This window comes from Bartonella sp. MR110HLJHH, from assembly GCF_042194225.1.
Classification (GTDB): domain Bacteria; phylum Pseudomonadota; class Alphaproteobacteria; order Rhizobiales; family Rhizobiaceae; genus Bartonella; species Bartonella grahamii.
The window spans coordinates 57,672-104,162 of record NZ_JBHIMQ010000007.1 but is presented as its reverse complement, the minus strand read 5'-3'; the positions used below and the strand labels follow the sequence as shown (position 1 = coordinate 104,162).

At 36.1% G+C, this 46,491-nt stretch carries 40 protein-coding genes, 3 tRNA genes and 6 pseudogenes (1 of these 49 cut by a window edge); 30 read left to right on the top strand and 19 right to left on the bottom strand.

What is annotated here, in order from left to right:
• On the bottom strand, positions 1-622 hold a 622-nt coding region (locus tag ACFIKB_RS05750; protein WP_375636338.1), incomplete at its 3' end, for an ABC transporter substrate-binding protein.
• 1,090 nt (positions 623-1,712) lie between these two features.
• Between ACFIKB_RS05750 and ACFIKB_RS05745 the strand changes: the two genes are divergently transcribed.
• Positions 1,713-1,994, top strand: a complete 282-nt coding sequence (locus ACFIKB_RS05745; protein ID WP_375653011.1) for a DUF6460 domain-containing protein — start codon at positions 1,713-1,715, stop codon at positions 1,992-1,994.
• A 22-nt stretch (positions 1,995-2,016) separates the two neighbouring features.
• Here ACFIKB_RS05745 and ACFIKB_RS05740 read toward each other — a convergent pair whose 3' ends face one another.
• From ACFIKB_RS05740 to ACFIKB_RS05730, 3 genes are all read right to left on the bottom strand, one after another.
• A complete protein-coding gene (locus tag ACFIKB_RS05740; protein WP_375653010.1) occupies positions 2,017-2,826 on the bottom strand; it encodes a TIGR02186 family protein in 810 nt (269 codons plus the stop codon).
• A gap of 2 nt (positions 2,827-2,828) precedes the next feature.
• A complete protein-coding gene (locus ACFIKB_RS05735) occupies positions 2,829-3,749 on the bottom strand; it encodes a sulfite exporter TauE/SafE family protein (protein WP_015856288.1) in 921 nt (306 codons plus the stop codon).
• 179 nt (positions 3,750-3,928) lie between these two features.
• Entirely contained in the window at positions 3,929-4,747 is an 819-nt protein-coding gene (locus tag ACFIKB_RS05730; protein ID WP_375653009.1) for a hypothetical protein, read from the bottom strand.
• A gap of 512 nt (positions 4,748-5,259) precedes the next feature.
• On the opposite strand from ACFIKB_RS05730, the gene ACFIKB_RS05725 reads away from it, so the two are divergent.
• The 7 genes from ACFIKB_RS05725 to ACFIKB_RS05695 all read left to right on the top strand — a co-directional run bounded on the left by ACFIKB_RS05725 (position 5,260) and on the right by ACFIKB_RS05695 (position 11,708).
• Positions 5,260-6,006 (top strand): electron transfer flavoprotein subunit beta/FixA family protein, encoded by a 747-nt coding sequence (locus ACFIKB_RS05725; protein ID WP_375653007.1) that lies wholly within the window; start codon positions 5,260-5,262, stop codon positions 6,004-6,006.
• A gap of 51 nt (positions 6,007-6,057) precedes the next feature.
• Positions 6,058-6,978 (top strand): electron transfer flavoprotein subunit alpha/FixB family protein, encoded by a 921-nt coding sequence (locus ACFIKB_RS05720; RefSeq protein ID WP_375636330.1) that lies wholly within the window; start codon positions 6,058-6,060, stop codon positions 6,976-6,978.
• Positions 6,979-6,981: 3 nt separating this feature from the next.
• Entirely contained in the window at positions 6,982-8,646 is a 1,665-nt protein-coding gene (locus ACFIKB_RS05715; protein ID WP_375653006.1) for a 4Fe-4S dicluster domain-containing protein, read from the top strand.
• A gap of 605 nt (positions 8,647-9,251) precedes the next feature.
• On the top strand, positions 9,252-10,139 hold the full coding sequence (rsmI, locus tag ACFIKB_RS05710; RefSeq protein WP_375636326.1) for a 16S rRNA (cytidine(1402)-2'-O)-methyltransferase: 888 nt from the start codon (positions 9,252-9,254) through the stop codon (positions 10,137-10,139).
• A gap of 4 nt (positions 10,140-10,143) precedes the next feature.
• Positions 10,144-10,512 carry a YraN family protein gene (locus ACFIKB_RS05705; RefSeq protein WP_375636343.1) on the top strand — a complete coding sequence of 123 codons (369 nt, stop codon included), beginning with the start codon at positions 10,144-10,146 and terminating at the stop codon, positions 10,510-10,512.
• Positions 10,513-10,615: 103 nt separating this feature from the next.
• Entirely contained in the window at positions 10,616-10,861 is a 246-nt protein-coding gene (locus ACFIKB_RS05700; RefSeq protein WP_015856281.1) for a hypothetical protein, read from the top strand.
• A 55-nt stretch (positions 10,862-10,916) separates the two neighbouring features.
• Positions 10,917-11,708 (top strand): pyrroline-5-carboxylate reductase, encoded by a 792-nt coding sequence (locus ACFIKB_RS05695; protein WP_375653005.1) that lies wholly within the window; start codon positions 10,917-10,919, stop codon positions 11,706-11,708.
• Between the two features lie 397 nt (positions 11,709-12,105).
• Here the strand turns inward: ACFIKB_RS05695 and ACFIKB_RS05690 are convergent, their stop codons facing one another.
• Positions 12,106-13,167, bottom strand: a complete 1,062-nt coding sequence (locus ACFIKB_RS05690) for an Mrp/NBP35 family ATP-binding protein (protein WP_375653004.1) — start codon at positions 13,165-13,167, stop codon at positions 12,106-12,108.
• 560 nt (positions 13,168-13,727) lie between these two features.
• Here ACFIKB_RS05690 and rpmH point away from each other — a divergent pair.
• The 8 genes from rpmH to ACFIKB_RS05650 all read left to right on the top strand — a co-directional run bounded on the left by rpmH (position 13,728) and on the right by ACFIKB_RS05650 (position 20,574).
• The gene (gene rpmH / locus ACFIKB_RS05685; RefSeq protein WP_005864709.1) at positions 13,728-13,862 is read left to right on the top strand and encodes a 50S ribosomal protein L34; all 135 of its coding nucleotides are present in this window, start codon (positions 13,728-13,730) and stop codon (positions 13,860-13,862) included.
• A 117-nt stretch (positions 13,863-13,979) separates the two neighbouring features.
• Positions 13,980-14,372: a ribonuclease P protein component gene (rnpA, locus tag ACFIKB_RS05680; RefSeq protein ID WP_015856278.1), complete on the top strand. Its 393-nt coding sequence runs from the start codon at positions 13,980-13,982 to the stop codon at positions 14,370-14,372.
• Positions 14,362-16,200, top strand: a complete 1,839-nt coding sequence (yidC, locus tag ACFIKB_RS05675) for a membrane protein insertase YidC (protein WP_375636320.1) — start codon at positions 14,362-14,364, stop codon at positions 16,198-16,200. The genes rnpA and yidC overlap by 11 nt, the downstream gene beginning before the upstream one ends.
• Positions 16,197-16,841 carry a ribosome biogenesis GTP-binding protein YihA/YsxC gene (yihA, locus tag ACFIKB_RS05670; RefSeq protein WP_375636319.1) on the top strand — a complete coding sequence of 215 codons (645 nt, stop codon included), beginning with the start codon at positions 16,197-16,199 and terminating at the stop codon, positions 16,839-16,841. Before yidC ends, yihA begins: the two co-directional genes overlap by 4 nt.
• A gap of 138 nt (positions 16,842-16,979) precedes the next feature.
• A complete protein-coding gene (locus ACFIKB_RS05665) occupies positions 16,980-17,672 on the top strand; it encodes a glutathione S-transferase family protein (protein WP_208439566.1) in 693 nt (230 codons plus the stop codon).
• A gap of 1,243 nt (positions 17,673-18,915) precedes the next feature.
• Positions 18,916-19,728, top strand: a complete 813-nt coding sequence (gene dapB / locus ACFIKB_RS05660; protein WP_375636318.1) for a 4-hydroxy-tetrahydrodipicolinate reductase — start codon at positions 18,916-18,918, stop codon at positions 19,726-19,728.
• Positions 19,729-19,756: 28 nt separating this feature from the next.
• Positions 19,757-20,377 (top strand): 2,3-bisphosphoglycerate-dependent phosphoglycerate mutase, encoded by a 621-nt coding sequence (locus ACFIKB_RS05655; RefSeq protein ID WP_375636317.1) that lies wholly within the window; start codon positions 19,757-19,759, stop codon positions 20,375-20,377.
• Between the two features lie 112 nt (positions 20,378-20,489).
• A tRNA-Leu gene (locus tag ACFIKB_RS05650) sits at positions 20,490-20,574 on the top strand.
• A 94-nt stretch (positions 20,575-20,668) separates the two neighbouring features.
• Here ACFIKB_RS05650 and ACFIKB_RS05645 read toward each other — a convergent pair.
• Positions 20,669-20,875, bottom strand: a pseudogene (locus ACFIKB_RS05645) (helix-turn-helix transcriptional regulator).
• Positions 20,876-20,943: 68 nt separating this feature from the next.
• Positions 20,944-21,254 (bottom strand): annotated as a pseudogene (locus ACFIKB_RS05640) (YqaJ viral recombinase family protein); the annotation flags it as partial.
• 56 nt (positions 21,255-21,310) lie between these two features.
• Between ACFIKB_RS05640 and ACFIKB_RS05635 the strand changes: the two are divergent.
• Positions 21,311-21,457 (top strand): annotated as a pseudogene (locus tag ACFIKB_RS05635) (phage tail protein); the annotation flags it as partial.
• A gap of 168 nt (positions 21,458-21,625) precedes the next feature.
• Here ACFIKB_RS05635 and ACFIKB_RS05630 read toward each other — a convergent pair.
• Positions 21,626-21,946 carry an addiction module antidote protein gene (locus tag ACFIKB_RS05630; protein WP_012755081.1) on the bottom strand — a complete coding sequence of 107 codons (321 nt, stop codon included), beginning with the start codon at positions 21,944-21,946 and terminating at the stop codon, positions 21,626-21,628.
• Positions 21,927-22,262 carry a type II toxin-antitoxin system RelE/ParE family toxin gene (locus tag ACFIKB_RS05625; RefSeq protein ID WP_372440016.1) on the bottom strand — a complete coding sequence of 112 codons (336 nt, stop codon included), beginning with the start codon at positions 22,260-22,262 and terminating at the stop codon, positions 21,927-21,929. The genes ACFIKB_RS05630 and ACFIKB_RS05625 overlap by 20 nt, the downstream gene beginning before the upstream one ends.
• A 104-nt stretch (positions 22,263-22,366) precedes the next feature.
• On the opposite strand from ACFIKB_RS05625, the gene ACFIKB_RS05620 reads away from it, so the two are divergent.
• The 6 genes and pseudogenes from ACFIKB_RS05620 to ACFIKB_RS05595 all read left to right on the top strand — a co-directional run bounded on the left by ACFIKB_RS05620 (position 22,367) and on the right by ACFIKB_RS05595 (position 25,853).
• Entirely contained in the window at positions 22,367-23,056 is a 690-nt protein-coding gene (locus ACFIKB_RS05620) for a lysozyme (protein WP_375653002.1), read from the top strand.
• A pseudogene (locus ACFIKB_RS05615) lies at positions 23,053-23,279 on the top strand (hypothetical protein). The gene ACFIKB_RS05620 and the pseudogene ACFIKB_RS05615 overlap by 4 nt, the downstream one beginning before the upstream one ends.
• A 131-nt stretch (positions 23,280-23,410) precedes the next feature.
• Complete coding sequence (locus ACFIKB_RS05610) at positions 23,411-23,629, top strand: hypothetical protein (protein WP_375644687.1); 219 nt, start codon at positions 23,411-23,413, stop codon at positions 23,627-23,629.
• A 375-nt stretch (positions 23,630-24,004) separates the two neighbouring features.
• Complete coding sequence (locus ACFIKB_RS05605; protein WP_375644686.1) at positions 24,005-24,772, top strand: hypothetical protein; 768 nt, start codon at positions 24,005-24,007, stop codon at positions 24,770-24,772.
• On the top strand, positions 24,772-25,233 hold the full coding sequence (locus ACFIKB_RS05600) for a hypothetical protein (protein WP_375644685.1): 462 nt from the start codon (positions 24,772-24,774) through the stop codon (positions 25,231-25,233). The genes ACFIKB_RS05605 and ACFIKB_RS05600 overlap by 1 nt, the downstream gene beginning before the upstream one ends.
• Before the next feature lie 5 nt (positions 25,234-25,238).
• A complete protein-coding gene (locus tag ACFIKB_RS05595; protein WP_375644684.1) occupies positions 25,239-25,853 on the top strand; it encodes a hypothetical protein in 615 nt (204 codons plus the stop codon).
• 72 nt (positions 25,854-25,925) lie between these two features.
• On the opposite strand, the pseudogene ACFIKB_RS05590 reads toward ACFIKB_RS05595, so the two are convergent.
• From ACFIKB_RS05590 to ACFIKB_RS05575, 4 genes and pseudogenes are all read right to left on the bottom strand, one after another.
• A pseudogene (locus ACFIKB_RS05590) lies at positions 25,926-26,945 on the bottom strand (tyrosine-type recombinase/integrase).
• 670 nt (positions 26,946-27,615) lie between these two features.
• The gene (locus ACFIKB_RS05585; protein ID WP_375653001.1) at positions 27,616-28,623 is read right to left on the bottom strand and encodes an outer membrane protein; all 1,008 of its coding nucleotides are present in this window, start codon (positions 28,621-28,623) and stop codon (positions 27,616-27,618) included.
• A 564-nt stretch (positions 28,624-29,187) separates the two neighbouring features.
• Complete coding sequence (locus ACFIKB_RS05580) at positions 29,188-29,460, bottom strand: hypothetical protein (RefSeq protein ID WP_375647414.1); 273 nt, start codon at positions 29,458-29,460, stop codon at positions 29,188-29,190.
• Positions 29,454-31,829, bottom strand: a complete 2,376-nt coding sequence (locus tag ACFIKB_RS05575) for a mechanosensitive ion channel domain-containing protein (protein ID WP_375652999.1) — start codon at positions 31,827-31,829, stop codon at positions 29,454-29,456. Before ACFIKB_RS05575 ends, ACFIKB_RS05580 begins: the two co-directional genes overlap by 7 nt.
• A 180-nt stretch (positions 31,830-32,009) precedes the next feature.
• On the opposite strand from ACFIKB_RS05575, the gene ACFIKB_RS05570 reads away from it, so the two are divergent.
• The 4 genes from ACFIKB_RS05570 to ACFIKB_RS05555 all read left to right on the top strand — a co-directional run bounded on the left by ACFIKB_RS05570 (position 32,010) and on the right by ACFIKB_RS05555 (position 37,813).
• Positions 32,010-32,387 (top strand): hypothetical protein, encoded by a 378-nt coding sequence (locus ACFIKB_RS05570; RefSeq protein ID WP_375647411.1) that lies wholly within the window; start codon positions 32,010-32,012, stop codon positions 32,385-32,387.
• A 92-nt stretch (positions 32,388-32,479) separates the two neighbouring features.
• Complete coding sequence (gene secD, locus ACFIKB_RS05565; protein WP_375652998.1) at positions 32,480-34,993, top strand: protein translocase subunit SecD; 2,514 nt, start codon at positions 32,480-32,482, stop codon at positions 34,991-34,993.
• Positions 34,994-35,092: 99 nt separating this feature from the next.
• Positions 35,093-36,844, top strand: coding sequence for a YbaL family putative K(+) efflux transporter (gene ybaL, locus ACFIKB_RS05560; protein ID WP_375636306.1), 1,752 nt, complete (start codon positions 35,093-35,095; stop codon positions 36,842-36,844).
• Positions 36,845-36,859: 15 nt separating this feature from the next.
• Positions 36,860-37,813 carry a YbhN family protein gene (locus ACFIKB_RS05555; protein WP_375636305.1) on the top strand — a complete coding sequence of 318 codons (954 nt, stop codon included), beginning with the start codon at positions 36,860-36,862 and terminating at the stop codon, positions 37,811-37,813.
• Between the two features lie 1,570 nt (positions 37,814-39,383).
• Here the strand turns inward: ACFIKB_RS05555 and ACFIKB_RS05550 are convergent.
• Positions 39,384-39,459 (bottom strand) — tRNA-Lys (locus tag ACFIKB_RS05550).
• Between the two features lie 437 nt (positions 39,460-39,896).
• Here ACFIKB_RS05550 and ACFIKB_RS05545 point away from each other — a divergent pair.
• Complete coding sequence (locus tag ACFIKB_RS05545; protein WP_375652997.1) at positions 39,897-41,465, top strand: TerC family protein; 1,569 nt, start codon at positions 39,897-39,899, stop codon at positions 41,463-41,465.
• A 513-nt stretch (positions 41,466-41,978) separates the two neighbouring features.
• Here the strand turns inward: ACFIKB_RS05545 and ACFIKB_RS05540 are convergent.
• The 5 genes and pseudogenes from ACFIKB_RS05540 to ACFIKB_RS05520 all read right to left on the bottom strand — a co-directional run bounded on the left by ACFIKB_RS05540 (position 41,979) and on the right by ACFIKB_RS05520 (position 45,289).
• Positions 41,979-42,458 carry a DUF6990 domain-containing protein gene (locus ACFIKB_RS05540; protein WP_375636303.1) on the bottom strand — a complete coding sequence of 160 codons (480 nt, stop codon included), beginning with the start codon at positions 42,456-42,458 and terminating at the stop codon, positions 41,979-41,981.
• Between the two features lie 1,113 nt (positions 42,459-43,571).
• Positions 43,572-44,136 (bottom strand): annotated as a pseudogene (locus ACFIKB_RS05535) (hypothetical protein).
• A gap of 122 nt (positions 44,137-44,258) precedes the next feature.
• Positions 44,259-44,483 carry a YbfB/YjiJ family MFS transporter gene (locus tag ACFIKB_RS05530; RefSeq protein WP_375652995.1) on the bottom strand — a complete coding sequence of 75 codons (225 nt, stop codon included), beginning with the start codon at positions 44,481-44,483 and terminating at the stop codon, positions 44,259-44,261.
• A 41-nt stretch (positions 44,484-44,524) separates the two neighbouring features.
• Positions 44,525-44,707, bottom strand: a complete 183-nt coding sequence (locus tag ACFIKB_RS05525; RefSeq protein WP_375636341.1) for a YbfB/YjiJ family MFS transporter — start codon at positions 44,705-44,707, stop codon at positions 44,525-44,527.
• A gap of 505 nt (positions 44,708-45,212) precedes the next feature.
• Positions 45,213-45,289 (bottom strand) — tRNA-Arg (locus tag ACFIKB_RS05520).
• Between the two features lie 263 nt (positions 45,290-45,552).
• Between ACFIKB_RS05520 and ACFIKB_RS05515 the strand changes: the two genes are divergently transcribed.
• Together ACFIKB_RS05515 and ACFIKB_RS05510 are read left to right on the top strand one after the other, a co-directional pair.
• A complete protein-coding gene (locus ACFIKB_RS05515) occupies positions 45,553-46,326 on the top strand; it encodes an NAD kinase (protein WP_375652994.1) in 774 nt (257 codons plus the stop codon).
• Between the two features lie 146 nt (positions 46,327-46,472).
• Positions 46,473-46,491, top strand: partial view of a DEAD/DEAH box helicase gene (locus ACFIKB_RS05510; protein ID WP_375636301.1) — the 5' portion only. The gene runs 1,385 nt beyond the window's last position; only the first 19 of its 1,404 coding nucleotides appear in the window; it begins with the start codon at positions 46,473-46,475; its stop codon lies off the right edge, out of view.

Genomic DNA, 46,491 nt, shown 5'->3' with positions numbered 1-46,491 from the left:
TTTTCAAATACTGATTTCCCAAATCACCATTTTTTTCGTGTTTCATGATCGTCTTACGATCAAGCAAAGCTGTTGCAGGACTTGCAACAATATTATTAAGAATGAGCTCTGCTGGATAAGGCTTATCAAATTTCATCACCACTGTTTTCTCATCAACAGCTTGCAACGCATCATCAACATTTTGTTCTGTAATTCCATATTCATTAAAAATTGCCGCATTACCCATCTTCAATTTGACAACCCGCCTCATACCCCAAACAAGATCATTGGCATTGGCTGGCTTGCCATTATTAAACTTCAAACCATCACGCAAATGAAAGGTAATCACCGTACTGTGATCATCACCTGAAACATCCCAATGAGTTGCTAAAGCGGGAACCATTTTAGCAGGATCATCTGTCGCAGTACTGACTAAGTTATCACAAACATTGCGAACAATTTCACTTCCATAAACATCCGTGAGCTGCGCAGGATCAAACGTACTGATTGCATCAAGATTCCAAGCCATCACAAGGGTATCAGCCGGTGTTTTTGCTGAAACCTGTTGTACAACTACTCCCAGTGCAATAAGAGCAGCAACAAGAGATCCGCTACTTTTCAATATTTTTCTTTTTAAGTTCATAGACTTTTCCTTTTAAAGTTTATTGTATAAATTCCCCACGCAACAAGAATGTGCAAAATAATAAAATTAGACAAACCATAGGCTCTGAGAGATAACGTTTTAGAACTTTCAAATAACATCACTTATCAACCACTCCTCCTGCCCATAGTCCCCCCCCAATATGCACCGAAAAACAATCTAATATATGATGAATGACATAACCCATCACCAATTATTGATGATATTACAACGTCTACCATTGAAGGCTATAAGACAAAGATTTCTTCTCTCTTGTCGGACAAGTTCAGCTCTTCTTCACTCTAGCGTTTTTATGCCATCAAAGGACAATCCCCTGTTAGCTCAAAAACCTTAATAACAAAGAGCCTTCATAATAATTTGATATTTCAACAAAACAGAAAAATTTGCCCATCGCCCAACATCAACCACCTCTACCCCTTCTGCAAAAGGAATTTTGGATTTTTCCATAATTCCCCACTAAATAACAGCTTCTCATTATATCTTATTTCCAAATAAAAGGAGCACGGGCACCACAAACCTCTAACATTCCCTCACGCGTCCGTACATAACAAAACTTTTTTCAATACTGTATTTTAAATACCTTTGCTCCTTTAACAACACTCAATTCATTGCTTGATTTTTTTCAGAAAAAAATCTTTTCAATGACTAAGGTTGAAATACCTAAATATAATACCTATATAAGCACACCCTTATCAGAATAGATAGTCTTTTTTTAAGTAAACTGTCTTGAAATATTATTTCTATACACAACAATAATAAGTCGGTTACAAAATCTTCAACGAACAAAAACTCTCACCCTGACGCGGAATATCGAAACGTTATAAAATTTCTCTACAAATTCTCAGAAACAAAAGGATATCCCTTCATTTAATTAAATGAAGCGCTCTGAAAATATCGCGAAAATGCAATAAAATACGCGTATATTTCAAAAAACAGCACTGTTATTACACCAGTACTAAGGTAGTGAACTTAAAAAAGTAAGAAAAAATAAAAAATGTTTTTCTTTTATGCTAGTAACATCGCTGTACTATGATAATATTATAAAAAACACGATCTTCGAAAGTATATTAAAATGAACCGAAAGAAAAAGTTGTTAAATTCTTCTCATGCGTTTCTTGGAGGAACATTAAACCGTGTTAGTCTAAAGTTGCTTATCCTTTCATTCTTCATTGGCATTGTAATGAATTTTTTGGGATGGACACCTCGAAACCTCATACAAAGAATAGTAGATTTTTTTCAATCACTATGGGAAGCAGGATTTATAACGCTTACAAATTTCTTTCATATAACTATGACGGGAGCTATTGTTGTTGTACCTATTTTTCTTATCTCACGAATTTTTCATAAAAAATAAAAGCCTTAACATTTTCCTTGCGCTAATCTTTTCGGAAAATCAAACGACATAAAAATCCTGTAGTAATAGCAATAATCACTGCAACAATACCATATAAAAAACGATACTTGTGCGCTGCATAAAAAATTGTATAAGCGATATGTGCTTTAACAATTTCAAGAGTCGTTGTTGCACTATCAATAAACTGTCCATCACGAAAAAGATAAGCACGAACTTTATAATGTCCAACAGGAATATTTGCTGGCAAACGAAAATGTGCTGTGAAAAGTGTGTCAGAACCAAAACGAACACCACCTACTTCCTCGTAATAAAGGCTTTTAGCTTTTTGCAATTTTATAAGTTCATCGCGAAAGCTTTGTATTTTTTTCTGGTCTTGTTCATCCGTCTGTAATGGCAAATAGAGTAATCCTAACCCCAAGCGTTTATAATCTTCAATGCTCGTAATATCGTCAATTTCACGTGTTGTGACCATAGAGTAAAAAAGAGGAACCTTTTTAAAAATAAGAGAATCTGTATTAACCCATACACCGGCATTGCGTTTTTTTTCTCGCATCACCATTGTCCGATCTTGTCCCTCCAAGCTTACAACAATATCATAACGGTTTTGTCGAGAATATAACGGATCAATATTTTCCAAAACACCAGCAATATAAAGATCACGACCAGCAAAATTTGCATCCACAGTAATCGTATTCGTTGTTACGATAATTTGGACAGTTTCGTGGTCAAGTTGATCAATGGATGTAGCTGGCGTCCCAACATGTGACCATGTAGAAAAAGAAATAAAACAAAAAAAACCTGCAATGATGTATAAAGAAAATAATCTACCCATTTTTATCTCATAAGAATATCCAGAGAGAAAAGATTATCAGGGCGTATAAATAATTGAAAAGCAAGACGCATACACACAATCAACACTAAACATGCAAGCGCCATACGCAGTTGTTCAGCCTTTAACTTCCTTCCAGCCCTTGTTCCATATTGCGCACCAATACTTCCTCCAAGCATTAACAAAAAAGCCAAGACAATATCAACGGACTGATTAGTCATACTTTGCAAAACTGTCGTGAAAGAAGACACAAATGTAATCTGAAAAAGTGAAGTCCCAATCACCACACTGGTTGGAACACGCAGAAGGTAAATCAATGCTGGTATCATAAAGAACCCCCCACCAATTCCCATAATAGAAGACAACAACCCCACAATGAGACCAATCCCTAAAACTGGAATAATGCTAACATATATCATAGATGTCCGAAAACGCATTTTTAAGGGTAAGCGATGAATCCAGTTATGTCGACCAGCAAGACGAATATTGGCTTTTCCTGCCTTACGCTTGCGCATCATATCATACCAACTTTCAACGATCATTAAGCTTCCTACACTTCCAAGAAGAATCACATAAAGAAGCGAAATCATTAAGTCTAATTGACCTAACTTTTTCAAAACAGAGAAAACCTGAATCCCGATTAAAGAACCACCCCCTCCTCCAATCGCCAAAAGAATACCAAGTTTAATATCGAGCGTACGTCTTCTAAAATGTGTAATTGCTCCTGTTACAGATGACGCAATCATCTGGTTAGCACCTGTTCCAACAGCAATAGCAGGAGGAATATTATAAAAAATCAATAACGGTGTGATGAGAAACCCACCACCGATTCCAAAAAGGCCTGAAAAAAAACCAGCAACGACTCCCATACCAATCAAGATCAGCATATTGAGTGACATTTCAGCAATTGGTAAATAAATACTCACTTACAGAACCTTCAAGATAATTTGAGTTTTTTTTAACAATTAGAGAATCCTTCTCCAATTATCCTCTTTTCCCATAATCTTTGTTGCGTGTTTAAAAGAATAATTCTAGTTGCTATAGCTTTCGTACAAACACGAATGCGCAGTACATTTCACATCTATTAACATCAACATCATACAAATTAAAAAAAACGAGCTCCTTTTAAAAAGCTATAAAGACATAACGTTATCGCTAACACAAATACAACGGTTAAAAAACAAAGAACACTTTTTTTTACCAAATAAGATAAAAACGAGACATGTTCCCGAGACTGCACCTTTAAAGAAAAAAAACCATTCTCACTGCAATGATTAGATACCTGAACACCCATCATACCCTTTTCTTCTATCACAGCACGCTTCACTACTCCCTCATCCTTTTTAAAAGAAGGTTTCAGAGCATCACTGGGCAAAGAACTTCTATTTTCTTGCTGCAACGTATTTTCAACATTTGTTTGGAGTGGAATTATACCGTTTTGTTTCGAAAAATTTTGCATCTTTTGAAGGAATAAACGTTCTTGATTTTCCTGACATTCCATATGAGCAAGTTTTTGTACAACAGAATCAGGTGATTTTGAACGAGATACCCGTCGTGTTACCGCTTCTTCTTCTAAGCTTTTTTTTTCACTCTGCAAACTTTTGACAATTGTTTTAATCTGCTCTAAAGACTCAAAAAGCTTTTTTTCTCTTTGACGACGTATATAATGTTCAGCCAAAATGGCTCGGCTAATATCATCTAAATAAGATTTAAAATGCTCTTCTACAGAACTCTGCTGCATCAAAGAACGGGGCGGATGCTTCATTTGCATTTGCGTATAAACGGTGCGTAATTTTTGAGCAATATCCGACATCGTTACTTCTACAGAAGTATCCATTCTTTCTTTCTGTTCAACAAAAGAAAAGAATTTACCATTCCTAACCTGATTGGTCGCCTGATCGATCGTATGACCCTTCGTATTCACAAACGCCTACCCCTCATTAACCTTTTTGAAAAGAATCGCAACAAATGATAAGAAAGTGTGCTCTATTTTAGTAAATAGAGCTTTAAGAACTCCTAAAAACTTTTTTGTTAGAAATATTTTCCCCAATCTTTATCAAAATATTTGAAAGACAGATCTTTAATTTTTCTGTCTTCACAATTTGAAGAGCAAAATCATTCCCCCATTTTTATCTTTTTCACTTAATTTTTCATTGTATAAAGGACCTATTGCACCATCATAAACAAAGCATAAGAAACTAAAAAAGAATATTCTCACAAGACAGATTGATTTTTTTACTTTTTATTCAAGCAAATAAGGCAATTATAGCAATGCAAAAATATGAAGATTGAAAATAACGACGAGAAAGTACAAGTAAACGTAAAAAAGCTTATATGAAAGATAACACAGGTTATAAATGAGACTTCATTCTAAACAATTTGGTTTCTTATGAGTATTGCTATAAACTTGTGGTCATACAAACAAAGAGGATCATTATGAAGATAATTGTCGCTGTCAAACGTGTTGTTGATTATAACATCAAGATACGCGTCAAACCCGATAGTACAGGTGTTGATCTGTCTCACGTAAAAATGTCTATGAATCCTTTTGATGAGATAGCCGTGGAGGAGGCTATTCGCCAGAAAGAATCCGGTAAAATTTCAGAAGTTCTTCTTGTTTCAATTGGCCCAGAAGCAGCCCAAGAAACTCTACGAACAGGACTTGCAATGGGCGCTGATCGCGCACTTCTTGTCACAACGGATAAAACACTTGAACCCTTAGCAATTGCTAAGGTTCTCAAAGCTATTGTTGATGAAGAAAAACCCGATATGGTCTTTTTAGGAAAACAAGCAATTGATGATGATAGCAACCAAACAGGACAAATGCTCGCAGCTCTTCTTGGTTGGGGACAGGCAACTTTCGCTTCACATCTTAACATAGAAAATGGGCATGCTACAGTTACTCGTGAAGTTGATAATGGAACACAAACTCTTTGTCTTCCCCTTCCCATGGTTATGACTGCCGATCTACGGCTCAATGAACCGCGTTACACCTCTCTCCCCAATATCATGAAAGCAAAAAAGAAAAACATTGAACAAAAATCTCTTGCTGATCTTGGCATCGATACGGAAGCACGCTTAACAATTTTAAGCGTTGAAGAGCCAAAACCCCGTCAATCCGGTATTAAAGTGGCGAATGTAGTAGAGCTTGTCAGTGCGCTAAAACAAAAGAACTGCATTTAATATTCTCACTACTAGAGTAAAAGCAACACTCACATAAAAGGGCAAAAACTTATGGCAATTCTTTTATTGGCTGATCATAATACAGAAGAAACAGCAAAAGCGCTCACCGCTGCACGCGCACTCAGTAATGATATCGATATTCTGGTTTGCGGAGAAAAAATTCAAACGATAGCGGAAAATAGTGCTAAACTTAATAGTGTGCGGCAGGTTCTTATTGCAAAAGCAGACTATTTAGCCCATCAACTTGCCGAGCCTATGGCAGATACAATTCTCACGTTAGCAAATGATTATGATGTGATCATGGCTGCATCCAGCAGCACTGGAAAAAATGTGATGCCACGCGTAGCAGCCCTTCTTGATCTTATGCAAATTTCAGATATTACCGCCATTCTTTCACCCGATACCTTCAAACGACCCATTTATGCAGGCAATGTACTTGAAACTGTCCGTACCAATGATCATAAAAAAATTATAACAGTTCGCACAGCTTCTTTCACACCAACGCCTTCCCAAAATAATTCTGCTCCCATTAAAATAATAACACCAGCTCCCAATCCAAATCTTTCTTCTTTCGTAAAAGAAGAAACCAACAAAATTGATCGTCCTGATCTTACCTCTGCACGTGTTATTATATCAGGCGGGCGTGGTCTTGGTTCTCAAGAACAATTTATGGCACTTCTTCTTCCCCTTGCAAACAAATTAGATGCCGCTTTAGGTGCCAGCCGCGCAGCAGTTGATGCAGGCTACGCTCCCAATGACTGGCAAATTGGACAAACAGGAAAAGTCGTTGCCCCTGAACTCTATATCGCCGTTGGCATTTCCGGTGCAATCCAGCATTTAGCCGGTATAATGGATGCACAAATTATTGTTGCCATTAATAAAGATGAAGAAGCTCCCATCATGCAAATTGCCGATTACACCCTTGTAGGTGATCTCCACCAAATTATTCCAGAATTAGAGAAAGCTTTATAAGTTATGAATGCATTTCCGCATGACCAACGTGAAAGTATGGAGTTTGACATAGTCATTGTCGGAGCAGGACCTGCAGGGCTTTCTGCCGCAATTCGCTTTAAACAAATTAATCCTGAGCTTTCTGTTACAATTGTTGAAAAAGGGACCGAAGTTGGTGCACATATTCTCTCGGGCGCAGTTGTTGACCCCATTGGTATCGATACACTCTTACCAGAATGGAGAAATGACAACGACCATCCCTTCACAACCCCTGTCACCCAGGACCATTTTTTTTTTCTAAAGCCTCAAAAAGCGACACTATTGCCCAATATTTTGCATCCCAGAATCTTATCAAATAACGGATGTTATATCGTTTCGCTTGGGAGCGTCTGCCGCTGGCTAAGCAAAAAAGCTGAAGCGTTGGGTGTTGAAATCTATCCTGGTTTTGCAGCAACAGAGCCCATTATCCAAAAAGATAACGGAGCTATCATTGGTGTTCTCACCGGTGATATGGGGCTTAACAAAGATGGAACCCCTGGAAAAAATTATATGCCTGGTATGGCATTATTGGCAAAATATACTCTGATTGCGGAAGGAGCACGCGGCTCAATTGCAAAACAACTGATAAAACATTTCAACCTTAGCAAAAATCGTGAACCACAAAAATTTGGTCTTGGACTCAAAGAGCTCTGGGAAATTGATCCCCATAAACACCAACGCGGTTTAGTGCAACATTTCACTGGTTGGCCCTTAGACAATAATACCGGTGGTGGTGGCTTTCTTTATCACCAAGAAAACAATGTCATTTCTGTCGGTTTTGTTGTGCACTTAGATTACAAAAATCCTTATCTTTCTCCTTTTGAAGAATTTCAACGTTTTAAAACACATCCAAAACTCTATGAAATCTTCAAAGGTGCAAAACGTCTTTCCTATGGTGCACGTGTTATCAGCGAAGGAGGTTGGCAATCTGTACCAAAACTCACCTTTCCTGGTGGAGCACTTATTGGCTGCTCTGCTGGCTTTGTCAATGTTCCTCGTATCAAAGGCTCACACAATGCCATCTTATCTGGCATATTAGCTGCCGATAAAATCGCTACCGCTCTCGCGCAAGGACGTGCCCATGATGAGGTCAAAGAAATCGAAGAACAGTGGCGAAAAGGTCCCATTGGCAAAGATCTTTATAAAGTGCGAAATGCCAAACCGCTCTGGGCACAATATGGGACAAAATATGGAATTAAACTTGCCGGTTTTGATATGTGGTGGCAACAGCTGTTCGGATTTTCCTTATTTAAAACACTCCCCCACAAAAAGGAAGATTATGAATATCTTGAACCAGCAAAAAAATTTCAACCTATTGCTTACCCAAAACCAGATGGTGTTGTAACCTTTGATCGCCTTTCAAGTGTTGCCCTTTCCAATACGCACCATGAAGAAAATCAACCTTGCCATTTAAAAATAGCCTCATTAAGAAAACAAAAAGACTCCGAATATGCAATCTATGGGGCACCTTCCACACACTATTGCCCCGCCGCTGTCTACGAGTGGCTAGAGTATAATGATCATCTGACTTATATTATCAACGCTTCAAATTGCATACATTGTAAAACATGCGATATCAAAGATCCGAACCAAAATATCACTTGGACCTGTCCGCAAGGCAATGAGGGCCCCTTCTATCCCAATATGTAATGCCCCAATGTATAATCATTGTTCATTCTCCTAAAATTGAAATATACAATTAGCCTTAAACGTTTCTAAGGTACTTATTATACTGTTAAAGCTGTAGAGAATATGAAAAAATGAAATATTTTTCTGATAAGGGCTTATATTTGATCAATAACAATACAATTAGCTGTTTATGTTTCAAAACAGGCTGTTTACATTTGCTCAGAAAAACAGTTTGGATATCAATAGAATATTTGAAAGATAGGCGTTATGGAAATAGTCTAAAAAGCTTAGCTTTTAAAAGAGCACAGCCAAGCGTGAGATGGTGGCATAGGTAAAATTGTTTTTTGGTTCTCGAAGGAAAAACTTTATAGAAAATCGTGGAGCTGATAGAATATTGGTTACATCTGGAATTTGTTTTACTAAAAAAGATAACGCGGATCAAAATAGATAATAATGTTAGATTAAGACGTTAAATATGAGATTATCTTATTGTAGTGTAATCGATTATTCGAGTAAGGTAAGCCTTTATAATGATAAAAAAATGCGCTGATAAAAATGAGCCCAAATGGCTTATGGGTATGGATAAAACTCTTGTGGTGAGGGAAATTTGATGAAAAGAAAAGAGCATGTGTGAAAAAGCATATTTTATAGGTGCGCATGCTTATTCTGCACCCGTTATAGAATCAGGGCTTTATCTTGTGGCAACGCCTATCGGAAATCTTGCAGATATTACGCTTCGTGCTTTGCAAGTGCTTGCAAGAATTGATATTTTAGCGTGTGAGGATACACGGGTAACACGTATTTTGTTGGAACGTTACGGTATTCAAAAAAAAACTTTTCTCTATCATGAATATAATGCGCAAAAAGCGGGTCCGAAGCTCTTAGCGGCTTTAGCAGAAAACAAAACAGTAGCGCTTGTTTCAGATGCGGGAACACCACTTATTTCTGATCCCGGATTTCGATTGGTGGAAGAAGCCCGTAAAGCTGGTCATAAAATTATTCCTATTCCTGGAGCATCCGCTCTTTTAGCCGCTCTTATACCGACAGGGCTTCCTACTGATAGCTTTTTTTTTGCAGGTTTTTTGAGTGCACGCAAGCTACAGCGCAGAAAACGGTTGGAACAATTAAAAGAGATTCCAGCAACTTTAATTTTTTATGAATCACCGCATCGTCTTGTTGAAACTTTACAGGATATGGTCACTCTTTTTTCGGCTGATCGACCTGCTGCCATTTGTCGTGAATTAACAAAGAAGTTTGAAACAGTAGATGTTTCCAATTTAGGGAATTTGTTGGAAAATTACAGAAAACAAGCACATATTCGTGGGGAAATTGTTGTGCTTGTTGGAGAATCATCCTCTTCTTTAAATGTGATAAGTGATCAAGAAATTGATGAAATGCTATTAGAACGCGCGCAGACACATTCTGCTGCTCAAGCAGCAGCTTTGGTTGCAAAAGAGACCGGTTTTAAAAAGCAGGAACTTTTTCAGCGGTTAGTTTTTTTAAAAAATGCGTAAGATGATACAAAAAAAACGCAGACAAAAGTCTTTTTATCGAGGGATCCGTGCAGAAAAATTGGCAGCTTGGTGGCTACGTTGTAAAGGGTTTCACATTGCCGAAATGCGTTTTAAAACAAAATGTGGGGAAATTGATTTAATTGCACGACGTGGAAATCTTGTGTTAATTGTTGAAGTTAAAGCACGTTCAACGTTGGCTGAAGCAATGGAAGCGGTTTCCCGAATGAATGAAAAGCGAATTGAGGCAGCAGCCGATATTTGGCTCGCACGGCAAAAAGATTATGCCCTTTTATCTGTACGCTTTGATTTGATTGCAATTTTACCTTGGCGTTGGCCACAGCATATCCCTGCATTTTTTACATCTAATCAATAAGAGGCAGCCCCCATTTTAACCATACTCAATAAAAAACATTTCGTTTTTATGTGCATATGCGTTAAAAAGTGTGTAACCGTTTGAGCGCTATAAGGAGTGAAATATGGATGATTATGAAAAGTTTGCAACAGGTTTACTCATTGTTTTTGGAGCGCTGATTATTGGTGGTTTAATGGCAATGCATATTGTACTTATGAATAAACCAGGTTTTTTATTTGCATTAGCCGCAGCTGTTGTTGGTTGGTTTTCTGCTTTTGCCGTTCTCTTTGACAAACCAAAAATCTATTTGGGCTTGATTATTCTTGCTATGATATGTGTTGCCTCTTCAATTAGCGCTTATGTTAGTTAAAACACCTGAAATGTTGATTGAGATTCCTTTTAAAATATAAAACTGAGAAATAGAAATGAAACTTGGCTTTTTGGGAACGGGTACAATCAGTGCTTCAATGGTGAATGGACTCATGACAAGCACCTTTGATGTTTCTTCCATTATTGTTTCACCTCGCAATGCACAAACAGCAGAGCGCCTTTCAAACACTTATGATAAAGTTATAATTGCTGAAAATAACCAAGCGTTGCTCGATATTAGTGATTGTGTTTTTCTTTGCTTGCCCAACCAAATTGCAGAAGGCGTTTTGCGCTCTCTTCATTTTCGTCCAGAACAGCTGGTTATTTCCGTACTTGCTATGGCAAAAGCAGCAGAAATAGAAGAGTGGATTAATCATAAAGTTTATCGTGCTGTTCCATTACCTTTTGTTGCAGAATGCAAAAATTTGACACCAGTCTATCCCGATCATCCCTTTTTACGCACTTTATTTGATGCATTGGGGGGCACATTGGTGCTGGATAAGGAAGAGCAATTTAATCTTTTTATGACAGCTGGTTCTCTGATGGGAGTATATTTTAATTTTATAGAAACAGCCCATCAGTGGTTTATAACACAGGGGTTAAAAAAACAGCAATCAGCAGAATTCCTTACCATGATGTTTGGAAATCTTACGGATGAAATGCGTAAAATTATAGCAACGAATCGTTCTGCATTTCTCGATTTTGCAATGCTTGAAAAAGAGTTTTCAACAAAGGGTGGAACAAATGAATTTTTGTCAAATTACTTTTCTCATCAAGGGGGAAGGAATGCTTTAACAACGGCTCTTGAGGCTACTTTGCAAAAAATGAATGCTTCTAAAAAGACTTGACCAACATTTTTTTATCATCTCAATAAGAAAGAGCTAAATGTTGAAGATTTATATCAAGAAAACTCATATCGAAAAATGCTTTTTACACCTGAAAAAGATACCATCTTATGAAAAGAATTGATTTTTAAAATATTTTTTACAACCTTTTACAATTTTTCTAAATTATTTTTATTTTCTGTCTTCTTCTTTTATCCTCAATACCAATATTTTTTTCTACCTCATGGCTCTATCTCTTCTAATTTGGGTCCCCTTCAGGTTATCCAAACGCATGAATAATTTTTTGTTTATTTAACCTATATACTCCACTCACACATTAAAACCTCCCCTTACAAAGAAGCAACTATTTTTACGTCTTCCATGATTGTGTTTTAATAAACTTTCTCAAACAAATATCCATTTAAAAGAGTTGATTTTTTATTTGATCAACAATTTTACGATACAGTTTAGTATGCTCTTTACTAGGCTTAGCAACAAAAATAGGGATCCCCTCATCTGAAGAAAATCGTAAAGCTGCATCAAGCGGTATTTCCGCTAAGAAAGGGACTTCTCGACGTTCCGCTTCTGCCCGTGCACCACCATAGCCAAAAATATCATAGCGTTTTCCCGTATCAGGAGCGATAAAATAACTCATATTCTCAATAATTCCTAAAATAGGAACATTGACTTTCATGAACATTTCTATTGCTTTACGCGCATCCACTAAAGCAAGATCTTGGGGCGTAGAGACAACTAACGCACCTGTTAATTGTACCTGTTGTGCAAGCGTTAGTTGTGCATCCCCTGTACCGGGCGGCATATCAACGACTAAAACGTCCAGAGGTCCCCATAAAACGTCTCGTAACAATTGCGTTACCGCTGCCATAACCATAGGACCACGCCATACTACCGGCTTTTCTTCCTCAACCAAAAATCCCATCGACATCAATTTAAGTCCGAATTTTTCAAGAGGTTGAATCTTTTTTTCTCCAATGAGCTGTGGTTTTTGATTAACAAGTCCTGTCAAACGCGGCAAAGATGGACCATAAATATCAGCATCCATCACCCCCGTCTTGAAACCAGAATCTTGTAAAGCTAAGGCGATATTTATTGCCATCGTAGATTTTCCGACCCCTCCTTTTCCAGAAGCAACAGCAATCACATGCCGCACACCTTCTATGGGCATTTTGATAGGTAAGAGATTTGCTCTCCGTCTAGGTGCTGCCTTTGTTGTTTTTTCTGCTGTAAGTGTGATAACAACAGATTCCACTCCCTCCAAAGCACATACCATCTTTTCAGCAGAACGACGCAATGATTCCCATTCTTGCACACCTCCATCAGGAACTGTAATGGAAAAAAAAACCTTACCATTAGCAATCAATATTTCTGAAAGAAGCCCCAACGACACAATATCACTTTCAAGATCTGGTCCTTTAATTTTACGTAATACGTTGCGGACAGCCTCACTTGTAATAGAATCCACGTTCTTTCCTCTCTATAAAAATACCAGCAAATATAAGCATAAGAACGAAAAATACTTACAGGTTCATCACCTGATAATTTTCTACTTTACTCAAAATTATAAAGTATAAATTACTTATATCTTTTCTCTTTAAAAATATGAAACCATCCTTAAATAAAGAATCTCAAACATAAAATCTGCTATAAAATCCTATCAATCGTGTTTGTCTACAACCACTTTAATGAATGTTCTGATAAAAATTTTAATATTAAAGGATACTTTAAATTGAGTATACAATAATCAGTCACACTTTCTTTAATTCTTTAACGCCCTAGTCATTTATTTTCTATAGACTCAATCGTTATTTCTGACACTCTTACAGTATCGTAAAAAAAGTATCACAGACAATTATAAGGTGTTTTGTATTCTTTCAAGAGCGAGAAAAACAATCTAAGATTGACTTTTTTTATATTTTTCCTTATGGGTTAACAGCCGTATGATAGGATAAAATCGTTCATCTCGCGCATAACTGCTCATAAAACGAAGATTAAGAAGGGCCGCACTCCGCGGTATTTAAATAAATGAAACGTACTTACCAACCCTCTAAACTTGTCCGTAAACGCCGCCATGGGTTTCGTGCACGCATGGCTACAGCTGGAGGACGTAAAGTTATTGCTGCAAGACGTGCTCGTGGACGTAAGCGGCTCTCTGCTTAACCATTTAAATTTTCACAACCGTTGAGGATTGCTCACCGTTTCTTCGTTGTGAAACTTTTGTTATGAACCTCTAATGCCTGCTTGCAGGCATTTAGTGAAATTGCGAAATGTTCTTTTATGAAGAAAAAACATCCCTGCCGTATTCGCAAAAGAGCAGACTTTTTGGCTGTCCGTACAGGAGAAAAGCGGCGTGGTCCTTTATTTTTGCTCGAAGTTAAATCTCGTGAACAAACAACAGAAAGAAAAGATTCTCTTGTTGCACGTGTAGGCTTCACTGTTACTCGTAAAAACGGTAATGCTGTGAAGCGTAATCGTATCAAAAGGCGCTTGCGTGAAGCCGTAAGAGTTGGTGTAACAAACCACATGGAAGCAGGAACAGACTATGTCATTGTAGCATATCGTGATGCGTTACATGCGCCTTTTACATCCTTAATTAGTGAATTAAATCGGCGAATAAAACCAAAAATAAAACATCAGCAACAACAACAAGGGTGTACGGATGGAATATAACCGCAATTTCTTTATCGCTATTGGCTTATCTTTCGTAGTGCTCATCGCATGGCAATTTCTTCATGTTGCTCCCAAACAAGCAAAGTTACAAAAACAACAAGTCATCACACAGCAATTGTCAAAACAACAATCAACCCTTTCTACTACCACGACGAATTTTTCTGACGATACCTCAACGCATCAAGCAACATCTATCATCGAACAGCCAATGACACCTGAAATCCGGAAAGCTGTATTGGCCAAAACAAAGCGTATTGCGATCAAAACCAATGAACTGGAAGGCTCTATTAATCTTGTTGGTGCACAATTTGATGATCTTCACCTCAAAAAATATCGTTTAACAGTCGATAAAAAATCACCGGAAATCGATTTGCTGAATCCTAAGGGTTTCAAAACGACCTACCTTGCTGAATTTGGTTTTGCAAGTGCATCTTTACCAGCAAAAGCTTTGCCACAATCGGATACACAATGGCAAATAGAGGGAAACAATACAATCCTGACTCCTTCAACACCCATCACTTTAATTTATAATAATGGACAAGGACAGATCTTCCGGCGTATTCTTTCTGTTGATGATCATTTCATGTTTACCATTGAAGATTCTATCAGCAATGAAAGTGATCAACCAATATATCTCTCGTCCTATGCCCGCGTTGCACGTGCAGCACCACCAGAACATACAAATGCAACCTATTTACTTCATGAAGGTATGATAGGTATTGCAGGAGATTCGCTCAAAACTGAAAAATATAAAACCTTAGCAGAGCTTGACCCGAATCCTGATAATGGGCAAAAGAGCATGACTTTCTCAAAAGTAACAGGAGGTTGGATTGGTATTACCGATAAATATTGGGCTGTAGCAGTTATTCCCCCGCAAAATAAAGAATATACAAGCCGTTTTATTTATTTTGATCGTTTGCAAACGCATTATCAGTCTGACTTGCTAGGATCGCTTTTAACGATTGCCCCAAACGAAACAAAAACTATTACAAATCGTCTTTTTGCTGGTGCAAAACAAGTTGAAATTATTAATAACTATCAAAATGACCTAAAAATCAAAAAATTTGCTCTTTTAATTGATTGGGGCTGGTTTGATTTCATTACCAAACCAATGTTTTCTCTCATTGATATTCTTTATAAACAAACAGGAAATTTTGGTATAGCCATCCTTCTTGTCACAGTGCTCTTAAAAACTCTTCTTTTTCCTCTAGCCAATAAATCTTACAAATCTATGGCACGCATGAAGCTTCTACAACCGCGGTTGCTAGAAATAAAAGAAAAATATCCCGATGATCGAACCAAGCAACAACAAGCAATAATAGAACTATATAAAACCGAAAAAATTAATCCCCTTGCAGGTTGTTGGCCAATGTTGGTTCAATTCCCAATATTCTTTGCTCTTTATAAAGTTCTCTATATAACCATTGAAATGCGCCATGCCCCTTTCTTTGGCTGGATTAAAGATTTAGCGGCACCTGATCCAACTTCTCTTTTTAACTTGTTTGGTCTCTTACCGTATACAACGCCAACATTTCTTATGATTGGTGCATGGCCTTTGATTATGGGAATAACGATGTTTTTACAAATGCGTATGAATCCCGCTCCTCAAGACCAAACCCAAGCGATGATATTCACATGGATGCCTGTTGTCTTTACTTTTATGCTTGCCTCTTTCCCTGTTGGTCTCGTCATCTATTGGGCATGGAACAATATATTATCAATCATTCAGCAAGGTATCATGATGAAGCGCCAAGGAGTGAAAATTGAGCTTTTTGATAATCTGAAAGCCATGTGGAGAAGATCACCCAAAAAAGAAGTGCATGAATGACAAGAAATTCTTCCCTTTCTGGAATTTTTTCTCGCAATTGGATTTTTATTCGTGGTGTACCAGCGATACGCTTTCTCCCCCCTGAAGGACCACCAGAAATTGCATTTGCAGGACGTTCCAATGTTGGAAAATCATCTTTAATAAACGCACTCGTCCAACAAAAAAGCTTAGCACGCACCTCAAATACACCAGGACGGACTCAAGAGCTTAATTATTTTGTTCCCGATGGCTTCAGTGGGCAGCTAGGAGATCTTCCCCCTCTAGCATTAGTAGATATGCCTGGTTATGGTTTCGCTGCTGCTCCTAAAAATCTGGTTGATGCGTGGACAAATTTGATTTTTAGCTATTTACGGGGGCGCACAACATTAAAACGTGTATATATTTTAATTGATTCACGGCACGGAATCAAAAATAATGATGAAGATGTTCTTGCTCTCCTTGATAAAGCAGCCGTTTCTTATCAAATTATTTTGACAAAAAGCGATAAAATCAAATCAAATGCCTTGGAAAAATTAATTATGAGCACACAAACAAAGCTTCTCAAACGTCCGGCAGCTTATCCTGAGCTTCTTGTAACCTCTTCAGAAAAAGCTCTCGGTTTAGAAGAATTACGTGCTGCCATTTTGCAAACCATCGCATAAAAGAACAATTGCTATTATTAACAATTTATTAATTATAATTACTAGCAGCTGCTAATGATCTTGTACTTCTAGTCAAGCATCTTTATAAAAATGATTACTTGAAAGAATTCTCATCAACTCTATTTGATAGTGTAAATTATGCTGACACTTTTTCACTCTCCCCTATCCGCTGCCTCGCGCTTCATACGCCTCATTCTTGGGGAATATGGTGTAACCACTCAACTGATTGAAGAATATGAATGGGCAAGAAGACACGAATTTCTAGCCCTCAATCCCGCTGGTCATGTTCCTGTTTTTCTCGATGAACACGAGGTTCCATTATCAGGTCCTCTTGTTATCTGCGAATATTTAGACGAAACACATGGAAGTTTACGACAAGACAATAAGCTCTTTCCGGAAAATCCTTTAGATCGTGCGGAAGTACGCCGTCTCAATGACTGGTTCTTAAATAAATTCGAAAATGAAGCAACGCGCCATATCGTACGAGAACGAATCCATAAACGTGAAATGCCACTTGCCATTGGTGGTGGTGCTCCTAATTCACAAATTTTACGCAATGCACGTGCCAATATTTTACCACATATGAACTATCTCAACTGGCTCTGTGCCTCTCGCGATAGCTTAGTCGGTTCTGCCTTGTCCTATGCAGACCTAGCAGCAGCAGCCTCTATTTCTGTACTTGACTTTCTAGGGGAAATTGACTGGGAACAATCTCCTGCTGCCAAAGACTGGTATATGAGAATTAAATCACGCCCTTCTTTTCGTTCTCTTTTAACAGATCGCGTCCGCGGAATTGTTGCAAGTGCTCACTATGCAGATCTTGATTTCTAGCCTTCTCCCACAAACAAAAGTAAAAACGATATTTTATCTAAAGGATATTTATAGGCTTATGAATTTTTATGCATGCGTATAAACAATACGATAATACATTGATTTAGAATCATATTAAACAGAGAATAAGCCCCCCATAATATTTTCTTATTTTATCCCCCCTTATAATGCATGAAAAAATCACTTTCTTGACGTGTCACAAAAAAGATTAGCATAGGAATAATAAGAAAGGATTTTAAAGACTCTCTTTAAATATAAGAGCTGTAGCATCACTGGAAGCTAGGAAAATGAAATAACAATACTTAACGCATGTTATCCTCCATTCTCCCCAATATATGAAAAAACGCATTGCATAACATATATACTCTTTGCTCTATAATAAACAAAGCCTCATCATGCGTTTTTACAACACAACAATTTTTTCAACTGACTTTCCTAAAAGATAAAGAATCCGACAAACTCTCGTGTGTAAACAATCCAACTTCTTGTTGTCCCCTTATTTCTACACCTCTTTTACGTGATTTTATTTATGTGTAACCTATTGATGTACAACGATAAATAATCGTTTTTTTTAACTTGAATCATCAATTCCAAATACCTTTTTCTCATTACCTTCATCAAATTTGAAACAATCAAAATCGCTTGCTTATGCGTCACACATGGAATTGGTTCGTGAAAAAATATTAAAGAAAAGAATGGAAATGCCTAAGTGCCAAGGATTGTTAAAACATTAAAGGCTAACAAAACGTACGGTAGTGCTAATTTTCTCTTTTATGAAGCATAAAGATAGTGGCGCAGAATAGATTTTATATTATTCATGGATACTCTCTCGTGATACCACTCACGAGCACTATCATAAAATAAGTTTAGAAGTATTGAGAAATATTTTTTAAGACAAGCGCATGAATTGACAACATAAGTGTATTTGTTTGGGAGATCTTGTTTTGCATGAAGAACGCCCCTCCCCTTAAAGAACGAAAGAAACAAAAACGTGAAATAATACACAATCTTCATTAGGTTTCATAAGCAAACCTTATTTAGGAATATTCATCACACACTCTAACGAAAAACATCTCTATTTAAATTTGTAGATCTTATATTACTTTCTCTAAACAACAGTGTTTTACAGCACAAGAAGATAAATTAAAGCAGGAAAAATTTTTTCCTATAAAGAAAAAGAACTATTGGAAAGAAGGCAAGAATTTGCCTATACTGCACAGTGAAATGTCATAAGGAGATAAGAATGCGCCTTACAGTTGTTGGTGCAAATGGAAGAATGGGACGTGAACTCATTACAGCAATCCAACAAAGGAGAGATGTAGAGCTTTGTGCTGTCCTTGTACGCAAAGGCTCACCGTTTGTAGGAAAAGATGCCAGTGCCTTAATTGGTTCAGATTTTCTTGGAATTGGCATTACTGACGATCCTGAAAATGCCTTTTCTAACACAGAAGGTATTTTAGATTTTTCTCAACCAGAAGCCAGTATTCTTTATGCTAACTACGCTGCTCAAAAAAGTCTTGTCCATATTATTGGCACCACAGGATTTAGCAAAACAGAAGAAGAAAAAATTGCAGATTTTGCGAAATATACAACAATTGTCAAATCCGGAAATATGAGCCTTGGAATAAATCTTTTGGCCAACCTTGTAAAGAAAGCCGCTAAAGCATTAGGCGCCGATGATTTTGATATCGAAGTTTATGAAATGCATCACGCGAACAAAGTTGACGCCCCTTCTGGAACAGCCCTTCTTCTTGGCCAAGCAGCAGCTGAAGGGCGCAATGTTATGCTTAAAAATGTGCGTGTCAACGAACGCAATGGTCATATAGGTAAACGCGAAAAAGGCTCCATTGGCTTTTCTTGTTCACGTGGTGGAACAGTTGTTGGAGAACACAGTGTCATTTTTGCCGGTTCCCATGAGCGCATTATTCTTTCACATACAGCGCAAGAACGCTCTATCTTTGCCAATGGCGCATTAAAAGCAGCTTTGTGGGCAAAAAATCATGAAAACGGTCTTTATTCCATGCTCGATGTTTTGGGATTGAACGATGAATTTTAAACAATCAATAGAATAGAGGCAATTCATAATGGAACGCATACTTGTACTAATTCGTCATGGACAAAGTGAATGGAATCTCAAAAACCTTTTTACCGGTTGGAAAGATCCCGATTTAACAGAAAAAGGTCATGCAGAAGCGATAGCAGCAGGAAAAAAACTGAAAGAATATGGTTTGAAGTTTGATATCGCTTATACATCTGCCTTACAGCGTGCTCAAAAAACGGCTCAGTACATTTTAGAGCAAATGGGACAATCAGATTTAGAAGTGATAAAAAATCCCGCATTAAATGAACGTAATTATGGTGATCTTTCTGGTTTAAATAAAGATGAAGTACGCCAACAATGGGGGCAAGAGCAAGTGCAAATGTGGCGCCGCTCTTATACGATTGCGCCTCCGAATGGAGAAAGCCTACGCGACACCGGTGCGCGCATCTGGCCTTATTATCTTTACCATATCCAGCCTCATATTTTGCGCTCCCAAACTGTTTTGATCGCAGCGCATGGAAACTCTCTTCGTGCTCTTATTATGGCGCTTGAAGGTCTCTCCGGTGAGGAAATTATATCTCAAGAATTAGCGACCGGCATTCCTATTATTTATACATTTAATCCGGATTCAACAATTTTATCAAAGACAGTTCTCACACCTTAAACTTCTAAAATCATGATCTCCCAAAAAATTTAATTCAATCGTTTTAAGCAAAAAAATAAATTCTATAATTTCATTGACAGAATTGCTTCATACGCTTAGATCAATTTTATGAGCCCAGATGGCGGAATTGGTAGACGCGCAGGTTTCAGGTACCTGTGCCGCAAGGCGTGGAGGTTCGAGTCCTCTTTTGGGCACCATTTTCATATTTAATGTATTGAAATACATAGATTTTTTAAATAACCATTTTAAGACCACCTTTTGAACCGCCTTCTACGGTTTATACAACTTTACCTAATTTACTCCTATTTGCTCCTTATTTTTCTTTGGAGTGACGGTTAAGATCTTCTTTCTTTCGTCCACCTCACTGCTCTACCTAGCTTATATAGTTCTGGAAATACCCCTTTGAAGTACCCAATTACAAATCGTGGTTGTGGATACACTAAAAAGCTTTGCACATTCACGGGTTGTTACATATCTATCTCCATCATCAAATATCATCTCATTACCTTTCTCTTTTTTATGTTATACAAATGGGCGGGGGTGTTGGGGGAAGAACCCCCATAGGTTTAAGCAGCTTTTGTTAAAATCTTTTGCATCTCTTGTTCTATTTCCGCTAAGAAGGTTTCAACAGTTTTATTGATCTCTTCAATGTGTTTCTCATCACGGAGGATGCGTTTGATTTTCATTCTCAAACCAGTAGATTTACCTACAAAGTTTGGATTATAGCTAATGAAATCACACCATTTGCGTCCTGTGCATACCATTTGGAATTGCATCTGCGCGTGATATTCAGGCTTGATTTCGTCATACACAAAAAACGAAGATGGGTCGTTGATTGTGGACATTTGACTTCAATTAAACCGTCTTCTCCAATAAGCTCCTTTTGTAAAGGTGAATCGTGATGGAAAAATCAATTGGACGCGCAGTTCCAACAATGAACAAACCATCACAACAATTATCCGCGAAAACGGTTATCGTCTTTGGGGCAATCGCACTCTTTCAGGCGATATAAAATTTGCTTTCTTATCGGTGGTGAGAACCGAGGATATGATCAATGACGCCATTTTGCGCGGGCATCTATAGGCTGTCGACCGCAATATCAAAAAAACTACATGAGTGACGTGAGTGAAAACGTCATCCATATGGATAAAGAGGATACATGATAGGTTATAAACCAGATGTAGAGCCCCTCATTAAAAAGGTTGCTTAAGTACCTTCCTTCCCCCATCTTTAAAAGTGGGAAGCAGATCAAGCTGCTTCTTCTAAAGCCGCTTGTTCCTTACAATTATTTTGGATAGACGTTAAGCTAATCTGCAAATTTAAAGCACTCAAAACACTGAGAAAAGTAGAAAGTCGTGGGTCACCCTTGTCGCTTAAAGAACGATAAAGAGACTCTCTTGATAACCCTGTATTTTGAGCGATTTTACTCATTCCTTGATTTTTCACTATTATGCCAAGAGCATGCGCAAGATACTTGCTATCCTTGCTTTCAAGAGCATCTTGTAAAAGAATTTTCTGAGTCTCAGGCGTTTTGAAATATTCCCTTGTATCAAACTTGGTGATTTCCATTTTTTATTTCCTTTACTAATTGAAGAGCTTTTTCAATATCTTTTTGCTGAGTAGATTTATCGCCGCCATTAAGTAACAAAATAATCTCTTTTCCTTGTTTGAAAAAATAAACACGATAGCCTAGTCCGCGATTTATTTTTAATTCTCCAATTCCACGAAAGAATTTTGCGTTACCAAGAAATCCTGTTTCTATTCTTGCAATCCATGTAACAACATGTGCTTGCGCAATCTCATCTTTTAAATAATCTAGCAATTTCATAAAGTATTTTGTTTTGTACACTGTAAATAGTTGTGTCTTATCAGATACAGAATAAATACTGTCAAATACATTATTTTGTTCCAGTGAAAAAGCTACATAGGTTTTAACAAGCCATCCTTTCGAATGAGAAAGATGTCAATTTTTTAATCCAGCTCTGCTTTTTGCGAAGCTTTTTTTATGAAGAAGCATATGCGAAAATATCATCAGAAGGACTAGCACTTATCAAACAATGGGAAGGTTTGCGTTTGAACGCCTATAAAGATGCCATTGGGGTGTGGACAATCGGTTATGGACATACAAACAGTGCTGGAAAACCTTTTATTTACGAAGGCATGACAATCACTGAAAAGCAAGCAGAAGAACTTCTTTGCCAAGACTTAAGACAATTTGAAAATGTCGTTGAACGCGCTGTTACAGTTTCATTAACAGATGAACAATTCGCGGCGTTAGTGTCATTTTGCTATAATGTAGGAACAACAGCCTTTTGTAACTCGACACTGTTAAAAAAGCTCAATCAAGGTGAATATGAAGCTGTCCCTGCAGAACTACAGAAATGGACCAAAGCAGGCGGAAAGCGTCTTGAAGATCTAGCACACCGGCGTGCGGCAGAAACAGGCTTATGGGCTAAAGGGGCTTATGTTTCCTCCAATCATCAAACAGTAGAAACGCAAGCACCAACGGGGGTTTTCAAAGCAGAAGCTCTTGCACCGATTATTGGCTCTTTTTCAGGTCTTGGCGGCTTGTTAGCAGGCAATGGACCAATCCAATGGGCTTTGGCAACCATCATGGTTTTAGCCGCATGTGCTGGTATTTTCTTTGTTGCTAAACGCTTTCAGGAGCACCGTCTATGATCTTATGGATAAAAGAAATCTGATGCTAACAGGCGCGGCTTTAGCCGCTTTTTTTATGATTTTAGCAAGAGCTTTTACCCTTGGTAAAAAGAGTGAACAGCAAAAGCAAACGGAAAAAGCTTTAAAAGCAGCCACAACACGTCTGGAGGTGGAAAGTGAAGTTAATCAAAAAAGTGATGCTGATGTGCGTGCTGCTCTCTCTGACTGGTTGCGCGACAAATAAATATGTTTCTTCTTATGTTGGCTGGTTGCCAATTTATTTAAGCCGGCAAGATCTGAACGCCATCAGTTCAAACTTAGCAAGAGAAATCTTAAAGCACAATAATCTAGGTGAACGCGTGTGTGGGTGGAAACATGGCTAGAAAAAAAACACAAGACGATATAGAGCTTACAGAAGCAGAAAAAGAAATACTTCAAGAAATCATCATGACCTACAAAAGTGTGAAAATGATGTCTCGCTTGATGAAATGGATAGCGTTTTTTATCTTTTTGTTGGTCCTTGATTTTGCACGCCTTATGGATGCGATAGACAATATCTTCGCACATTTAAAACAGTGGATTTCAAATAATTAATCTTTGAATTAATTATTTCATGAATTTAAAGCTTCTAATAAACTATATTTGATATGAACAGTTTCGAAATTTTAATCCTTTAAGAATGAAGAGGAAGTCAAATCTCCGTAAAACAACACAATTTCTTGTCTTTTATAGATCAGGATGGATAATGAAAACAAATTTAAGTGGCCGCGTAAGAAATACATCTTTACCAGAAAATCATGCTCTACTGCCTCTTTTTGAAGCAGTTGTAAATTCTATTCATTCCATTGAAGAAATAGGAAATGATTTTTCCTCAAGTCACATTATAATTTCAATCATACGATCTGACCTTTACTACCACTTGACAAAGATACAGAAAAACTAAATGAGACAGAAATTGTAGGTTTTAAAGTGATCGACAATGGTACAGGCTTTAATGATCATAATTTTCAATCATTTGAAACTTTAGACTCAGATCATAAAAGAGATAAAGGTTGCCATGGTATAGGACGACTTTTATGGCTTAAAGCTTTTGATAATATAAAAATCAGGAGTATTTATGAAACAGATAGAGGATTAAAAGGGCGCACATTTTTATTTGATGCTGTTGCAGGTATAAAAGAATTAGACGAATTTCAAGATAATTGTACGAAGAGAGAAACTATTGTTGAGTTAACAGGTCTAAACCAAAAATATAAAAATCGTATTCCTAAAAAACTACAATCTATCGCAAAAGCACTCTTAGAACATTGTCTCTGGTATTTTGCAAGGATTGGTGGTTTCCCTTTCATAACTATTGAAGATGACACAGAAAAGATATTATTGAATGATCTATATGAACAATGCATGCATGGAGCCGTTTTAAATGAAAAAATAAAAATAGAAAATTATAATTTTTCTATTATGCATATTAAATTTAGATCCTTACCTTTAGAAAATCAGGCTTTATGTTTTTGTGCAGGCAATAGAGCTATTACAAAAGAAAAGTTATCTGAGAAAATTCCGGGTATGCAATCAAAACTGCAAGATGATATAGGTGAATTTATCTACTCTTGTTATGTAAGCTCTCTTTTTTTAGATGAAAGAGTACGTTCTGAAAGAATAGGCTTTGATATTGAAGAAAATGTTGAAGATAAACAAGAAGATTTATTTGAAGGAAAAAAATATCATTTCCGATAATGCGACAAGCCATTTATGAAAGAATTCAAAAATATTTAGCTGTAGAATTAAAGCAAAACATTCAAAACAGTAAGGAGATAGTTGAAAAGTTCACACATAAAGTACCACGCTATCGTCCACTCCTAAACTATTTGACTGACAATGACTATATGATTTCACCTAAAATAAATGATAAAAAATTGGAACTACATTTGCATGAATGTCTTGCTAGAGTAGAAAATGAAATTTTAGAAGAAGGTCATAATGTTTTAGCAGTTCAACAAGAAGAAAATCCAGAGCGGTACGCTGCAAGAATTAATAAATATGTAAACGCTGTCGGTGATCTTAAAAAGTCCGATTTGGCTAATTACTTATGCCATAGAAAGACTATTATAGAGCTTTTGAAAGAATCTTTAAATTCTCTTTCTACAGATGATGGCAAAGAAAGATATGTTAAAGAAATGTTATTCATCAACTCATAGTGCCCATGAAGTGCGATTCTGACTCTGTTGCTATGAATAATTGTAATTTATGGTTGATTGATGAAAAATTAGCATTTCATGATTATTTAGCTTCTGATCTTCCATTAAATAGAGTCCCTTTTACAGGGTCTACGGATAAGGAAAGACCTGATATATGTAGTTTAGAAGTATATGACAATTCTACCTATTGTACTCCTCTATTAGTATCAGACAATAAAGAGAATTCAACATCTCCTACTTTGGCGTCTCTTACTATAGTGGAAATAAAGCGTCCAATGAGAAATGATGCAGAATCTGGTACCGACAAAGATCCTATTGAGCAGGTCTTTACTTATTTAGAAAAAATTCGTGAAGGTGAAGTACGTACCCCAAAGGGGCGTCCAATAAATTTGAACGGAAAAGTTCCTGGTTACTGTTATGTCATCTGTGATCTAACTGAAAAAATACAAGAGTGTTGCAAACGTTGGGATTTAACAGAAGCGGGTGATCATATGGGATATTTTGGTTATCACAAAAGATACGAGTCCTATATAGAAGTGATTTCATTTGATAAACTCATAGCTGATACTGAAAAAAGATATCAACGACTCTTTGAAGCTTTAGGATTGCCATTACGATAAAGCAATAGCGATTATATTTCTGATTTAATGATTTTGAATATTTTGTCAAACCACTCCCGATATAAAGCTAGCCTACTGCTCTAAAAGAACACGCCGTTGCGCTAAAAAGTCTGTTCGCATATAGGCTTTCGTCACTGAATTCCCAACTGAATGCGCAAGAACAGATTCTGCAATCTCAAACGGTGTTGACGTTGTTTCTGCTATCCAGCCCCGTAAGCTTGAACAAACACCATGAGGTCTATAATCAAAACCTTTGTCTTTCATAAATTTAGAAAGTGTTATATCAGATATAGGCTTTCCAGAACTCCCAGCAAATAAAAAACCATTTTTTCTATTTTTTTTTGCTGTTTCAATAACAGCAAGCGCTTCAGTTGTAAGCAGCACACGAAAATCAGAAACCTTTCCAACAATCCCCTTCATATTTTCTTTTGGAATAATTCATATTGATCCATAAATTTCTTCTGACCGAATATGCCTGATTGGCATAGAACGAACACCCGTCAAAATAAGAAGTTTTAAGGCTAGATTTGATACAAGCTCATCATTTAAAGATTGAAAAAACTTAGGTACTTCTTTCCATGGCATTGCTGGAATATTTTGGGTATTTTGAATAAACTTTCCTAATAAAGCTTTTGCTTTTGGTATCAATTGCATATCCACATCTATACTAAGTGCCACCGCATGTTTTATAGCTATATTCACGCGGGATAGAGCTTTACTTTCTATTTCATTTTTTGTCTTCCAAATAGGAGAAATGCATCCTTTTATATCGACTTGCGTCAGTTCAGTGATTGGCATATCACCAAATTTAGGAAAAACATATAACTCAAGAGATGTTAACTACCTTGCTGCTTTTTCTTCATTTTTCAATTCGTTTTTTTTCGCTTCAAAAGCACTGGAGGCAATTTCTCGTAAAGAAACACCCCCTTGCCCGACGCAAATTTTCTTTTGTTTTTGGTGAATTGGGTCAATTCCTTGATCCCAAAAGTCATAACAAGCTGAAGCCTTGAACCGTGCTTCTTTTAAAGATACATTGCTACAAAAGCCTAATCCCGTTTCTCGTCGTCTTTTATTGAGGTCAAACCTAAAAATCCATCATCCTTGATCTGATGCAATTTTTATAAGCCATAAACCAGCTCTGTCAGCATATTTGCCTTTAGATAGATTTTTTACAGATAAGACTAATAGTCTATCACATGTTCTTATTTTTCGAACCACCTTTTAAAAGCCACCTTTTGAATCGCGCTTGGAGCACTTTCATCTGATACCAAGATTATATAAAAAGAAAATTTAATAAATAAAATAAAAACAATTAGTTATTAAATAGAAAAAAGATAAACCGCGCTATCAGGTGATATTGTAGAGAATTCTAAGGGAAAAAATTGGTGCATAAACGTGCACACCATCCGCATCACTCTATGTGAATTTTCTTTATCTTCTAATTGTTTAGATAGAAAAATAATCTTTAAGTTTACTTTTTTAACGCTATAACGATATTATCATGTGATAATCGTAATAATACAAAAAACGAATCATTCCTTCTTTGCAAATAAATATTTTAACTATACCTTGTGAACCAAAGAATTTTCATTTTTAACAATTAAGAATTTTAATAATTCTTTCGTATCTCCTCATCATCACTCAAAATCAAAGACCCTTTCTTCACCATAAAATAGCATTTACAATGCATAACATAAAAAAAAATAAAGGCCCTATCAAAGAGATAGGACCTCTTAAATTTAAGCTCCTTTATCCTACACAACTAGAATTTGTAAGCTATTCCTGCGCGAAAATCATTCGTCTTATACTTAACTTCAATCTCGTCTTTAAATTTCTTTTTACCAAAATCTGAGTAACGATATTCCGCACGCACAACAAGATGATCTGTCATTGCAAAATCAACACCACCGCCGAGAGTATAACCAATCATCGTTTTTGTTGCATCCGATGTCCTATTAAAGGGCTCACCTCCCGTAATTACTGTCGACAAAATATCTTGAAACTGTCCATAAGCAATACCACCAGCAATATAAGGCATCACACGCCCCGCAGAAAACCCAACACGCACCCGTGTAGCACCTGTCCATTTTTGTTTTAACGTATGATTAAAAGTTAAACTGTCTTTATCCTCTGCAACAGAGCGAGACAATCCTCTACCCTGTCTACTGACAAGTTTTGCCCTTTTTCGACTTTTTCCTTCAGTACCCGCTCCTTCAGTACCCGCTCCTTCAGTACCCGCTCCTTCAGTACCCGCTCCTTCAGTACCCGATCCCTCAGTACCCGATCCCTCAGTACCCGATCCTTCAGTACCCGATCCTTCAGTACCCGATCCACCAGTGCCAGGGCCACCAACACTCGATTCATCAGCCTGAAATCTTGTTTTTGTATCCTTTTTTTCCGTTAAAAGAATATCCGTATCAATCCCCACAATAAAATTATTACCGAGATCAAAATTAACACCCGCATAAAAACCACCTATAAATCCAGAAAGCTCAGGCATATACTGTTTCTCGACGGGTATCCATGGTTTACTTTTACTCTCTTCATCAGGATAGAGAGGAATATCAACATCACGCGTTATCGCAGAAGTCTTACTTGAAAAGCCACCCACTTGCCCCCCGAAATAAATACCTGCCCAAGAAAAAGGTGAAGAAGCAACAACTTCTGAGGCAACATGTACTGGCTCTTCATGAGCCACCACATCTGCAGCCTGTACTATAGAAGGTGAAATTAAAGAAAAAACAGATGCTGTTATAAATTTTGTATTCATAAAATTATACCCCATTGCTAAATTTAAATATAATCAAAAATCACATTTAGAAAAACAAAGTTTTATAAATTCTTATGCTGAAAAATCACATGTACTCCTTTATAGTTACATTTAAATCTATCACTAGATTAATATATCTTTACATCAAAATTTAATATTATCAAATAAATTTTAAAATATTAGAATAATGAATACTCCAAATAATAAATATTTAATAAAAATACTTATTATATTTTTTAAATGATGAAATATAAAACATTGTGTATCAAAACAAACGCAAAAAAAATCACAAAATAGTATATTTTACACCTTTTTTCGTGAGAAAAATTCTAAAAGTGATGTAACTATTTTTTAAAAAATCGATATTCATTAAAAATATTATAAATACCTCAATATTCTTATATCCAAAATGCATACTGTAGATTCTACATAGTATTAAAAAATACACCCATTTTATACTAAAATCATACCTTTTTTCTACCATTTTCTAAAGGATGAGATTATTAATACGACAATATCATTATCCTTCTAAATCTTGTCTCCAAATAAAAATTCTCAATCATTTTATTTAAAAACTGCTCTTCCCCGACTGATTTCTATATTATCATCTGCCTTTATTGCAAAACGGTCTTTATTAGGAAAAGTTATAAAACATCCCTTCATACAAATTGTAATTGTTTGATGAGTATTTAAAGAAACTTTTGAAGGTATACTTCCCTCGATAACAACGAGAGATTGTACCTTTAAATCTGTATTCTTCACTGTTGCGGCAAAAGCTGTTATGGTAAAAATATTCAACAGAATAACTGTAATCAAAGCATAAATATATTTCAGCATTCTAAGATTCCTTCCTCAGCAAAACGCTTATATAAGACAAATCGAAGAGCATTGGTTACATGAGAAGGTGAGGTAATATTAGGCACATAAATAGCTAAATTAAAGGAAAAACTCTTATGATCAAATGCTGTAAAACTCACCTGCGGGGTAGGATTTTTTAAAACGCCTTCTGTCGCAAAAGCAATCTCCAACAAAATTTCAGCAACATGCTCTGGAGCAACCTTAGATGATACAGTAACTGGTATATCAATTCGTCCTACTTTATTACGTCTAGTCCAATTACTAACGTTGTTATTAATAAGGCTTGAATTGGGAATGATAATCGTCTTACGCTGAATGGTCTCAAGTTCCGTCGCACGCACACTAATACGCTTAACAACACCACCTACTGATCCAGATTCTATATAGTCTCCTATTTTAAATGGTCTTCCAACTAAAATAATAAGTCCAGAGACAAAGTTTTGGACAATATTCTGTAAACCAAAACCTATACCAAGTGAAAGCCCTCCAGCAATAAGAGCGAAATTTCTAAGATCCAAACCTGCCATTGACAATCCCGTCAAAGCAGACACAACAACGCCTCCATAACTTATCACTGTTTTGATAGAATTACGTATACCAGAATCGAACTCTCCATGAACCAACACCACACTATCTAACCAACCAATAAATCGGCGAATAAGAAACCAGCAAACACAAAAAGAAATAATTCCTGTTACAATAGAAATCAAAGAAAGAGTAATATTTCCAATCTGAAAACCAGTAACCAATTGCCACAATACTGCTTTCAAATCAGAATAGGAAAATCCAAACTGTACAGCAATTGGCATTGCACAAAATACAACAACAAATAAATTGAGAAAAACGCTCACAAAAACTCCCAATTGATTCATCGTTTTTTCTTCTAAATGAAACCTCTGCATCAAAAGATGACCAACCGTTGTTTTCATAAATTGGCCTTTAGTTCCAAGTTCTTGAGCGCTTTGTATTCCTAAATACATGAGAACTAAAAATGCTCCACCAATCATAATTTGCTGCATAATAAAACGTGCAAGACCAACATAACCTAAAAGATTCAACACAAAGAGCAGTAACCCCAAGCCAATAAGAGGAATGCGTATATAAAATGGCCAAAAGTATGGTTCTTTTTTTTCTCCTTGAAAACGCTTACGTCTAAATCGCAAAGGTACAAATGATATTATAAACAGCAATATCGCTACAAGAAAAACAGCAATAAAACTTTTAGCAATTGTCAAAGATAGAGGCGCTGAAATAATTTGATAAATACTATTAAGAACAGCATCAAATGCCAACACACCCGCTAAAGAAGTGAGTAAAATCACTAATTGATAAGCAGACGATGGTGCAATACTGAGAAGACGCGCATGGAGCATATTCGAAGATAAAAGAACAATTGCTAAGCGATTGATTAAAAATACTAAAATAATCTGACAACCTATCATATCAAAAACTGTTGTAAGCTTACCTAGATCTAAGTTAAAACTACGAAACAAAAACAACACAAGATAAACGCAAAAAGTACATATAAGCGAAGGTAAGAAAACTGAAATAAAGGCGATCAATAAGCGTTGTAAATAAGATATTTCCTCATTAGACTTCCTAAAGTGGCAATACACATGAACAAGAACTTTTCGAGAAAAATACGAAAGACCCAAAGTGATAAAAAGTGGAATTAAAAAGGAAAGAAATAGTTGTAACAACTTGAAATAAAATATAAAATTCCACCAAGAATTTAACAACAAAAGAAAATCTGATGAAGCCTCTTTTGTTTTTTGGGCGAGCTGTTTAACCATCGGAATCGAAAACTCAAGCCTATACGTAAGCGTGCGTTTAAAAAGCTCCCGAGATTGAGAAATAGAAAGTTCAGCTATTCTATTTGCCGCTAAGAAAATTTCTTCAAAACGAAGCATGATACTGTTAATTTTAGCTTTTTGCTCTATCAAGTAAGAATACTCTTTCACTGAGCTTTTCAGTTTTTTTACGTCACGATGGATCTCCGTTAATTGATCAAGAAGTGTATTAATCTCATTAAGAGGAAGACGCAAAACAAATGCTGCCTCAATAGCACGTTCACTGATATCTTGTGCACGTAACCGCAATTCTTCTAAAGAACGCTCATCTTCTGACTTTCTGTCAAAATCTCTTTTTAAAGTTTCACTATTTTCTTCAAGAGTCTCAATAATCAACTGTTGTTGTTGAATAATTTCATCAACTGAATAAGAATCTATTGTTTGTTCGACAATTGTATTTTGTGCCCCCCTATTCCCCCATGCACCAGAATTAAATACAAAGGTAATCCCCAAAAGAAGGAAAAGTATGTGGATGTTTTCTCTACAAAATGAATACATATCTACCTTATGCGCACAAAAAGGATTCTATCCCCCCCTCTTTAATATGGTATAAAGCAGATATTTTCAACTTTTGTAGAATAATCTTATAAAAGCTTTCCCTTATCCTATAATACTGATAATAAGAGAAAAGGATAATAAATAAGCTGAACTCAATAAGATTAAAGAAGGCACTCTAGTATGTGTTTTTTGCACCTCTATTGCAAAAAAGAAAATTTTCTTCCTTTGACAACTTGGATTTTTCTATCCAGTTTAGGTGTATTCTTGACGAGCAACCTAGGAACGCGTGCTTATTTAATCAAACAATCACACACCAATAATATCATTAAAACGAATAGATTTAATTTACACAATAAGTGTGATCAGTTGAATGTTACCACAACTGAAAACAAAAAACTTGTAATACTCCATACAGAATCTATTTTTACGAAAACCTTTCAAAAAATCCTAACATTGGATTTCTTTTTAATAAAGATTCCAGCTATTGATACACAATTTCTTAGCGTTAAAACGCAATATTTCTCAAATAAACGCGCTCCTCCTAATGAACACACTTAAATTCTCTTCCTTGAATTATAAAACGATCATCTTATTTTACTTGTGCTTTTAACTTTGAATAACTGTTAGATTGCCTATTAGCGGAATATATCATGCGTACACCTGGTTGGTTAACTACCCTTTATTGTTTTATTCTTTTAAGCAGCATTTATGTTGCCTTGCCCAATTTATTTTCATATGAACAAGTTAAAAACTCGAAATTCTTACCCGACACCCGTGTAGCACTTGGTCTTGACCTTCAAGGAGGCTCTTCTCTCCTGCTCGAGGTTGATAGCAAAACGTTAAAACGCGATCAGCTACACATAGTTTTAGGCAGTGTACGCAATGTATTGCGTGAAAAACAAATCCACACCTCAAGTGTGCGTATCGTTGAAGATAGCATTATTGCCCTTATTTCTGATCCATCGCAAACTGAAAAAGCACTCTCTGCTTTGAAAACATTAATAACCCCCATACACAGTAGCTTTGGTACAACAGAACATAACATCACGATCAGTGCTCAAAATGAAACTCTCCGCGTCACATTAACGGAAGCTGGTATAAAAGACCGTGTAAGCAATGCTATTGAACAAAGCTTAGAAATCATCCGTCGCCGTATAGATCAAGTTGGTGTTTCAGAACCAGCCATCCAAAAGGTCGGAAATGATCGTATTATGGTCCAATTGCCCGGACTACAAGATCCAAAACAACTACGTGATCTTTTAGGAACAACCGCTAAGATGAGTTTTCATCTTGTTCCTTCTAATGTGGACCCCAATAATCCCCCTATAGGTGTTTCTATTCTTCCTGGATATACTGATGCAACACAGCATTATGCAATTTATGATCAAATCGCTTTAGATGGAAATGTCCTGAAAGATGCCCGTGCAGGTTTTGACCCCCAAATACCAGGGCGTTCCATTATTTCATTTACTCTAGATTCCGCTGGTGCAAAAATATTTGCCGATATAACACGACAAAATATTAACCGTCCTTTTGCCATTGTTCTGGATAATAAGGTTTTAACCGCTCCTACCATCAATAGTGTCATTCCCAATGGACAAGGTCAAATTACAGGAAACTTTGACCCCAAAGAAGCCTCAACTCTGGCTGCTCTGCTTCGTGCCGGCTCCCTCCCCGCACCACTCACGGTCATTGAAGAGAGAACCGTAGGTCCAAATCTTGGTGCTGATGCCATCCAAATGGGACTTTACACCGGCATAATTGGCTTTATTCTTGTTGCAATTTTTATTTTTCTTCTCTACCGCATTTGGGGATTAATTGCCAATATAGCACTAGCTCTGCACACGATTTTAACATTTGCTGCACTGAGTCTTTTGGGAGCTACGCTTACGCTACCTGGTATTGCTGGTATTATTTTAGGCATCGGTATTGCCGTTGATGCTAATATTCTCATCAATGAACGTATCCGTGAAGAAAGTCGAAAAGGTGTGAGTGCTTTTGCAGCCCTAGACCGTGGATTTAAACACGCTTTTGCAACCATTGTTGATGCCAATGTTACAGCAATTATAGCGACTGTCTTACTATTTTGGTTTGGCACCGGTCCCGTTCGTGGTTTTGCCGTAACAATGTTGCTTGGTATTATCATCTCCATGTTTACAAATATCACCATTGTACGCATCATCATGATTTGGATCGTTCGTAAATGGAAAATTAAAAAATTGCATATTCACTCTGCTTTCAACATCATGCCAGAAAACACAACTTTCCACTTTATGAAAGCACGTTTCATTGGTATTGGCGTCTCAATTGTTTTATCAATGGCTTCAGTCTTTCTCTTTTTTAAGCCTGGATTGAACTTCGGAATTGATTTCATTGGCGGAAGCCAAATGAGTATTACCACGAAAGCACCAGCAGATCTAGCAACTCTGCGTTCCAAGCTTTCTACTCTTAATATTGGTGAAGTTACCTTGCAAAATATTGATAACGAAAACACCGTATTAATTCGCATGCAGAAACAAAGCGGTAGCGAAGCACAACAAACCATCGCCATTGATAAGGTCAAAACAGCTGTACAAAATATCTATCCCGATACCACATTCGATCAAATAGAAGTTGTTGGTCCCAAAATTTCAGGCGAGCTCGCCACAGCTGCTTTTACTGCTGTTATCCTTGCGGCTATTGCCATGTCTCTCTATATATGGTTACGCTTCGAATGGTTCTTTGCTATTGGAGCAATTATCACTCTCATTCTAGACACCACAAAAATGATTGGCTTTTTTGCTTTATTTCAATTTGATTTTAATTTAACGGCTATCGCTGCACTCTTAACAATTGTTGGATATTCTATAAATGATAAAGTTGTCGTCTATGATAGGATGCGCGAAAATATGCGTCTTTATAAAAAAATGCCGTTGCGCGAGCTGATTGATCTGTCAATTAATCAGGTTCTTGTACGTTGTTTTTTTACATCAGCCACAACAATTCTTGCTATGCTCCCCATGGCGATATGGGGTGGAAGTGCTGTTCATAATTTTGCATTGCCCATGGTCTTTGGGATTATTATTGCAACATCATCCTCTATCTTTATTGCTGCTCCTATTTTACTCCTGCTAGGAAATTGGTGGCGTGAGCGAAATAATCGTGCAAATACCAAAGTGAAATAAAAATGCCCTTTAATACGTATGATACATTTCGCTTCTCTTCTCATAGAAATATAGTCATTTTCATTCATTCGCTTTTTGATCAAGAATAGTAAATAATCCATGCTCCACGACACACCACTTATCACAACTATTGTTGCAGGTTTATGTTTAGCATTTCTCTTGGGAATGATTGCTAGCCGTTTGCGTATTTCACCACTTGTAGGCTATTTGTTAGCCGGTGTTATTGTGGGACCCAATACAGGCGGATTTAAAATAGATTCCGTCATCATTAATCAACTTGCTGAAATTGGTATTATTTTGCTGATGTTTGGTGTTGGGCTCCACTTTTCATTAAAAGATCTTTTATCTGTCAAAGCTATTGCTGTCCCCGCTGCTATTGCACAAATGGCATTTTCTACTTTTCTAGGTTTGTGCCTTGGTTTGATTATGGGCTGGGGCTTCGGTGGTAGTTTGATCTTCGGCCTTGCTTTATCCATAGCAAGTACTGTTATCCTTCTACGTGCTTTGCAAGAGCGTCATCTTATTGAAACAGAAAAAGGACGCATTGCCGTTGGATGGTTGATTATTGAGGATTTAGCAATGGTCCTTATACTTGTCCTCATCCCTTCCTTGGCAAGTGCCCTCAGCAACACCAAAAAAGAAGCGTTGGATCCTCTTGTTCAATGGTTGGATTTAAGTATTTGGGGTATTTTTGGTCTCACCATCCTGAAAGTGATTGTATTTATTGCACTTATGCTCGTCATTGGGCGACGCGTTATCCCATGGCTTTTAAAAATGAGCGCACAATCGGGATCACGTGAATTATTTCGTCTTAGCGTCTTTGCTATTGCATTAGGAGTGGCTTTCGGAGCCGCTCATTTATTTGGTGTTTCTCTTTCTCTTGGTGCTTTTTTTGCTGGTATGGTCATGAGCGAATCAGAATTAAGCCACCGTGCCGCGGAAGAATCTTTACCACTGCGCGATGCTTTTTCTGTTCTCTTTTTTGTTTCTGTAGGCATGTTATTTGACCCAGAGAAACTCTTAACTCATTTTTTTCCTCTCTTAGCAACCTTATTCATTATCGTAATCGGAAAATCTGCTGTTGCCTTTTTCATCGTTAAGGCTTTTCGCTATTCTAATGCAACAGCTTTGACTATTTCTGCAAGCCTTGCCCAAATCGGAGAATTTTCCTTTATCCTTGCTGGTTTAAGTTTAAGCTTAGGACTTTTAAACAATGACGCTCATGATTTAATTCTTGGAGGAGCAATTTTTTCTATTTTGCTCAATCCTCTTGTTTTCATTGCCTGTAATAAAATTAAAAAACGTCTAGAAAAAAATTCTGCATCTTCACAAAATACCCAAACAATTATTGATATTGATCCACAAGATCCTGACCAAGATTTTTTGCCGATGACCTTAAAAAATAACCATATCGTAATTATTGGCTATGGTCGTATTGGTAAGTGTGTTGCATTATCTTTAATAAATAGAGGTAAACCTATAGTGATCGTAGAAGAATCAAAACGCCTCTCTGATAAAGCGATTGCAGATGGCTTTGAGGCTATTTGCGGCAATATCATTCAACAAGAAATAATGAACGCAGCAAATATAAGTAATGCAGATAAAGTTGTTATTACAATGCTAAGCACCATTGAAGTAGGAGAATGTATCGTTAATATAAGGAATATGAAGAAAGATATCCAGATAATCACACATGCATTATCCGACATAGAAACAACATATCTCATTGATTTAGGTGCTGATGTTGTAGTAACGGATAATGAAGAAATTGCCAATGGCATCATAGAGTATATAATGGAACGAAGATCTGTACAGAATATGCTCAATCATGAAAATTTACAGAAAACATAAAATGGATAAAGAATCGTGAAAATAAAGCAGTTTATATGGCCATTGATTGGTATCTTAGCAATGCTGATATCTATTCGGATTCTTTATATGAAACTCTCTGCCATTTCATTTGGGGATGTATTGGAGCGCTTGAGCGATTTAAATGCACAGCACTGGTTATTAGCCTGCTTATGTTCTCTCCTAGCTTATGCTGCTCTTGCTGGATATGATCGAATTGCCTTGCAACATCTAGGCCATAAAATTTCTTGGGTTTTTATCGCTATATGTTCATTTACAACCTACGCTCTTTCACACAATATCGGTGCTTCAGTTTTTTCTGGTGCCGTTGTGCGCTATCGTGCCTATAAAATGAAAGGATTAAACGGAACAGAAATCGCAATATTAGTAGGTTTTTGCTCTTTTACTTTTGTAATCGGCACAGTCTTACTTTTGGGAATCGTTTTGGTGCTACAACCCGAAATTATCACCCTCATTCATAAAGAACTTCCTGAATGGCTAGGAACAACGGTTGGAGCAATTTTACTCAGCTGTATAGCACTTTATACGTTTGGCAGCTGGCTTCAGTTAAAACCCTTACGCTTGGGTAAGAAAATTCAACTTTCCTATCCACGGCTAAAAATTGTTATTCAACAGCTTCTCATTAGCCCTTTAGAGCTTTTAGGAGCAGCAGGAATTATATATGCTGTTCTCCCACACAACGCAGATATTCATTTTATCTCTGTTCTTGGTGTTTTCCTAGCATCTTTTACGATAACTCTTCTCTCCAATGCTCCAGCAGGAGGAGTAGGAGTTCTTGAAGCTCTCTTCATAACAGGCATGCCCAATATAAATCCAACCGATGTTATTGCAGCACTTATTGTCTTTAGAATGTTTTATTTGATTATACCGCTTATCATTTCATTATTTGTGGTCGCCATTTTTGAAGCGCATCAATACTGGAAAAGAGCCCCCAAAACACCTCCTGAATAAATAAAAGGCTATCAACTACTTCTTTTTTGTGTGCCTATAAGAGATTATCATCCATGCTAATCGATTGTATATGTAAATTAATACAATCATTATTTTTATTTATCTTTTTTACATTGAAACTTGAAGGTCCCCTTTTATAAGAATCTTACTTTACGAAAAATATAGAAATATTTATCTATTTTCCTTCAAAAAAACTCCCATAAACTTGAATATTAAAAGTACTATTTTATTATGTAATCGATTTTTATGTTGGATAAAGCACATCATTGCAAAAAACAAATACTCAAATTTAAAAACCTCTATCTGAAAATAACTTCATTTTATTATTTAAAAAAGAAAAATTATATAAATCAAGAATACTTAAAGAACCCTTTTAATAAAAGAATTTTTCCTAAACGATCATATAAAAATACAAGGAAAAACTTTACAAAATTTTCATCTCTCAAAAATATAGGAATAATGTGTATACATATTGTGTCACGCTTTTGTTTGTCACGTTCTTTAATAGAATCAAGCCTCTCAAAGAAAAAACACCATCGTGTTGCCAATTTACATACCTTTTTTAAGAAACCTCTCTCAGTGCTCTTCCCCATTACACAATAACACCCGTAAATGGATAATAGTAAAGCCATTGTTGCACCATCATCTTTATACTTAATAAAAGAGCAAGCCTGCACCATTATACTATTTTTCCAATGTTGTGATAACTTTTAACGCTTAAGAACTTTAATAAGAATTATTTTTATGCTTTTCTTTAATAGTCTTTATCCACACGTTAATCCCATTTATAATGCACAAATAAATGAGTTTAATTAATTCATTATAAGAGAGATTAAAACAAAAGAAGTTTATGGCAGTAAAGTTTTCTCAAACAAAGAATAATTAATTATTATAAATCAATATATTATAATGATTCTGAGCAGCTTTCTTAATGTTTATATTTTTAACGGTTAAGCTAACGGAAAGATAGTATAACGTAACCGCACGGTTTAATATTCTAAAACTTAAAGCCCTATTAAAGCTTATTTTCTGTCGTTTAGCAGGTATTAGTTTTAAACCATTAAACTGATCTAATTTTATTCCTGTTATGTCCAGCTAACTACTTTGTTTTATCTTGATTCACCCTCTTGGAATACTGATGATTATTACAGAGATCTTTTGTTTAAGTGGGAGAGTTATCAAAAAATATCCACGCTGCTGACACAACTAAAGTGTAAAGTTTCTTCTATCTTTAAACAATATGCTAAAAATCCAAAAAAATTTAGTCAATTTATATTAAAAGAAGTGAAAACTGTTGATTTTTATACCCCTTTAAATAGCACAATTGTCGGTAAGAAACTTCTCCTTACCAATTGCGATTTAAAAAAACAATACGCATTAAAAGATCTTTAAATGTCCTTTGAAGTTCTTTAAGCCCCTAAAAGTACAACACCCGATGACTAAGCTATATCGACAATCTTCACTTTTAAACAAATGCATATAGGGAAATCCTACTCCCCAATTTTATTTAGCAACTCGTACCTTAAAAAAATTTACGCAATCAATAAGTTGTTTACGGTATAAAATCGAATGGTGGGTGATGAGGGGATCGAACCCACGACCCGCTGATTAAGAGTCAGCTGCTCTACCGACTGAGCTAATCACCCATAAGCTTCTCAAAAGATGAGAATGAGCGTTTCTATAACGCTCCTAAGGATGGATGTCCAGATATTTTGTTGTTTGTTATATAGACTCATTGTCTGTAAGATTAAAAATATGATATTCACCACTTGATCTTATATAAAAATAAACCCATTATAAGGAACTTTCTAAATAAATGTTCTGATTGTTATACAGAACCTATAGTTGGAGGATTATCGAGTATAATGCCCGAGCAAAATTTAGAGGAACCTTCTTGTGGTTGTAAGCGGGATGGGGCATCGTTTTGTTTTATCAATAATCACATGCATTCAAGCAATATTTTGCTGTTTTTTTCGTTGAATATAAGTTTTTTTACATTCAATGTTCATGATCCAATATACGAATAAAAGCCTATGAATTTTTTTTGTCAATCGCGCGCTTTTAAGCTTCTAAAAGGTAAGGAATGATGGAATGGATCACTGATCCCCATGCGTGGTTTGGTTTGATCACGCTGGTTTTTCTCGAAATTGTTTTAGGAATAGATAATCTTATCTTTATTGCAATTTTAGCTGAAAAATTGCCACTGCGTTTGCGTGACCGCGCACGCTTTCTAGGTCTTACTTTAGCATTAATTATGCGGCTTTTCCTTCTTACAGTTATTGGATGGGTTATGAGACTCGATAGGGTAATTCTTTCACTTTCATCTTTTGTATTTAGTTGGCATAGCTTTATTTTAATCGGTGGTGGAGCCTTTTTGCTAGCAAAGGGAACGTTAGAATTACATGAAAGGTTAGAAGGGGTATCACATGAAAGAAAAACAGGCGTTGCTTATGCTGTTTTTTGGCAAGTAATCGTTCAAATCGTGGTGCTGGATGCCGTTTTTTCACTAGACAGTATTATTACCGCAACAGGTATGATTGCAAAAGAGCAGGCAGCAGTTATGTATATCGCAGTCATAGCTGCTATGGGAGTAATGATGTGCGGATCTGGTGCTCTTATGCGTTTTATTAATCGTCATCCCACTATTGTAATCCTCTGTCTTGGTTTTTTGATGATGATTGGTTTTACTCTCATTGTTGAAGGATTTGGTTTTCATATTCCAAAAGGGTATTTATATGCTGCTATTGGTTTTTCTGTTCTCATCGAAGCTTTTAATCAAATTGGACGTCGTAACCGTGAAAAAATGATTAAAACGAATGATCTACGCAGTAGAACAGCTGATGCTGTTTTGAGGCTCTTAGGAGGAGGAAGTAAAGATAGTCACCTTGCTGAGACTGTAGATGTTATTGCGGAACAGGCCGCAGCTTCTGAGTTGTTTAGACCAGAAGAAAAGGAGATGATTCGTGGTGTTCTCGATTTAGCTGATCGCCCTGTTCGCTCTATCATGTCGCCGCGTAATGAGATTGAGTGGTTAGATTTAAATGCTGATGAAAATGAAATGCGTGAAGAATTACAAAAGGTTAAACATAGCCGCTTAATTCTTGCGCGTGAAAAAGTAGATGAATTTGTTGGCGTTGCATTGACAAAAGATCTTCTTTTGAATTTGGCTGAGGGGAAAAAGATTAATTGGAAAAAAGCTATGCGAGAACCCCTCGTTGTTCATGAAAATACAAGTGTTTTACGATTGATGGAGCAATTACGTCATTCTTCGATTCAGCTTGCAATTATTGTTGATGAGCATGGATCTTTTGAAGGAATTGCAACACCAACCGATATTCTTGAAGCTATTGCAGGAGACTTTCCTGATGACGATGAAGAACTCATGATCGCAGAACGACTTGAAAATGGCAGTCTTCTTGTTGAGGGATATGCTGATATCCGCCGTTTAAGTAGTTATCTTGGGCGTAACCTTGTAGATGAAGCAGATCGTTATACGACTCTGGCAGGCTTTATGCTTTGGCAGTTTGGTCATTTACCAAATGAGGGAGAAAGTTTTGAAACTGATGGTTTACACTTTAAAGTGATTGAAATGGAACGTCGAAACATATCTAAAATCCTTATTTCTCCAATTGTCTTACCAGAAAGAATCTAATTCTTTTTATAAGCAAGATGAATAAAAAGATTTTTTTATGATTAAAAATTGAAAAGAATAAGAAGTTGATGACTTAATTGCATTTCATTATTTTTATATTTTTTTAAGCGTAAAGTAATGAACATACAAAGGTTATGTTATCAATAAACTTTCCATTATAAAAATTTCCATTGATGATTTACGAAAAGCTGTAAGAGAGAAAATGATGCAAAATTATTTGTCAATGGTCATTAATCTCAAAAATAATGAATATATAAAACATATTGATTTATAATAATTATTTATTACAATATTACCTTCACATCAAGAACCCCTCTTTCAAACATCAGATTTCCGCCAATAGATAGAATTCCCCCATTGTTGGGTTCACTCAATTGATGATGGCAGCGTTAAACTAGACTCTGCCTCCTATAATCTTTTGAGATCTTTTTGATATTTCTTATCTTTTGTTTCGATAAAATTAGCTATTTTTTCCTTCCAAGAATAAAGCTCCACCTCTCTGGAAAGCTCTTATTAAGAACTTTGTTTTTCTTCCAGATGGCTCATATTTTTTGCTACTTTTGCAATTAAAGTGTAGCTGAGTTGCTTAGATTTCACTACTTCTTTGGCTAAAGCCAATGCACGTTCAAGATGAGTCTTTTGGGTATTTTCATCAAAGCCTAAATGATTCCCTGCACTAAAACTTTGATAATAAGATTGTAAGGTTGCAACATCACCCAATAAAGCCAGTGCACCAATATGAAGTAAGCTATAACCTGCATCATCTATCTTGATAACCTTATGTGCCTCAACTTCACTCTTTTGCCAAGGTAGTGCTCCATATCTGGAATAAAAGCATTTATGAAGATCAATTTTTTCCATCGCCCATTTCAAGACATAATCAAGCTCTAATTCCAACCAATCCGCACATATTTCTTCTTCACAAACTCTCAACCACTTTTTATCAAAATCAAGTTTTAGATCTTGTAAGTGCTGAGAATTGATAGGAATCAATTACCATGCAGGCAGCAGCTAAAATACCAGTACTAATCGAAAATCCAACATCAAATTGCGGATAACTTTTGATAATTGCGTCATTATAAAGAACTTGTACTTCACGATCTGGTAGTTGATAACGTGCTGAGTAATTATATACCTCTTTAATTTCCTCAACAGACCAATCAAGATTTTTGAAGAGCGCTGTTGCACTCTCTATGGTTAAAAAATTCTTTACTCTACCTCAAAAGAGGTTGTATCCATATCAAAAGTCAAAAGCCAATCAGCTTTCTGCAAATAAAATTGATAACGCCGTATAAGAGAAAAATCTTATCAATAAGGTCTTTGGTGATTTCTTTTGCAACGTCTAAACGAGATGGAATCTTATCATAAAAAACAAACAACTAAGTCAATAGTTTGTGTGAAATTATTTTATATGAATTCCATTTAGAATTCACACTTTATACGTGATTCAATTGACCATTTTTTATAAACAATTGCCATGTATGAATAGACTATAAAAAGCAAATTATGATGCAAATGTTATAAGGCATGTAAACATTCAAATGAAGTGAAAAGCAGCTATCATAAGATAGATTTTAATTCATTAAGAACACATAAAAGGATTTAAAGACAAGTCGATTTTAAAGCGCCACTTACTAAAAAGTTAGTAAATGACAAGCAGGCATTATATAGATACTATCATCACAACAGATAATAAAATTGATAATGTTATGTCTTATGAAATCAAAAGTCTTTTAATGATATAACGCAAGCAAACAAGCAAAAAACGTTTTAAAAGAGGCATTTTGATAATGTGCTTTGTTTCAAATGCCCCTCAAAAATGAGGGCGTTATTCTTAATGCGTTTTATAGCCATAAAAAAGTGTTTATAGGTTCTGTAATTCAAATGAGTGATTAAAAATCATACCTGTCATTTATGTTCCTTTTGATAAGTTTTAATCAATAAAATAGAGCGCTTGCAATATGATACGTTGTATATATGCATTCATTATTGATTTCTTTTGTATGATCTGTAGCACCTCTATTTAAAAGCCGCGTCATATCAATTGGCACAGTTTTCTTTTATGACAGGTTTTTATAGCCATCAAAAAGGCACTCCCCACGTCTGTCATTTATTCTGTTTATCAATCTTGACAACATTATCACTTTCATAAACCTCACAATTTATGGGAACCGAATATAAATCGCTATGTCTTTTTATCCTTGCATTGCCATATACATTACCTCTAATCACGAAATAACCAGAGATCTTGGCATTGCCATAAACCTTGCCATACTAACAACAGCATGATCATAAACCTCGGCATTGCTATGAATAGATACACTACCGGATAATTTTGCATTTCCATAAACCCACGCATAATGATAAACTCAAACGTTATAAGAAAGATGAGCATTGTCATAAACATGAGCACCAAAATACACGCGGGTTTTATCACATATAAGGGCATTGCCATACACATAGCCACCAACGGCAGCATTGCCATTGCCCCTTGCATTTTCATAAACACGACCAGATTTTACAACACAGGCATTATCAGCAACCCAGCAATTGCCATCATGAGAGAGGTTGCTTTCATTTTCAATAAAACCATCTAGATCACTTTTTTTACATCACCAAAATCTTTTAAAGCACAAATGCGATACAATATATGACCAGTCACGAAATCCATTTGATTGGTCAATTCATATTTTTTGAATGTTTTTTCTTATTAACAGGAGCGATTTCATTTGCAATGAAATAAATAACGGGAGTGTTTTTTGATATTGTTGTCATAATTAAACCTGTATGTTTTTAAAAGTTTTGAACAAACATTAAGCCGATTTCAAACCAAATGTTTGTCGCATCAAGCGCCCTGTTCAAACTAATAATAACATATTCATTACCTAGTAGAATACCAACTCCTACACCTGCATAAAGCGAAGCAATAATCCGCCCATTATGGCTATGCTGCATGACCATAATAGAACCCAAAACCATCATTACTGCACTCGCAACACCAGAAGCAAATCGGATCAAGTGCTACCGCCATGGAAATAAAATAATAAGTGCACTCATTACTATAGCTGCACAAGATAGCATGTGAGGAGCAAGAGATATATTCCCAATTTTGCCAAACGTAAAGAACATACTCCCCCACCATAATTAGCGCTAGCTATATAAGAAAGTTGATTAAAGGTAAACAATCCCTTATCCAATATAACTGGCAATATTGGTGTATAGAGAAATTTCCCGATACCCATTCTCAAAACCATAATAACCATACCGAATACAGCGTTTTGAAATAATTCAAATCTTGACGATTATTTTTATCCCCATTATTATTCCTTTAACTGGTGATATTCCTCATCCGCGTTCCATTTCACCATAACAGCCTTTAGCTCCCAAAATAGAATAAAAGCAAATTTAGCTATCTATTTTAATGCTCAAAACAATATATTTAGCGATCTACTGTCAAAATTGCCAGATCAATTATACAATAACATATTGAATTAATATGTATTTTTATGTTATAAATGTTTATAGTTAAATTGAAAGCATATTTAGATAATCTTGCTTTTTATCTCGATATTCAAAATGACTAACCGAAAAGTTATATACGCAATCGTAAATTTTACTTCTCTTAAAATCATTTTCTTATTCGCTATAAAACTTAATAAACAACTCAAATGACCATTTTCATAAAAGAGGAAATTGACTTCTTTTTAGGTAATATTGTTATTTAGGATGATATAAAGTTGAAGAATTTGGTGCACCCGACAGAATTCGAATCTGTGACCTCTGCCTTCGGAGGGCAGCGCTCTATCCAGCTGAGCTACGGGTGCTTTAAACTGATTATTAAAATCAGTTATGGTCTTTTAACTAATCATACTCTTAGCTTCAATGCTAAATTATCATTCTAATAAAAAAATTACTTGTTTGTAACTTATCTAACAACGCACTCCTCTTACTTTTCAATGATACTTTACCTTGAAATAACTTCTCTTTATTCAATGCTCTTTTTATTATAAAAAGAGCTTTTGTTACAACTTCAAAACTCTCAAAAATAAGTTACAACATACATTATAAATATCAGGATAATTTTTTAATGACTACATTACCAAGTCGCTTTCATTTTATTTCCGCAGAAACTGAGGACGCTATCAAAGCTACCCATAAATTAATTTCCGTTTATGGTCATTCTTCTCTGGAAGAAACTGATATTGTTGTTGCAATCGGTGGTGATGGGACAATGTTACAAACCGTACGAGACGTCATGAACACAGGCAAACCTATTTATGGCATGAATCAAGGTTCCGTAGGATTTCTTATGAATGAATTTCATGAAAAAAAATTGCCCAATCGTATTGCTGTCGCACATAAAAAAGAAATTCATCCCCTACGCATGATTGCAAAATCTGAATGTCAAGATTTTATCGAAGCGCTTGCAATTAATGAAGTATCCCTCTTTCGGCAATCTTATCAAGCTGCAAAAATTCGCATTACCATTGATAACAACGTACGCATGGAACAATTAAGTTGTGATGGTGTCCTCGTCGCTACACCAGCTGGATCGACCGCCTATAATTTATCAGCGCAAGGACCTATCTTACCTCTTATGGCCCCTCTTATGGCCCTCACTCCCGTTAGCCCTTTTCGCCCTCGGCGTTGGCATGGAGCTTTGCTTCCCAATACAGTAATAGTGCGCTTTGATATGCTTGAACCTGACAAACGCCCTGTCAACGCTGCTGCAGATAATATTGAAGTTAAATCTGTTCATTCAGTTACTATTTCAATGGCAACAGAAGTAACAGCTTCAATCCTTTTTGACTCAAATCATTCATGGGATGAGCGCATTTTATCAGAACAATTTCGCTATTAATGATTGTATTATGCGTTTTATATGTATATGATTGTTATAGTTAGTTTTTTTGTGAAAACATCTTAACACTTTTTAAGAGTGTAGAATATTGGTTATAATCATCATTTAGATAGCGCAGTTAAAATCACAGAGCAATTGATAAAAAAATGATACCATCTTTAAACA

Excerpts from the sequence above, each read along its gene's own strand:
- ACFIKB_RS05745 (WP_375653011.1), top strand. The coding sequence starts at position 1,713 with ATGAACCGAAAGAAAAAGTTGTTAAATTCTTCTCATGCGTTTCTTGGA.
- ACFIKB_RS05740 (WP_375653010.1), bottom strand. The coding sequence starts at position 2,826 with ATGGGTAGATTATTTTCTTTATACATCATTGCAGGTTTTTTTTGTTTT.
- ACFIKB_RS05725 (WP_375653007.1), top strand. The coding sequence starts at position 5,260 with ATGAAGATAATTGTCGCTGTCAAACGTGTTGTTGATTATAACATCAAG.
- ACFIKB_RS05720 (WP_375636330.1), top strand. The coding sequence starts at position 6,058 with ATGGCAATTCTTTTATTGGCTGATCATAATACAGAAGAAACAGCAAAA.
- ACFIKB_RS05715 (WP_375653006.1), top strand. The coding sequence starts at position 6,982 with ATGAATGCATTTCCGCATGACCAACGTGAAAGTATGGAGTTTGACATA.
- rsmI (WP_375636326.1), top strand. The coding sequence starts at position 9,252 with ATGTGTGAAAAAGCATATTTTATAGGTGCGCATGCTTATTCTGCACCC.
- ACFIKB_RS05700 (WP_015856281.1), top strand. The coding sequence starts at position 10,616 with ATGGATGATTATGAAAAGTTTGCAACAGGTTTACTCATTGTTTTTGGA.
- ACFIKB_RS05695 (WP_375653005.1), top strand. The coding sequence starts at position 10,917 with ATGAAACTTGGCTTTTTGGGAACGGGTACAATCAGTGCTTCAATGGTG.
- rpmH (WP_005864709.1), top strand. The coding sequence starts at position 13,728 with ATGAAACGTACTTACCAACCCTCTAAACTTGTCCGTAAACGCCGCCAT.
- rnpA (WP_015856278.1), top strand. The coding sequence starts at position 13,980 with ATGAAGAAAAAACATCCCTGCCGTATTCGCAAAAGAGCAGACTTTTTG.
- yidC (WP_375636320.1), top strand. The coding sequence starts at position 14,362 with ATGGAATATAACCGCAATTTCTTTATCGCTATTGGCTTATCTTTCGTA.
- yihA (WP_375636319.1), top strand. The coding sequence starts at position 16,197 with ATGACAAGAAATTCTTCCCTTTCTGGAATTTTTTCTCGCAATTGGATT.
- ACFIKB_RS05665 (WP_208439566.1), top strand. The coding sequence starts at position 16,980 with ATGCTGACACTTTTTCACTCTCCCCTATCCGCTGCCTCGCGCTTCATA.
- dapB (WP_375636318.1), top strand. The coding sequence starts at position 18,916 with ATGCGCCTTACAGTTGTTGGTGCAAATGGAAGAATGGGACGTGAACTC.
- ACFIKB_RS05655 (WP_375636317.1), top strand. The coding sequence starts at position 19,757 with ATGGAACGCATACTTGTACTAATTCGTCATGGACAAAGTGAATGGAAT.
- ACFIKB_RS05630 (WP_012755081.1), bottom strand. The coding sequence starts at position 21,946 with ATGGAAATCACCAAGTTTGATACAAGGGAATATTTCAAAACGCCTGAG.
- ACFIKB_RS05610 (WP_375644687.1), top strand. The coding sequence starts at position 23,411 with ATGGCTAGAAAAAAAACACAAGACGATATAGAGCTTACAGAAGCAGAA.
- ACFIKB_RS05600 (WP_375644685.1), top strand. The coding sequence starts at position 24,772 with ATGCGACAAGCCATTTATGAAAGAATTCAAAAATATTTAGCTGTAGAA.
- ACFIKB_RS05595 (WP_375644684.1), top strand. The coding sequence starts at position 25,239 with ATGAAGTGCGATTCTGACTCTGTTGCTATGAATAATTGTAATTTATGG.
- ACFIKB_RS05585 (WP_375653001.1), bottom strand. The coding sequence starts at position 28,623 with ATGAATACAAAATTTATAACAGCATCTGTTTTTTCTTTAATTTCACCT.
- ACFIKB_RS05580 (WP_375647414.1), bottom strand. The coding sequence starts at position 29,460 with ATGCTGAAATATATTTATGCTTTGATTACAGTTATTCTGTTGAATATT.
- ACFIKB_RS05575 (WP_375652999.1), bottom strand. The coding sequence starts at position 31,829 with ATGTATTCATTTTGTAGAGAAAACATCCACATACTTTTCCTTCTTTTG.
- ACFIKB_RS05570 (WP_375647411.1), top strand. The coding sequence starts at position 32,010 with ATGTGTTTTTTGCACCTCTATTGCAAAAAAGAAAATTTTCTTCCTTTG.
- secD (WP_375652998.1), top strand. The coding sequence starts at position 32,480 with ATGCGTACACCTGGTTGGTTAACTACCCTTTATTGTTTTATTCTTTTA.
- ybaL (WP_375636306.1), top strand. The coding sequence starts at position 35,093 with ATGCTCCACGACACACCACTTATCACAACTATTGTTGCAGGTTTATGT.
- ACFIKB_RS05545 (WP_375652997.1), top strand. The coding sequence starts at position 39,897 with ATGATGGAATGGATCACTGATCCCCATGCGTGGTTTGGTTTGATCACG.
- ACFIKB_RS05525 (WP_375636341.1), bottom strand. The coding sequence starts at position 44,707 with ATGGGTATCGGGAAATTTCTCTATACACCAATATTGCCAGTTATATTG.
- ACFIKB_RS05515 (WP_375652994.1), top strand. The coding sequence starts at position 45,553 with ATGACTACATTACCAAGTCGCTTTCATTTTATTTCCGCAGAAACTGAG.